The sequence below is a fragment of the Aeromicrobium sp. CF4.19 genome (assembly GCF_051262555.1).
In the GTDB taxonomy this organism is placed as follows: domain Bacteria; phylum Actinomycetota; class Actinomycetes; order Propionibacteriales; family Nocardioidaceae; genus Aeromicrobium.
The window spans coordinates 1-57,052 of sequence record NZ_JBIMEU010000009.1; the positions used below are offsets into that span (position 1 = coordinate 1).

The following is a 57,052-nucleotide window of genomic DNA, read 5'->3' on the forward strand; positions in this document are numbered from 1 at the left end:
ACATCGACCTCAGTCCGCAGGAGAAGTTCGAGGCCTACCAGGCAGCTGTCGAGAACGGCACCCTGCCCTCCGTCGAGGAGATGACCGAGACCGAACGTCAAGCGTTCCTGCAAGAGAACCCCGGCCTGCTCGAGGAGTGGATGCAGGTCGAGGAGCCCCCCGAAGAGCTCCAAGAGGTGATCGTTGGCCTCGCCCTGCCCGTGGTCGACGGCGACGACGCAGACGTCGACGCACAGCGCATCATCGATGAGCTCGGGAAGGACGGGCTGGACGGTCCGAACCCCAACACCATCCTCGATGCGTTGGACGATGTCGCCGGGATCAACGAGGGCCTTGCTCTCCTCACGCCGTGGGCGGCCCGCGAGGGCGTGAACCTGAACCACCGGGACCCCGAGGGAGCTCTGACCAACCCGTCCCTTCGGAACGCCCAGGACTACCTCAGCCGATTCTACGAGCAGACCTACCCCCACAAGGACGAGCTCGTCAAGCACATCAACGCCGATGGTCACGTGTGGACCACGACTGGCCCCCCCTCGGGCCAGGAGACCGTGAACGAGAGCGGCGGCTACTCCGAGGACGAACGCCAGAACCTGCTCAGCGGCTATGCCGATGGCTTGCTGAACCTGTCCAACCACGACGTCGGTGGAGGCTGGAACCAGCTGCCGGAGGCTGTCCGGGCCGACGCCCAGGAAGTCTTCTCCACCGAGCAGCAACGGCACGGCAGCGGCTTCTACTACACGCCGGTGGACAACGAAGGCTTTGCCTCATTGGCCGAGCTGCTCGGAAACAGCACGGTCGAGCCCGGCGACGGCCTCGCCAAGGAGATGGCCTCGACCTATGCGGCTTCTCTCCAGGCCCATGACGACTGGCAGGGGCAGCTCATCACCTCCGGCAGCTCCGATCTGGACTTCTCAGCCGTCGGTGCCAATGTGCTCGACATGGTGGGTCGGAACGAAGACGCCTCTCTTGAGCTCATCACCGGAGACACCGACGGCCTGCCCAGCCAGTACCCGGAGAACTTCAACGCGCTCATCTTCGACCAGCCCTGGGAGAACACCAGCGGCGACAACAGCGAGGAGGCGCGGGTCGCGTCGTTCTATGAGAACATCGCCGACTCGCACGAGACCAACACCGCTGCGTCCACGGCTGCCTTCAACGCCCTCAGCGAAGACCTCACGGACGTCACCGACGGCAACTTCCGGCACCTGATGGGTGAGGACGGCGACTCTGCTGCTCGTCGCAACACGCTGTTGACCCAGACCCTGACCGACGCGTTGGCGAACCACCTCGACACGTTCGCTGCCGAGCAGGGCAGCTCCGGAGCTGAGGGAAGTCCCTTGTCGGAGGCGGACAGGATCCGGCTGATGACCTTCATCGCCAGTGACTATGTCCCCAAGGGCAGCGAGAGCGACACCGATGAGCTGCAGCGGGGCGCCGCACGCCTGACGTCGTACATCGCTGCGTACCAGCAGGACAACATCGACAGCTGGGCGGAGAATCCGAACGGCGCCGGTCCTCGCGAGCTCGGCAGCGCCAACGGCCGCATCCAGGGCATGCTCGACGTCGCCCTGATCAACGAGGCACAGGAGCGCGACGTCAACCAGGACGGCTTGGAGGCCGAACGCATCAGGAACATCAAGATCGGCTACGGCGTCGTCTCGGGCCTTCTCTCACCGATTCCGAACTCCGGTCTGGTCACAGGCCCCGGCGGGGCCTTGTTGAACAACCTGCTCACCGAAGATCACATCCCCGCTCCCAACGCCGGGGTCTCGACCGACTGGCAGGCCGACGGTTCCCACATCACGGACGCGAACACGCGCTCCATGCTCGGCGCCCTCGTGGCGTCGGGCAGGATCGACGTCGACGATCTGCCATCGGTACTCGACGATCCTGGCGCCAGCAACGCGCAGGTCGCTGATGCCGCGGACGACCTGTTGACCTCCTACTTCGAAGATCATCCGCCGCACGACCCGACGTTCTACACCGACTTCAGCAACGAGATCGGGAGCGTCTACCGCGGCTTCGACGACACGTACTCCCTGCTCGGCATGAACGAGGAGGAGATGGAGGACTTCCTCGTGAGCGACTCCTGGGGACGGCCACGATGACCGCGCGATTCCTAACAGTCGGAATGGTCGGCCTCACGGCTGCACTTTGCCTGGGAGCGTGCGATGAGGGCGCTCCCACCGCTGAACCGTCCGAGACTTTCCAGCCGGCCACGTCAATCCCGCAGGGTCTCGGAGACTACTGCGAGGTCCAAGGGTGGCGGGCTCTGATCGACGACGGACAGGTCGGGATCGAGGACTTCCCCGACTGGGCCGATGGCACGGTGGTCGACGGCACTCCGCGCATCATCGACTTCAGCAGCGAGCCCGACGACGGACTCAGCGGCGCTGAACGACTCGATCGTCTTGACGCCGCGACATCATGGGGGGACGCCGAACAACCCGTCCCACGCTCGTATCGAGACGCCTGCATGAGTCTCACCTCTGACGCGGACATCGTCCGAACCCAGGGAGCCCTCGGGTTCGGAGCCGAACCCGGGCGCTCGACGCCCGAGGCTGCACCGAAGCATCCGGTGCCGTCGCTGGGAGAGGATCTGGGTGGCTACTGCCAGGTACAGAACCTGCGCGAGCTGCTCACGGAGGGCCGCTTCAGCGTGGACGATCTCCCCGACTCGGTCGACGACACCGAGGTCGACGGCTCACCGCGCATCATCGACTACACCGTCGCTCCCGGCTCGGTGCTGGGACACTACGCCCAGCTCGACGCCGTCGTGGACGCCGTCGCTCGGGTTGACGAACGGCTAGCGAGCACGCTCTGGACCGGCGACTCCGAGGACAAACTCCGCGAATGTGCCGCGTCCAGCACTGAACCCGACGTGCGACGCACCCAGGGCGACACCGGGTACGCAGCCGACCGCTGATCCCGGGAGGAACGGATGCTGCCTTCGACTCGCACGCTGAGGGCGGTCGGCCGCCCCCAACTCGACGCGGCGCTGCCCGTGTGTGTCGAAGCAGCTGAGGGTCCGTGACTCGACGGGGTCACCGTCCGGGGCGGCGTCGCTTTCGACGCAGACCACGACCCGGTCGTCGAGCTCGGCGGACTCGCTCATTCACGCCTTCACTCACCGCGACGGGTCCGAGCTCGTAGAAGCTGCGTGCCTGGGGCCCGTGCAGGGGCCCGTCGATCTTGGCGGGCCGGTCTACCCGGCCACGGATGCCAGGGCCGCGGCGGTCTCGGCTAGCTGCGTCTCGGCCACCCCTCGACCGAAGGTGAAGCGCACCGCCGTATGGGCCAGCTCCCGCTCCAGTCCCATCGCCGTGAGCACGTGGCTGGGCTCGTCGCTGCCGGCGTGGCAGGCCGAGCCGCTGGAGCACACGACGCCGCCGCGCTCGAGGTCGAGGAGGATGGACTCCCCCGACCGGCCGGGCAGCACGAACGAGGCGTGCCCGGCGAGGCGATGAGTGCGGTGCCCGGTCACTCGGGCCGAGGGCACGCCGTGGAGCACCTGGTCGATGAAGGCGTCGCGTCGTGCTGCGACCGCCTCCACGTCCGTCCTGTCGACGAGCCGCAGCGCGGCGGCCATGCCGACGGCGCCGGCCACGTTCTCGGTGCCGGAGCGCCGGCCCGACTCTTGCCCGCCCCCGTGCACGAGTGGCTCGAGCGGGACCCCGCGCCGCAGCCACAGGACGCCCACACCCTTGGGCGCGCCGAGCTTGTGGCCGGAGAGGCTCATCGCCGAGACCCCGAGCGTGCTCACGTCGAGGTCGAGCCACGCGGCCGACTGGACGGCATCGGTGTGGAACGGCACTCCCCGCTCAGTCGCGACCGCCGCCAGCTCCGCCACGGGCTGGATGGTGCCCACCTCGTTGTTGGCGTGCTGGATGCTGACGAGCGTCGTGTCCTCGCGCAGGGAGTCGGCCAGCGCGTCGGGGTGGACGAGGCCGTCGGCGTCGACAGGGAGCTCGGTGACGTCGTAGCCCATCCGCGCCAGCCAACGGGCCGACTCCAGGACTGCCAGGTGCTCCACCGCGCTGATGACGACGTGCCGGCCCCGAGGCTCGGCCAGGGCGATGCCCTTGACGGCGAGGTTGTCGGCCTCCGTGCCCCCCGAGGTGAACGTGACCTCCCCCGGGCGGGCGCCCAGGACGTCGGCGACCCCTCGGCGTGCGTCGGCCAGTGCTCGCTGCGCCGACTCCCCCATCTCGTGGTGGCTGGAGGGGTTGCCGAACTCCGGCCCCAGGTACGGGCCCATGGCCGCGAGCACGTCGCGCCGCACAGGGGTCGTCGCCGCCTCGTCGAGATAGATCACTGCGTCTGCCCGACAGCGATGTCGAGGCCCAGGTCGATCGCGGGCACCCCGTGGGTCAGGGCGCCGACGCTGATGACGTCGACCCCCGTCCGGGCCACGTCGCCGATGGTCTCCAGCGTGATGCCGCCGCTGGCCTCGACCATCGCCCGACCGGCGACGTGAGCGACCCCGGCGCGCAGGTCGGCGATAGAGAAGTTGTCCAGCATGATGGTGCCGACGACGCCCGAGTCCAGCACCGCGTCGATCTGCTCGAGCCGGTCCACCTCGACCTCGAGGTGGGTCGTGTGCGGGAGCCGATCGGCTGCGGTCCGCAGGGCGACCGTGACGTCGTCGACGAGGGCGAGGTGGTTGTCCTTGGCCATGACGGCGTCCGACAGCGAGAACCGGTGGTTGTGCCCGCCACCACAGCGCACGGCATGGCGCTCCAGCGCCCGGAGCCCGGGAGTGGTCTTGCGGGTGTCGACGACGCGGGTCGACGTGCCGGCCACGGCCTCGACGTACCGGGCGGTGAGCGTCGCGATGGCGCTCATCCGCTGCACCAGGTTGAGGGCGACCCGCTCGGCCTGCAGGACGGCACGGGCCGGACCGACGATCGACGCGAGCGCGTCCCCGACCTCGAAGCGGTCGCCGTCCGCAGCGTGCGCCGTGACCCGGACGGAGGCATCGAGGCTGGTCATGGCGACCTCGAGCACCTCCGTCCCCGCGAGCACCCCCTGCTCGCGGGCGACCAGGCGTGCTTCGGCGACCGCATCGGCGGGCACCAGGCTCTGGGACGTCAGGTCACCGAACGGCGCGTCCTCGGCGAGGGCGAGGTCCACCAAGCGCTGGATGTCGCGGCGGCTCAGCAGCCCGCTCATCGCAGCACCAGGCTGGAGTGACGTGCCGGCGAAGGACCAGGATCGGGGGCGTCGATGCGGAAGTGCCCTCCACGCGACTCCCGCCGAGCCAGTGCACTCGCGACGACCGCTCGTCCCACCAGCAGCAGGTTGGCGTCCTCGGCGGACTTCGCGTCGTCGACGGCCGGCATCGCCCACGAGGCGAGCTCGTGCGCTGCGGCATCGAGTCCGGCGCCGTCGCGCCGCAGGCCCGCGGCGTCCCACAGCAGCTGCTGCAGGTCGGCCCGGCTGGCCGAGATGCCGTATTCCACCGTCGCCATCGTGATCGGCTCCGCCCAGTCGGCTCCGAAGGCCTCCGGCTCGGCGGGGACGAGGGCGGCATCGACGACCCGCCGACCGAACACCGCCCCCTCGAGCAGGGAGTTGGACGCGAGCCGGTTGGCGCCGTGCAGACCGTTGCACGCCACCTCACCGACGGCGTACAGATCCGGCACCGAGGTCCGGCCCCACAGGTCGGTCCGGACCCCACCCATGAAGTAGTGCGCCGCCGGTGCGACGGGGATGGGCTCGGCCGCCCAGTCGAACCCTTGCGCGCGCACCGCGGCGTCGATCGTCGGGAAGCGCTCGGCCAGGAACTCCCGCCCCAGGGCTGTGGCGTCCAGGCGAACCGGCACGCCGCCCTGCGCCGCCATCTGGTGGGTGATGCCCCGGGCGACGACGTCACGGGGTGCCAGCTCTGCGTCGGGATGGAGGTGCTTCATGAAGCGGTCACCGTCGGCATCGACGAGGACCGCGCCCTCCCCGCGCACCGCCTCGGACACGAGGTGGTTCCCCGGTGCGGCCAGGGAGGTCGGATGGAACTGGTAGAACTCCAGGTCGGCGGCCACGGCTCCCGCCCGCAACGCCATCGCCAGGCCGTCGCCGGTGGCGACCGTCGGGTTGGTCGTGCACGGATACAGCTGGCCCGCTCCCCCGGTGGACAGCACCACCGCGTCGGCGGACAGCACCGACCTGTCGAGCAGCCGCACGCCGCAGGCCCGTCCGTCCTGAAGGACGACGTCCAGGGCGGTGGTCTCCTCCAGCACCGTGACGTCGGAGGCGAGCAGCCGGGTGATGAGTGCCCCCGCGATGGCCGCCCCGGTGGCGTCACCCCCGGCGTGCAGGATGCGCTCGGCAGAGTGCGCGGCCTCCAGTCCTCGGGCCAGCTCGCCCGCCTCGACGTCGAAGAGCACACCACGTCGGATGAGGTCGGCGGCAGCGTCGGGCCCCTCGCCGCACAGCACCCGGACCGCCTCGTCGTCGGAGAGACCGGCGCCGGCGGCCAGCGTGTCGGCGACGTGGGAGGCGACGGAGTCCTCCGGCGACGTCACGACGGCCACCCCGCCCTGGGCGTACCAGGTGTTGCTCTCGCGGAGGCCGGACTTGGTGACCAGCGTGACCTGCACACCCGGGCGCGCAGCGGCGTCCAGGGCCGCGGTCAGGCCGGCCACGCCGCTGCCGATGATCGCGACGTGCGTCATCGGTCAACCTCGTGCTGCGCGACCTTCGGGAGGGCCGCGAGCATCCGCTCCAGGGCCACCTTCGCGTCCGAGGCGACGGCGTCGGGGACGACGATCTCGTTGCGCACCTCGCCCTCGACGAGTCCGTCCAGCGTCCAGGCGAGGTACCCGGGGTGGATCCGGTACATCGTCGAGCACGGGCAGATCACCGGGTCGAGGCAGAAGATGATGCGATCGGGGTACTGCGCCGCGAGCCGGTTGACCAGGTTGATCTCGGTGCCGATGGCGATGACGTCACCGGGCGAGGCGGCCGCGACGAACTTCTGGATCGCGTCGGTGGAGCCGGAGGCATCGGCCGCGTCGACCACCGGCATCGGCGACTCCGGGTGCACGATGACCTTGCAGCCGGGGTGCTCGGCGCGGGCCTGCTCGACCTGGGCCACGGTGAAGCGCTTGTGCACCGAGCAGAACCCCGGCCACAGCAGCACCCTCGCGTCGAGCAGCTCCTGCCGCTCCAGACCGAGACCCGGCTTGCGGGCGTTCACCATCGGCATCTGCTCCAGCGGCACGCCCATCGCCTTGGCGGTGTTGCGGCCCAGGTGCTGGTCCGGGAAGAACAGCACCCGGCGCCCCCGCTCGAAGGCCCACTCCAGCACGGTGGCGGCATTGCTGGAGGTGCAGACGATGCCACCGTGACGCCCGCAGAACGCCTTCAGCGCGGCGGAGGAGTTCATGTAGGTGACGGGGATGACCGACGCGAGCTCGTTCCCGTCGTCATCGAGGACGGTCTCGTCGGCGTAGGCCTGCGTCAGCTGCTCCCACGCGGTCTCGACGGAGTCCTCGTCGGCCATGTCCGCCATCGAGCACCCGGCCGCGAGGTTCGGCAGCACGACGTGCTGCTCGGGACGAGCCAGGATGTCGGCGGTCTCGGCCATGAAGTGCACGCCGCAGAAGACGATCGTCTCGGCCTCGGGCCGGGTCAGCGCGGCGTTGGCGAGCTGGAAGGAGTCTCCGACGAAGTCGGCGTGCTGCACGACCTCGTCGCGCTGGTAGAAGTGGCCGAGGATGACGAGCCGGCTGCCAAGCGTCTCCTTGGCGGCCAGGATCCGCTCGTGCAGCTCATCCTCGCTCATCCGCTGGTAGGTCACCGGGAGCTGGCCCGGCCGCACGACGGGGTCGGGGATGACGTCGTCCTCGGAGGCGCCGGGTCCGTACCCGGGCACGAGGTCGAAGATCGACGGGTGCTCGGCGAGGTCGGTGTCGCACGTCTGTGCGGGGGCGGCGACGACGGCGTCGTTGACCGAGGCGACAGTGGGGGTGCTCATCGCTTCTTCTCCTCTGGACGGGCCGCGCGGTACAGCGCGGGAGGTCGGTGGCTGGTGCCGGTGAGGTGCGTACCGGTGGGCATGACGGTCCCTCCGGCGATCACCTGACGTCGGAAGTTGGCGGGGTCGAGGCAGCGCCCGCAGACGGCCTCGTGGACGCCTCGCAGCTCGGCGAGGGTGAACTCTGCGGGCAGGAACGCCAGGGCGATCGGGGAGTAGGTGATCTTGGCTCGCAGCCGGCCCAGTGCGTAACGGACGATGTCGTTGTGGTCGAAGGCCAGCTCGGGCACCTCGTCGGCCACGAACCACTCGACGTTCGGCCCGTTGGTCGCGGCATCGTCCTCGTCGGCCCGCACGAGGGTCCAGTAGACGATGGAGACGACACGATCGGCCGGGGAGCGGTCCACGGCCCCGAAGGAGTACAGCTGCTCCAGGTAGGCCGACTCCAGGCCGGTCGTGGCCTGCAGAGTCTGCCGGGCCGAGGCGGCGAGGTCCTGGTGCGCCTCGAGCGGACCGCCGGGGAGGGCCCAACGCCCGTCGTACGGCTCGCGGATGCGGCGCACGAGCGGGAGCCACAGCGTCATCGCGCCGGAGGCGGGGTGCGGACGCAACGCGAACACGACGGTCGAGACCGCGAGCGAGACCTGCCCGCTCATGACGCCCGTCTCCAGTGCCGTCGACATCGCCCACCTCCTTAAGGTATTTCTGACTCTAACCAGCACTTCTGGTCACGTCAACCCTAAGTCGATGACGATCTCCACTCGTGAACCGGCGTGACTCCGCCCACCGGCCGACCTCGCTGGGCGTCGGGGCGGGCCGTGGCCACCCGGCTCGGACGCGGACGGTCGAGGCCTGCGTTACGGTGGTGAGATCGGAACGACGGAGGGGGCACCGATGGTCCGGGAGTTCGCTGACCATGCGAGCGTCCACGGGGGTCTCTCCGCAGACCTGATCCGGGACGTCGCCTCCGACCTGCGACGGCACACGGCCGAGGTCATCACCCTCGCGGAGGGTGCGGAGGACGACCCTCGCCTCGAGGCAGACCTGGAGCAGCTCGCCCACCACATCGAGGCGTGCACCACGATGATCTACGAGATCTGCCAGCACCGACGGGCCAGCTGAGCCGCTCAGCCGTGCGACGGTGCCGTCCCGGCCGGTCCAGCCCGCACGGTTGGTCATCACTGACGAGAGACTTCTCCAGCAGTGGCGAGAGACTTTTCCGAGGTAGGGACGGTCACGGCCCGGGAGAACTCTCTCCTCGGGCTGGAGAGCTCTCTCCTCAGGCTGGAGAAGTCTCTCGTCACTGGAAGTCGCGGGAGCGGTGCCGGCCCGGGAGGGCGCCGGCCGCCCGGGGATAGAGCGACTCGATCGGGTCCACCCGCTCGGCGACGAGGTTGGTGGCGCCCTCGACGTTCTCCACGACACCGCGCACCACCAGGCCCGACGCATTGCGCAGGACCCGGCGGTACCGCTCCCACACCCCGGCGAACACCACGACGTTGAGCATCCCCGTCTCGTCCTCGAGGTTGAGGAACGTGACACCGGAGGCGGTGTAGGGGCGCTGGCGGTGCGTCACCAGGCCGGCCACGCGGATCCGCCGACCGGACTCGTGCCTCGTGCAGTCGTCGACCGACAGCACCCCCTCCCCCTGCAGCAGCGTCCTCAGGTGGGCGATCGGGTGACCCTCGGGCGAGATCCGCGTGGCCCACAGGTCGGCCACCGTGTGCTCGACGTCGCTCATGCCCGGCAGCGTCGGCGCAGCGACGTCGACGGCCGTGCCCTCCAACCGGTCCTCGGCGTCGCCGTACCCCGCGTTCCACAGCGCCTGGCGCCGTGACAACCCGAAGACGTCGAACGCCCCCGCCGTGGCCAACGACTCCATCTGGGCGACGTCCAGCCCGGTGCGTCGCACGACGTCGGCCATCGAGGTGAACGCACGCTCAGCCCGGGCCGCGACGATGCGCTCGGCGTCGGGCTCCCCGACGCCCTGCACCTGGGTGAGCCCCAGCCGGACCGCGTGGTTCCCGTCGCGACGATGCTCGGCCAGACCGTGGTCGGCCTCGGGATCGAACTCCCCGGAAGGCGGCTGCTCGCGCTCGCAGCACGACGTCAGGCCGGTGCCTTGCGCCGCCCTGCCCCCTGACCCGGCGGCGTCCAGCGGCTCCAGGTCGGTGTCCACGGGCGAGGCAGCGATGCACGGGCGGCGGACCTCGACGCCGTGGCGCCGGGCGTCGGCGGTGAGCGACTGCGGGGAGTAGAAGCCCATCGGCTGCGAGCGCAGCAGCGCCGCCAGGAAGGCAGCCGGGAAGTGCAGCTTGAGCCACGAGCTCGCGTACACGAGCAGGCCGAAGCTCAGGGCGTGGCTCTCGGCGAAGCCGAAGTTCGCGAACGCCTGGATCTTGGCGTAGATGGCGTCAGCCGCCTCCCCCACGATGCCGTTGCCCTCCATCCCGGCGTACAACGTCTCGCGCAGCTTCTCGATCCGCTCCACCCCTCGCTTGGAGCCCATCGCCCGCCGCAGCAGGTCGGCGTCGTCACCGGTGCACTCGCCCACCGCCATGGCGATCTGCATGAGCTGCTCCTGGAACAGCGGCACCCCCAGCGTGCGCTCCAGCACCGGCACGAGCTTGGGGTGCAGGTACGTGATCGGCTCCCGGCCCAGCTTGCGCCGGATGTAGGGGTGCACCGCACCGCCCTGGATGGGTCCCGGTCGGATGAGCGCGATCTCGATGACGAGGTCGTAGAAGCGCCGCGGCCTGAGCCTGGGGAGCGTGCCGATCTGGGCGCGGCTCTCCACCTGGAAGACACCCACCGAGTCGGCCTTGCACAGCATGTCGAAGACCGCCGGCTCCTGTGCCGGGATGCTCGCCAGGTCCCAGCGCTCCCCCACTCGTTCGGCGGCGAGATCGAAGGTCTGCTGGATGGCGCCGAGCATCCCGAGGCCGAGCAGGTCGAACTTGACCAGGCCCATCCACGCGCAGTCGTCCTTGTCCCACTGCAGCACGGTGCGCCGCTCCATCCGGGCCCGCTCGATCGGCACCACCTCGCCCACCGGTCGCTCGGTCAGCACCATGCCGCCGGAGTGGATGCCCAGGTGCCGCGGTGTCTTCAGCAGCTGTGACGCGAGGTCCACCACGAGCGGGGGGATCTCGCTGTCGCGGGTCTCGACGGCGTGCCAGGACTCGATGCCCTTGCTCCACGCGTCCTGCTGCCCGACCGAGTGGCCGAGCGCCTTGGCGACGTCGCGCACCGCCGACTTGGGCTGGTAGCTGATGACGTTGGCCACCTGGGCGGCGTTGCGACGGCCGTAGGTGTCATAGACCCACTGGATGATCTCCTCGCGGCGCCCGGAGTCGAAGTCGACGTCGATGTCCGGCTCCTCGTCGCGCGTGGCCGAGAGGAAGCGCTCGAACGGCAGGTCGTAGCGGATGGAGTCGATCGCCGTGATGCGCAGGGCGTAGCAGACCGCCGAGTTGGCGGCCGATCCGCGACCCTGGCACAGGATGCCGCGGCGCCTCGCCTCGGCGACGATGTCGTGGACGATGAGGAAGTAGCCCGCGAAGCCCTTGGCCTCGATGACGGCGAGCTCACGCTCCAGCCGCACCTGCGCAGCCGCGCGGTCGTGCCCGTACATCTCGTCGGCACCGCGGCGCACGAGCTCACGCAACCAGCTCATCGGCGTGTGCTCGTCCGGCACGTTGTTGAGCGGGAGCCGTGGTGTGGCCCGGCGCAGGTCGAAGGCCACGTCCGTCGCGATCTGCACCGACCGCCCCACTGCGCCGGGATACCGCTCGAACCGTGCCTGCATCTCCTGCCCCGAGCGCAGGCATGCCTGGGCCCCGGCCGCCAACCACCCGTCCATCTGTGCGAGCGAGCGACGCGCCCGCACCGCGGCCATGACCTGGGCGAGGCGCAGCCTGGCAGGGGTGGCGGCGTGCACGTTGCCGGTGGCTACGACGGGCAGGCCGTGCTGGGCCGCCACGGCGGCGAGCGCGTCGTTGACCACGGAGTCGGTGGGCTGGCGATGATCGATCAGCTCGACGTCGACGTGGTCGGCACCGAAGAGGTCGGTCAGTCGCACGAGCGCCCGCCCGAGAGCCTCGCGGCCACCGGTGGCGAGCGCCTGCCGGGCCAGCCCCTTGCGGCACCCGGTGAGGACGTGCCAGTGCCCACGACCGAGCTCCGCGAGCCGCTCGAGGTCGTAGACCGGGCGCCCCTTCTCATCGCCGGCCAGCTGCGCCTCGGTGATGGCCCCGGCGAGACGGTGGTAGCCCTCGACCCCGCGGGCGAGCACCAGCAGGTGGCTGCCCTCGGGGTCGGGAACACCCTGCTGCGGTCCGCTCAGGCCCAGGGAGAGCTCAGCACCGAACACCGTCGCCAGCCCCGGATGCTCCTGCGCCGCCTCGGCGAAGCGAGCCGCGCCGTAGAACCCGTCGTGGTCGGTGATCGCGACGGCCTCGAGGCCGAGGGTCACCGCCTGCTCCACCAGCGCCTCGGGCGAGCTGGCGCCGTCCAAGAAGCTGAAGTCGCTGTGGCAGTGCAGCTCGGCGTACGGGACGGTGCCCCGCGACGGTGCGACGGCCGTGTCTGCCGGGGGCACGTACCGCGGGCGCTTGCGGCTGAAGGCCGGTCCGTCTCCCCCATCAGGGAATCGGCCGTCCCTGGGCAGCGAGTGCGTCGGCCGACCCGAGAGCCTGGCCTCCAGCTCTCGCCACGGCACGTCGGGGTTGTTCCACCCCACGACTAGTCCCGCAGCTCAGTCATAGCGGGCCTCGGTCCACCATCGGCCGTCCTCGACGACCATGAGCCACGCCGTGCCGTCGACGCCGACCACCTGGAAGCGGGCGATCCGCCGCGCCGCGCCCTCGTCCCACCAGCGCTCGTCCACCGGCCAGGGGCCGGCCCATGACGCCACGGGCTGCCAGTCCGTGCCCTCGTCGGCCCGCACGCGGGCCGGTGCGCAGCTGATCGCTCCGCGACCGTCCACCCCCACGACCTGCCCATGGGCCCCCAGCACGGAGGCGACCCGAGGCTCGGGGTAGACCGTGGCCGGCGCCGGTGGCGGGATGCTCCCCGGCCACGGCGACTCGACCGGGCGGACGTCCACCGCGCGCTCCCCCCAGGGCGTCAGGGCCCGCCGCGCCGCCGGTGAGCGGCCGCCCTGCACCTGCGCCGCCACGACCCCCTCGTGGCCGAGCATGCCCTGGACCCGTGCCACCACGTGCTCCACCCGGTCATCGGGCCGCGGCCCGAACAGCGGGTCCGCATGCTCGGCCAACGGCTCCACGACCTCCGGGACGAGGCGGACACCGTCGATGCCCAGCGCCACCCCTGCCCGGCCACCGGGGCCGACACCGCCCTCCAGCTGCCAGCGGACCCGGTCGACGAGGTCGGTCGCGCCGAACCAGCGCGGGTGCAGCCACGTGCGCGAGGACGCGACGGAGCCGTCGACATCGGCCTCGATGCGCACACCGGTGCACACCAGGGCGTGGTCGGCCAGCCGTCGCACGAACTCCTCCGCCGTCGTGCGCACGCTGAACGCGATGGGCTCAACCGTCTCCAGCGGCGGCTCGAAGACCACCTGGGCCTGCAGCTCCGGTGGCACCTCACGGCGTCCGACCGGCTGAGGGTCCTGGCCGGAGGCGAACCGGTGCAGCAGGGCACCGTGCCGGCCGAACCGGGTGAGCACGTCGGAGGCACCCAGGGCGGCGAACCGGCCGACCGTCGTCAGGCCCAGCCGGCGCAGCAGGGCGACGGTCTCGACGTCGTCCAGCACCTCGACCGGCAGGTCGGCCAGGAACGCCGCCGCCTGCCCCTCGGGCACCACGAGGCAGTCCTGGGCCGTGGCACGACGCGCCGCCTGCTCGGCGGCGAAGAGCGTGTCGGCCACCCCGAGGCGGACGTCCCAGACCCCCAGGCCGACCAGCCGCTCGGCAAGGACGGCCGCCGCCTCGGCCTCGCCACCGTAGAAGCGACTGGGCACCCGCAAGGCGCACAGGCCCGGCCGCAGGGGCGCCACCCCGGGGCTGAGCTCCTCGATGGCGACGAGGACCTCCTCGAAGGCCCGCGCGTCGACCTCGGGCCGATGGTCGGCCAGCACGAGGTCCGGACAACGGGACTGGGCATCACGCCGACGCATCCCCCGCCGCACCCCTTCGGCCCGCGCACCCGGCGAGCAGGCCAGCACCGCGCCCTGCGCCAGCACCGCAGCCGCGGACCCGGGCGGAAGGTCGGCCAGCACCGCCACGACCGGCCAGTCCGGACACCACACCACCAGCGTGCGCATCACGCGCTCCGCACTGCACACATCAGGCGCTCCGCACGGGGGCAGGAACGTCGTCCACGGCGTCCTCACCGGTCTGCACGACCGCCCGCACGGTGAGGTCGGGCGCCGGCAGCCACAGGGAGCGGGTGCGCCCCGGGGCGTCGCCCCGCCGCACCGACACCGTGGCCCGCCGGGCCTGCAGGTGCCCCGCGCCCTGCTCCAGACCAGCCCATCGGACGTCCGACAGGCTCAGCCGGGCGTCGCAGCCCGGCCACGATCCCCACGGCACCAGGACCGAGCCGCGCGTGCGCAGGCGTGCCGCGAGACGGGAGGCGTCCCCGGACGAGACAGGGCGCTGCGGACGCACCACCACCAGGGCGAGCACGTCGGCCAGGGCAGCGGTGACCTCCAGGAGGCGATCGCCCGGGTCCGGGACCACGATGGTGCGGGTGGGGTCGACCCCCATCGCGACGGCTGCCTCCACCCCGAGGTCGCGCACGCCCACGATGCCGCACCAGGCCCCCCGTGCCGACGGGCCGGCCATGAGCAGCAGGGCCAGGCTCGCGGAGTCGACGCCGTAGACGCCTCCGGCCCGCACGTCCAGCAGGCCCTGCAGCCCGGGGTGGACGGGCACCGGCTCGGCGGCTGGCCGACCCTGGAGCCGATCCACCTGACGGCGCAGGTCGGCGACCACCTCCAGCACGGGCCGCGCCCCGCCACCCTCGGTGCCGCTCTGGGCCGAGGAGCCGGACGACGGTGAGGCGAGCATTCACCCATGATCGAACACCTGTTCGAACATGTCAATCGAGCATGTCAGCCCTGGTCGCCGGACTCCACCACTCCGAACGGGATGGATCCACCGGGGATCGCGTCCAGAAGCCGGCGCGTGTAGTCCTCCTGCGGGTGGTCGAAGACCGCCGTGACACTGGCCTGCTCCACGACCTTGCCCTCCTGCATCACCAGCACGTGGTCGGCGATCTGGCGGACCACGGCGAGGTCGTGGGTGATGAACAGGTAGCTCAGGCCCAGCTCCGCCTGCAGGTCGTTGAGCAGGGTCAGGATCTGGGCCTGGACCAGGACGTCGAGGGCCGAGACGGCCTCGTCGCAGATCACCACCTCCGGATCGAGAGCCAGGGCGCGCGCGATGGCGACACGCTGGCGCTGGCCGCCGGAGAGCTCGCTGGGGTAGCGCCGCATGACCGAGGCCGGCAGCGAGACCTTCTCCAGCAGGTCACGAATCGCGGTCTCCCGCTCCTTGGCGGTGCCGATGCCGTGGGTGCGCAGCGGCTCCTCGATCGAGCGATAGATGGAGAACATCGGATCCAGCGAGGCATAGGGGTTCTGGAAGACCGGCTGCATCTGACGGCGCATCGCCAGCTGCTGCTGCTTGGACGTCATCGTGGTGATGTCGACGCCGTCGAACTCCACCGAGCCGCTGGTGGCGTCGAGCAGACCGAGCACCATGCGGGCGACCGTCGACTTGCCCGAGCCGGACTCTCCCACGATCGCGGTGGTCGTGCCCCGCTCCAGGGAGAAGCTGACGTCGTCGACCGCCGTGAAGCTGATCGACGATCCGGGACGGCTGCCGCGAAGGGTGAAGACCTTGGTGAGGTTCTTGGCCTCGACGATGGTGCTGCGCCCCTGCCCGAACTCCTCCTCGTGCGTGGCGACCTGGGCAGCGACCTCCTCGGCGGCCAGCACGGCCTGCTCGCGCACCTCGGCACGAGCAGTCGTGGACGACAGCCGCTGGGAGGCCAACGACGGCGCCGAGCTCACCAGTCGATGGGTGTAGGGGTGCTGCGGGCTCTGCAGGATGTCCATCGCCGGCCCGGACTCCACGATCTGGCCCTTGTACATCACCACGAGGTGGTCGGCCCGCTCCGCAGCCAGGCCCAGGTCGTGGGTGATGAGCAGGACGGCGAAGCCGAGCTCGTCGGTGAGCCGGTCGAGGTGGTCCAGGATCTGCTTCTGGACGGTCACGTCAAGGGCCGACGTCGGCTCGTCGGCGATCAGGAGCTTCGGTCGGGCGGCCAGGCCCATCGCGATGAGCGCACGTTGCCTCATGCCGCCGGAGAACTCGTGCGGGAACTGTCGGGCGCGCCGCTCGGCGTCGGGCAGCCCGGCCTCCTCGAGCAGCTCGACGACGCGGGCGTCGGCGTCCTTGCCCTTGGCCATCCCGTTGGCCTCCAGGGACTCCTTGATCTGCTTGCCGACCCGGATCAGGGGGTTGAGGTTGGACATCGGGTCCTGGGGAACGAGCCCGATCGAGGACCCGCGCAACGCCAGGATGTCGGACTGCTTGGCCCCGGCGACGTCGACGCCCTCGAAGAGGATCTCTCCGCCGGTGATCCGGCCGCTCCCTGGAAGCAGGTCGATGATGGCGTGCGCGGTCGTGGACTTGCCCGAGCCGGACTCCCCCACGATGGCGACGGTCTGGCCGGGGTAGACGACCAGGTTCGCACCCCGGACGGCAGGAATGACCTCCTTGCCGCGGGCGAAGCCGACGTGCAGGTCCTTGACCTGGAGCAGAGGGGTGGGACTCACTCGCTCCTCCTCTTGGGGTTGAGGGCGTCACTGACGGCATCGCCCAGCAGGATGAAGCCGAGTGCGGTGAACGCCAAGGCGCCAGCGGGCCAGAACATGACCCCCATGCGCTGGCCGGAACGGACCTGGATCTGTGCTGCGGAGATGTCGTTGCCCCACGACACGACCCCGAACGGCAGGCCGATCCCGAGGAAGGACAACGTCGCCTCGGCCACGATGTAGATGCCGAGCGAGATGGTGCCGGTCACGATCACCGGCGCCAAGGAGTTGGGGACGACGTGCCGCATGAGGTTGCGACGCGGCGTCGCCCCGATCGCCCGGGCGGCGTCGATGAATTCCAGGTTCTTGACCTCCAGGACCGCACCGCGCGCGATGCGGGTCATCTGCGGCCACCCGAAGGCACCGAGCGCGACCACCACCGCTCCGATCGCCGCCCAGTATCCGCGATCGGGAAAGAGGTTGTTGATCACCGACAGCCCGACGAGCGCGCCCAGCAGCAGCGGGATGGCGAAGAAGATGTCAGCCAGACGGGAGATGACCGTGTCCGTGAAGCCGCCGTAGAACCCGGCGACGGCGCCGCTGACCAGCCCGACGACGATCACCACGAGCGTGCACAGGAAGCCCACGAGCACCGAGGCGCGAGCGCCGTACACGGTGCGGGAGAAGACGTCGTACCCCTGCTTGTTGAAGCCGGCGACGTGGCCGTCGCTCGGGCCCTCCAGGCTGCGGGACAGGTCGGCGCGGGTCGGGTCGATGTCGGTGATCAGCCCCGGGGCGATCACCATGAAGGCCACGACCGCGAGGATCACCGCGGACACCCAGAAGATCCAGTTGCGACGCAGCTGCTTCCAGGCCTCCTTCCACTGGCTCTCCGGCGGGCGGGAGGTGTCGACGGTCCCGGTCTCGTGCAGGGGTGTCTCGTCGAGCGGTGCGACGAAGCGCTCCTGGCCGGGCAGCACGGTCTCAGACATATCGGATCCTCGGGTCGAGCACGGCGTAGAGGAGGTCGACCAGCAGGCTCATCACGATGTAGATGAGCACCATCACGGTGACCACGGAGACGACGGTGGAACCCTCGCCACGGTTGATCGCCTGGTAGGCGAGGTTGCCGATCCCCGGGATGTTGAAGATGCCCTCGGTGACGATGGCCCCGGCCATCAGGGTGCCGAGGTCAGCTCCCAGGTAGGTGGTGACGGGGATGAGGGAGTTGCGCAGCACGTGGCGTCGGTTGACGGCGCCGTTGCTGAGGCCCTTGGCCCGGGCGGTGCGCACGTGGTCGGCGGTGAGGTTCTCCACCACCGACGTGCGGGTCAGGCGCAAGATGTAGGCGAAGGAGACCAGCCCCAGGACGATGGCAGGGAGGATGAGCTTGCCGATGGAGGCGTCGCCCCCGACCGTGACCGGCGCCCATCCGAGCTGTACGCCGAAGATCAGCTGCATGAGAAAGCCGAACACGAAGATCGGGACCGCGATCACGAGCAGGGAGACGACCAGCATCGTGGAGTCGAAGATCTTGCCCTTGCGCAGACCGGCGTAGAAGCCGGCCGCGATGCCGAGCACCGACTCGAAGACCAAGGCCAGCAGGGCCAGCTTGAAGGTCACCGGGAAGGCCTCCGCGACCAGCTCGGTGACGGGACGTCCGGAGTAGGAGACACCGAAGTCACCCGTCACGGCGCCCTGGAGGTACAGCAACCACTGGACGAGGAACGGCTTGTCCAGGTTGTACTGGGCCGCGATCTGGGCGCGGACCTCCTCCGAGACCGGCTTCTCCCCGAAGAGCGCGACGATCGGGTCGCCGGGCTGGAGGAAGACGAGTCCGTAGATCAGCAGGGTGGAGCCGAGCAGGACGGGAATGGCCTGCAGGGCCCGTCGGCCGATGTACCACCACATGGATGTGCCTCCTGGTTGGAGCGCCGCTCACAGCGAAGTGGGGCAGTACCGCACGGTACTGCCCCACTCCACGTGGGGATCTGACTACTTGGTGACGTTCTGGAGCTCGGGCTTGTTCTGCCAGTTGAACTCCACGTTCTCCACGCCGTCAGCCGCGGCGGCCGCGATGCTCTGGTTCCACAGCGGGATGGCCGGCAGGTCCTCGAAGAGGATCGCCTGAGCATCGGCGAGGAGCTGGTAGCGCTCCTCCTCGTCCTGAGCACCGGCGGCGCTCTGGATGGTCTCGTCGAACTCCTCGTTGCTGTAGTCGCCGTCGTTGGAACCGGCGCCGGTACCGAAGATCGGTCCGAGGTAGTTGTAGATCGACGGGTAGTCGGGCTGCCAGCCGGTACGGAAGGCCGTGCCGATCGAACGGTCCGTGACCTTCTCGCGCAGCTCCGCGAACGTCGCGTAGGCCTGCGGCTCGGCGTCGATGTCCAGCGTGTTGTTGATCTGGTTCACCGCCGCCTCGACCCACTCCTTGTTGCCGGGGCCGTCACCGTTGTAGGCCAGGACGAACTCGCCGTCGAACTCGGCGATCTCGTTGGCCTGGTCCCACAGGTCCTGCGCCTCCTCGGCGTCGAACTGCAGGACGTCCGCACCCTCGATGTCCTCGGTGTAGCCGGGCATCAGCGGTGAGCTGAAGTCGGTGGACGGGATGTTGGCGCCATCGAAGATCGCATCGCAGATCTCCTCGCGGTTGATCGCCCGCGAGATGGCCTGACGACGCAGCTTGCCCTCGTCGTTCTCGCCGAAGCCGGGCAGCGAGGAGGGGATGGTGATGGTGCTGTTGACCGACCCGGGCTGGCTGATCGCCTGGATGGAGTCATCGTCCTCATAGGTGGTCAGCGCGCTCGGCGGCACGTCGTCCAGGACGTCGAGGTTGCCGGCCTGGACGTCGGAGAAGGCCGAGTCCGGGTCGGTGTAGAACTTCAGCGTGACACCGCCGTTCATCGCCGGGCGGTTGCCGTCATAGCTGTCGTTCGGCAGCAGGCGCGCCTCGGAGTTGTCGTCGAGCCCGTCGAGCGTGTAGGGGCCGTTGCCGATCGGCGCGTCACCGAAGGCCTCCATGTCCTCGAAGGCTGACTCCGGGAGCGGGAAGTACGCCGAGTAGCCCAGACGGCCCGGGAAGTCGGCCTCGGCCTGCTTCAGGGTGATCGTGAAGGACGTGTCGTCGACAACCTCCAGGCCGGAGATCTCCTCGCCGCCGCCGTCGATGGTTCCGTCGGCGGTGGTGCCCTCGATGGGGTAGAAGAAGTACGCCGAGAGCTGCTCGTTCTCGGGGTTCGCGCCGTAGTTCCAAGCGTCGACGAAGGAGTCGGCCGTGACGGCGGTGCCGTCGGAGAACTCCCAGCCCTCGTTGAGCGTGACCGTCCAGGTCTGGTTGTCCTCGGACTCGATGGACTCGGCGACCTCGAGCTCGGTCTCGCCATCCACCGTGTAGGAGATGAGGCCGGCGAAGACGAGGTCCACGATGTTGCCGCCGCCCACCTCGTTGGTGTTCGTCGGGATCAGCGGGTTCTGGGGCTGGACGCTGTAGGACGTGATGACGGCGTCGGTGCTGCCGCCCCCATCGCCGTCGTCACCCCCGCCACACGCGGCCAGCACGAGGCTGCCCGCGGCGACCAGTGCCACACTCGCGAGACGGTTACGCCGAGTGAGTCGCATTGAATCCTCCTGTGAAGTACGGGCACGCAGGCGCGTGCGCTCACCATTGCTATCACCGGGCAGGCGGCCGGGGGTAGTGCGAAGGGACTACTTAATCAAAGTGTCACCGTCCCCACGGGCCACGGCGCCCTGGCCCGAGATGGAGCCGCGCATGGTCCCGACGGCCCACACGTACCAGGCCCCCGGACCGTTGGTCCGGGGGCCTGGTGCGAGCGTTCGGGGCTCAGCCCTTGCGCTTGACGACACCTTCGGTGGCCTGCGGGAGGACCGCCTTGAGGTCGCCCACGACGCCGAAGTCGACGAGCTCGAAGATCGGCGCCTCGTCGTCCTTGTTGACCGCGACGATCGTCTTGGACGTCTGCATGCCGGCCCGGTGCTGGATCGCCCCGGAGATGCCGTTGGCGACGTACAGCTGCGGCGAGACCGTCTTGCCGGTCTGCCCGACCTGGAAGGAGTGCGGGTACCAGCCGGAGTCCACCGCCGCACGGGAGGCGCCGACGGCCGCACCGAGGCTGTCGGCGAACGCCTCGACCTCGCTGAAGTCGCCGCCGGTGCCACGGCCACCGGAGACCACGATGGCGGCCTCGGTCAGCTCAGGGCGTCCGGAGGCGGCCTTCTCCTTGCTGGAGACGATCTTGGCCCCCTTGGCGGCGTCGGTGACCTCGACGCTGACGGCCTCGACCGCGCCGGCGCCCGCGGATGCCTCGGGCGTGGCGGAGTTGGGCTTGACGCAGATGACCGGAGCGCCCTGGGTGGCGGTGGCCTTGACGGTGTAGCCGCCGGCGAAGACCGACTGCGTCGTGGTGATCGTCCCACCATCGACCGCGACGTCCACGGCGTCGGTGATCAGACCGGCCTCGGTCTTGAGCGCGACCCGGGCGGCGATCTCCTTGCCCTCACCACCGGAGACGACCAGGACGGCCGCCGGCGAGGTGTCGGCGACGATCTTGGCGAGCGCCTCGGCCTTGGGGGCCACGAGGTACTCCGCGTAGACGGCGTCGTCGAGCTGGTAGACCTTCTCGGCGCCGTGCTCGGACAGGGCGGAGGGAACCTCGCCGCCGCCGAAGTAGACGGCCGACGGCTCACCGATCGAGCGGGCGATCGTGAGGAGCTCGAGCGTGGGCTTGGTGACGGTGCCGTCGACGTGGTCGACGAGCACGATGACTTCGGACATCTCGGTGCTCCTTCTCAGACGAACTTCTTGGAGGCGAGGAACTCGACGAGCTTGGCGCCGCCGTCTCCCTCGTCGGTGACGATCTCGCCGGCGGTGCGCGGCGGGCGGGCCTCGAAGGCCTCGACCTTCGTCCAGGCGGCGTCCAGGCCGACGTCGGAGGCGTCCACGCCGAGGTCGGACAGGTCCCACTCCTCGACCGGCTTCTTCTTGGCGGCCATGATGCCCTTGAAGGACGGGTAGCGGGCCTCACCGGTCTGGTCGGTCACGCTCACCACGAGCTTGCCGCTGCCGGTGATCTCCTGCGTGGCGGTGTCACCGTCACGCCGGATCGTGACGGAGTCCCCGTCGACCGTGATCTCCGAGCCCAGCGTCACCGCGGGCAGCCCGAGGCGCTCGGCCACGAGCGTGGGCACGACTCCCATCGAGCCGTCGGTGGAGGCCATGCCGAAGAACACCATGTCGTAGTCGAGCTTCTCGATGGCCTTGGCCAGCACCAGCGAGGTGCCGAAGGCGTCGGAGCCGGCGATGGCGTCGTCCTCGACGTGCACGCCCTTGTCGGCGCCCATCTGCAGGGCCTTGCGCACGGCGTCGGCGGCGTCGGCGGGGCCGACCGTGATGACGGTGACCTCACCCTCACCGGCCTCGACGACCTGCAGCGCCTGCTCGACCGCGTACTCGTCGAGCTCGGACAGCAGCCCGTCGACGTTCTCGCGATCGACCGTGTTGTCCGATGATTCGAAGGTGCGGTCGGCCGTGGCATCCGGCACGTACTTCACCGCGACGACGATGTTGGTCACGAGGACCCTCCTGTGGTCGGGGGCGCGACGACTCTCGCCGCGAAGACTTGGGGTGGGATCCACTGTCCCACGCAGGTGACGTGGGGGGTGAGGGGACCCTTCCCGCTGCTGCCATGTTACCGACGCGTAACGAATCCGGCGACCGTGGCACCACATGGGCTGGGTCACACCCGGTGCCGGGTACGCTCCCCCGATGACCGATCCCGGACCGCAGATGGTCATCACCGGTGAGCGGACTGTGCCGGGCATCTGGCACGAGAACTACTGGTTCCGCCGGCACGAGGTGGCCTATGAGCACCTCGTCGACCTGGTGGACGGGCTGCACGTCCTCGAGGCCGGGTGCGGCGAGGGATACGGGGCCCACCTGATGGCGCGCCCCGCGGCCTCGGTCCACGCCCTCGACCACGATGCCTACGCCACCGGGCACGTACGTCAGGCCTACCCGGGCGTGCCCGTGCTGCGCGGCAACCTCGTCGCCCTGCCGATGGCCGATGGTTCCTACGACGCCGTGGTGAGCCTGCAGACGATCGAGCACCTGTGGAACCAGCCCGCGTTCCTCGCCGAGTGCGTCCGCGTCCTGCGGCCCGGCGGCCTGCTCGTGGTCAGCACACCCAACACACTGACCTTCCCGCCCGGCAACATCTACCACCCCAAGGAGCTCGAGCCCGACGAGCTGCACGCACTGGTGTCGGACGTCGCCGACGTGGAGCAGCTGCTCGGGCTGCACCACGGCACCCGGCTGAAGCAGTGGGAGCAGGAGCACGGGGATCTCGTCCGGGCCCAGATCGCCTCGGACCCCGACGGGTGGCCCCGAGAGGTCGCCGCGATCGTCCGCTCGGTGACGACGGCCGACTTCGTGCTCGCGGCCGACGACCCGACCGGCAGCCTCGACCTCGTGGTGACCGCCCGTCGTCCCTGAGCCTCAGCGTCGGGCGAGGGTCCGGACCACCTTCGGGATGCCGAACGCGAGCGCGAGGTACAGCAGCGAGCCGATGCCGTAGGCGGCGAAGGCGTTCTTCAGGTCGGCCTCCGGACCGGTGAGCGTCACGATGCCGCCGACAGGCGCGCTCAGCGCGTCACCGGCCGAGAACAGGGTGCTCGCGGAGCCACCCTCGGAGATCCCGGCACCGAGCAGCAGTGCTGCGACGGCCAGCAGGACCGAGGCCACGAAGGCGACCACCGCGAGCACGTTCGCCGTCGTCACCACGACGGCCCGCCACGACGGCGCCGAGCGCTCGCGCGGCACCGAGGGCGGCTCCGGGACGTCGACGTCGTGGTCGGCTCGAGTGCGCGGCTGGTCGCCCGACCTGCGAGCGGCCTTGGCGGCCTTGGCACCCAACGCCTCACGGCGTCGCGCCAGCCGCTCCGCGGCCTGCTGACGACGCCGGACCACCGGGTCGTCGGGATCCTCCACCACGCTGTCCTGCTCAGCGGTGTCCTGCCCGTCAGGCTGCTCACTCGGCGCGATCGCGGCCGGCGGGGTCGTGCTCGCGACCTCGTCCTCGCTCCTTCGCTCCGCGAGGCTCTCGTCCGGATCCTGCGACTCGTCGTCCAGGGGGGTCTGCGACTCGAGCTCGTCCGGTTCAGGAGCTGCTGGCCCGACGCCCTCGGTCAACGCCTGCTCCACCGCCTCCTGCTCGGGATCGCGGCTGGGCAACGGGGAGCTCGGTGGGTCCACCTGGGTGCGGGCGACGGCGCCCGGCACGGCAGCGAGCGCGGCCACGGCAGCGGCCTTCTCCCGCTCGCGACGACGAGCCCGCTCCTGCGCCTGGTCGCTCTCGACCTGCATGCGCTCCCGCTCGGCCCGATCAGCCTCCTCGCGGATGCTCCAGTCCTCGTCCGGTTCCGTCTGGACGTCCGCCCGAGCGGACTCCTCCTTCTCGCGGCGAGCCTCCTCCTTGGCCTCGGCCTTCTCGCGGCGAGCCTCCTCCTTGGCCTCGGCGCGCTGGGCCCGGGCCACGGAGCGAGCGTGCGCCCGCTCCGCCTTGGCCGCGGCCTTGGCCTCGGCCCGCTGGGCCCGGGCACGCCGCTTGGCGTCGGCCCGGTCGACGTGCTCCGCGGTCTCGGACGCCGGCGTCCCGGCACCCTCGGTGGCGGTGTACGCGGTCTCGATTGCCTTCTCCCGAGGCTTGTCAGGAGCCGGACGCGACTCGTCGTCCTCGGAGGACTGGGCCGAAGAGGACTGGGCCGGGCCGACGGCACCGGGAAGGGCGTCGTCGTAGGACATCATGGCGCTCAGTCCCGTGGTGGAACCCGGCCCGTCGTCACCACCAGTGCCGTCAGTGCTCTCGGTGGGGGTCGACCTGGAGCGCGCGCGCTCCCACGGCCGACGAGTCGGCCTCTCGTCGCGCTCGAGGTCGGCGACGATCGCCCCCGCGGTCAGGAACTCACTTGCGGCGGACGATTCTTTTTTTGGTCGGGGTGGCGAGCTCCCCGGACTCGTCACTCACCTCCCGGGGCGCCGCGTCCTCGACTGGCTTCTCCTCCACGAACTCACTCACGTCCGCGGGCGGCGGTGAGGAGTAGGTGGGCACGTCCTTGGTGGACTGGTTCGCGACCACGATGTGGGCCTGCGCCACACGCTCGGCCTCGGCCTCGGCTGCCGCCACCCACTCCAACGCGGTGCGCTCGGCATCCTGCAGCTTCTGCTCGGCTGCCTCTCGCGCTGCGGCCACGGCCTGGCTCAGCCTCTCGTTGGCGTCCTTCTTGGCCATCTGGGTGACGCGCTCGGCCTCGCGACGTGCCTCCTCCATGCGGCGCTCGGCCTCGGCATCGGCCCGCTCGGCGACCTGCTTCGCGTCGGCCTCGGCCTTGGCGATGCGATCGGCGGCGTCCTTCTCGGCCTTGGCGATGCGCTGCTCCGCAGCGGAGCGTGCGGCCTCGGCCTCCTCGGCCTGCTGCCGAGCCAGGTCCTCGCGCTCAGCCGTGGCCACCCGAGCTGCCTCGGCCGCCTCGGCCGCCACCTTCTCGGCCTCGACCTGTGCCGACCGGACGCGCTCCTCGGCCATCTGCTCGGCCTCGGCCATCTTCGCGGCAGCAGCCCGCTGGTCCTCCTCGGCTCGCTTGGCGACACGCTGGGCCTCGGCCGTGACCCGCTCGGCTGCCGCCTTGGCCTCGTCGCGCTCACGCGCCAGCTCGGTCGCCGCCTGCTCGTGCCGGGCCGCCGCCTCCTCGGCGAGGGCCTCGGCCTCCGCCTTGGCCTTGGCCAGCTTCTCCTCGGCGTCACGCTCGGCGTCGGCCACCTTCACGGCGATGGCGACGCGCTCGGCGGCAACCTCCTGGGCATACTTCTCGGCCTCGGCCTTCGCGGCTCCGATGTGGCCCTGAGAGGTCTGTTCAGCCTCCTTGACCACACGGTCGGCCTCCGTCCGGACCTCGGCGAGCTTCGCCTCGGCCTCCTGACGCTCCCTGTCCCGTTGCGTCTGAGCGGCCTCACGCTCTCGCTGAGCCTGCGAGGCGAGGCGCTCGGCCTCGGCACGCGCCTCGGCGATCTGACGTTCCGCGTCCCTCTCGGCCGCCTCCTGACGCCGCCGTGCGGCCTCCTCGGCGGTCGCCTCGGCCTCGGCCAGCCGCTTGGTGGCCTGGGCCTCCGCCTGCTGCTCCGCCTCCACGATGCGACGCTCCGCCTCGGCCTGGGCCTCGTCGAGTCGCTGCTGTGCCGTGCGCTCGGCCTCGGCCTTGGCCGACGCCACGCGCTCGTCGGCCTCCCGCTGCAGCTGCTTGATCTTGGCGGCGGCGGCCTCCCGCTCGCGCTCGATCTCTGCGGTGACGCGCTCGGCCTCCTGGCGCGCCGCATCGACGCGCTCCTCGGCGGCCTGCTCGGCGCCCTTCAGCTTCTGGGTCAGCACCTCGCGCTGGGCGGCCTCGTCGGCCTCGATGCGCCGCGTGGCCTCTGCCCTCTCCCGAGCAGCCTCCTCCATCAGGCGGGCAGCCTCCGCACGTGCTGCCGAGACACGCTCCTGCGCGGCGGCGCTGGCCGCGGCGAGCTTCTCCGCGAACGTGGTCGGAGCTGCCGTTCCGGCCTGCGGGGCGGCGGCTGCGGCCGCGGAAGCCGCCGCGGCCTGCTCGGCCTCGGCGCGTTCCCGCTCGGCCTTGGCCTGCTCCGCATCGGCCTGCGCCTGGGCGGCGCGCGCCTGCTGCTCGGTCCTGGCCCGCTCGGCCTCATCCCGATCGGCCTGCTCGGCCTTCTCCTGCTCAGCCCTGGCCTGCTCGGCCTGCTCACGCTCGGCGTCAGCCTTCTCCTGCTCAGCCCTGGCCTGCTCAGCCTGCTCACGCTCGGCGTCAGCCTTCTCCTGCTCAGCCCTGGCCTGCTCAGCCTGCTCACGCTCGGCGTCAGCCTTCTCCTGCTCAGCCTGCTCACGCTCGGCGTCAGCCTTCTCCTGCTCAGCCTGCTCACGCTCAGCGTCGGCCTTCTCCTGCTCGGCCCTGGCCTGCTGCGCCTGCTCGGCCCGCTGACGTTCGATCTCGGCCTGCTCCGCCCGTGACTTCTGCTCCTCGGCGTCGCGGTCGGCCTGCTCCTGCTCTGCCCGCTCCTGCTGCTCCGCCTGCTCCCGCTCGGCACGCTGGGCCTCGGCCCGCTCGCGCACGGCAGCCAGTCCTTCGCCCCGCTCCGGCGTGGAGGTCTCGTCCACCGGGTCGACGCCATCGCTGAGGGCGGCCTCGACGGGATCCTGCGAGCCGGCCTGCTCCGCGGCGGCCCGAGCAGCGAGCCGCTCTCCCAGGGTCGGACCGGATCGGCGGGCACCTTCTGCGCCCTGATCGGCCTCGACGGCAGGCATCGTCTGCGTGCCTTGATCCGTGGCCTCCACGGCAGGCTCGGTGGACTCTGCGTCGCCGGGGGCCATGGGTGGCTCCTCCGCCGCGATCGGCTGGTCCTCGGTGACCTCGACGTCGGTCTCGTCGGTGGTCGACTCATCGTCCTTCGCCCGACGGGAGCCACGCTTGGAGGCGGCGAACGCCTTCGCGGCCTCCCGCTCACGGCGTCGCTTCTCCGCCGCGGCCTGTCGGGCCGCGCGGGAGGCAGCACGCCGACCACGCCGCTCGTCGGCGTGCGCACGAGATCGCGGTGCCGACGTGGGGTCCTCCCCCGACTCCGACTCCGACGTCTGAGGAGCAGAAGCCGGTCCCTGCTGGCCATCGGCCTTCTCGAGCATGTCGGCCGCCAGCTTCAGCGGGTCGGCCGCACCACGCTCGGGGGGAACGTTCGATCCTGAGTCGCTCATGACATCCCTTCTCAGACGCGACGGCGTCACGGTCGTCGCTCAGTATGCCCCATGTGCAACGTGTGTCACACCCGGTTTCACACGTCGTCCTGCGCATCTGGACCCGTACGAGCACCGGGCTGCCCCCACCACGTCACGTCGGCTCCACGCCCTCGTACCGGTTGCGCACCACTCGTGCAGGGATGCCGGCCAGGACGGCGCCCGGGGCACTGGTCCCGCGAACGACGGCGTGAGCCGCCAGCACGCTGCCCTCCCCCACGTCGGCACCCCGAAGGACCGTGACCTTGGTCCCCACCCAGGAGCCGGCCCCGATCCGCACCGGGCTCAGCGTCAACCCCTGGTCCTTGATCGGCACTGCGAGGTCGCTGGTGACATGGTCGAAGTCGCAGATGTAGACCCAGTCCGAGATCAAGGTCGCCGCACCGATCTCGATGTCCAGGTGGGCGTTGATCGTGTTGTCACTGCCGAGGACCACCTTGTCCCCCAGCCGCAGCACCCCGTTGTGCGCCCGCAGCTTCGTCCGGTCCCCGAGGTGGACCCACCGACCGAGGACGATCTCCCCGGCCCACTCGTGCAGCTCGACCTCCACGCCACGACCGAGGAAGACGAAGCCCTCCGTGATCACCCGAGGGTGTCGGAGCCGGAACCGCAGGAAGCGCCAGTAGCGCACGAGGTGGTACGGACTCCAGGCCCGGTTGCGCAGGATCCATCGGCACGACGCCAGCGTGAGGAAGCGTGCTCGACGAGGATCGCGACGCCGGCTCACGTCGTGGCCGTCACCGAGACGTTGTAGTACAGCGCGTCCGGGACCACGGGCTTGAGGACCCGGTCGACCCTGCTGAGCGCGACCCAGGACGTGAACGCCACCAGCCGCCACGCGCGGGTGATCCGCTCTTCGGGCACAGCGGCCTCGAGCGTGCGCACCGGCCAGCCCCACCATGCGGCCGTGAGCTCCTCGGTGACCGTGCGGACGTCCGAACCCCCGGCACGGCGCACCGTGGCGCGCAGCTCCCGGGGGTCGAACGTGTGCAGGTCCACGACCGCCTCCAGCGCGGCCGCACGGGAGGACTCGTCGAGCTCCTCGGCGGGGCGTGCCCAGCCGTCGCGAAGCACCGGGAGGCGGGTGATGCTCGTGGCCGCCCACCAGGTGGCGCGCGAGAGGCGCCGGGCCACGAGGTCGCCGTAGCGCGTCGGCTCTCCGCAGATGACGACGCGTCCACCGGGCTTGAGCACGCGGAACATCTCCCGGAACGCCTTCTCGACGTCGGGGATGTGGTGGATGACGGCATGGCCGATGACCAGGTCGAAGGAGTCGTCGTCGAACGGCAGCTCCTCGGCGTCGGCGGCCTCGCCGTCGAGCGTGAGGCCGAGGTGCTCGGCGTTGCGTCGCGCAGCCAGGACCATGCCGGGTGAGATGTCGGTGACGGTGCCGGACTCGATCAGGCCGGCCAGCATCAGGTTGAGCGTGAAGAACCCGGTGCCTGCGCCGATCTCCAGGCTGGTGGCATAGGGGCTCGCCGGCTCGCCGGCCACGGCCACGAAGCGGTCGCGGGCGTAGTCGATGCAGCGCTGGTCGAAGGAGATCGACCACTTCTCGTCGTAGGTCCCCGCCTCCCAGTCGTGGTACAGGACCTGGGCGAGCTTGGTGTCCGCCCAGGCCGCCTCGACGTCGTCCGCGCTCGCGACGCCGACCGGGACCTGCTCGAGGTCCTCGGCCGCGCGCTCCATCAGCGACCCTCGAACGTGGCCTTGCCGGGCCCGTTCTCGACGAAGGAGGACATGCCGGTCGCTCGGTCCTGCGTCGCGAACAGGCCCGTGAACTCGGTGCGCTCGATCTCCAGCCCGGTCTGCAGGTCGACCTCGAGGCCACGGTCCACGGCGTTCTTGGCGGCACGCAGCGCGAGGGCCGGTCCACCGACGAACTGTGCGGCCCACTCGACGGCGCTCGCGTGCACCTCGTCGGCCGGCACGACCCTGTCGACCAGGCCGATGGCCAACGCCTCCTCGGCCTTGACGAACCGCCCGGTGTAGATGAGGTCCTTGGCCCGGGCCGGGCCGACCAGGCGGGCCAGCCGCTGGGTGCCACCGGCTCCGGGGATGATCCCGAGCAAGATCTCGGGCTGGCCGACCTTGGCGGTGTCGGCGCAGAACCGGACGTCGGTGGCCAGCGCGACCTCGAGGCCACCACCGAGGGCGAAGCCGGTGATGGCCGAGACGGTCGGCTTGCCGATCGCGGCGAGAGCCCGGGTGAACTCCTGCAGGAGGTGGGCGTGGCGCACCATCTCCTGGTAGTCCATCGCCGCCATCTGCTTGACGTCGGCGCCTGCGGCGAAGACCTTCTCCCCGCCGAAGACCACGACGGCCGAGACGTCGTCGCGGGCATCGGCCTCGCGAGAGACGTCGATCAGCTCCGTCTGGAGCTGCGCGTCCAGGGCATTCATCGGGGGTCGATCGAGGCGGATGGTGCCCACACCGTCCACGACCTCGAGTCGCACGAGCTCAGCCACGCTTGGTCCTTCCGTCGTGATCGTGACAGCGACGCTGTCACGTGCGACCGAGCATAGGGCAGCCTCCCGGCGATCCGGTGGGCCGGGACACGTCCTGAACGGGCCACCGGGGTGCTCCGGACCGTCTAGGGTGGGTCGCCATGGTCACCCGGGTCCCCATCCTCGATGTCCGCCCGCAGGTCGAGGCCGGCGCCTTCCCCGCCAAGGCCGTCCAGGGCGAGGACCTCACCGTGCGTGCCCGGGTCTTCGGCGAGGGTCCGAACGTCGTGCGAGCGGCCGTGGTGCTCACCGACCCCGAGGGACGCACGCGCCATCCCGTGCCGATGCGCCACCTCGGCAACGACCACTGGGCCGCCGTCGTCGTGCCGGACGGCGTCGGCGACTGGACCTTCCACGTGCAGAGCTGGCACGACCCCGTCGCGACGTGGGTGCGAGTGGCGACTCGACGCTTCGAGGCCGACGTCGACCTCGAGATGACCCTGGCCGAGGGAGCACAGGTCCTGCGCCGCGCCGGCGAGGCCGACCCTGCTGCGGCAGCGGTCGCCCCGCAGCTGGAGGAGGCCGACGTCCCGCCGCTCGACCGGTTCGCCCTGGCGCTCGCCTTCGCCGAGACGCTGCCCACCGAGGCCGTGCAGGACCACCTGGACAGCTCCCCGCCCCTGCCCCTGCAGGTCGATCGGGAGCGAGCCCTCGTGGGCTCCTGGTATGAGCTGTTCCCGCGGTCCGAGGGTGCCGAGGTGCTCCCGGACGGGAGCGTGCGACCCGGGACGCTCCGCACCGCCCAGAAGCGACTCGAGGGCGTGGCGGCGATGGGCTTCGACGTCGTCTACCTGCCTCCCGTCACCCCCATCGGGCGGACGGGTCGCAAGGGCAGGGACAACGCCCTCGTCGCCGCGCCCGACGACCCGGGCTCCCCGTGGGCCATCGGATCGGCCGACGGGGGTCACGACGCCGTCGAGCCTGCTCTGGGAACGGTCGAGGACTTCGAGGCGTTCGTCGCCCGCGCCACCGAGCTGGGCCTGGAGGTGGCCCTCGACCTCGCTCTGCAGTGCTCGCCGGACCACCCGTGGGTGAGCGAGCATCCGGACTGGTTCATCCACCGACCGGACGGCTCGATCGCGCACGCGGAGAACCCGCCCAAGAAGTACGAGGACATCTACCCGCTGGACTTCGACGCCGACCCCGGCGGCCTCTACGTCGAGGTGCTGCGGATCATCCGGACCTGGATGGAGCGCGGGGTGCGCATCTTCCGGGTCGACAACCCGCACACCAAGCCGGTCGCCTTCTGGCAGCAGCTGCTCGCCGACGTCCGCGCCGAGGACCCCGACGTGATCTTCCTGGCCGAGGCCTTCACGTCGCCGGCGATGCTGCACGCCCTGAGCGCCATCGGCTTCCACCAGAGCTACACGTACTTCACGTGGCGCCAGGGGGCGGCCGAGACGGCGGACTACCTCGACGAGCTGAGCAACCGCACGAGCGACTTCCTGCGGCCCAACCTCTTCGTCAACACGCCGGACATCCTGCCGCGCTACCTGCAGGACGGCGACGAGTCGATGTTCCGCATGCGCGCGGTGCTCGCGGCGACGGGCTCCCCCACGTGGGGCATGTACGCCGGGTACGAGCTCATGGAGCACCAGGCCGCGGGGCCCGACACCGAGGAGTACCTGCACTCGGAGAAGTACCAGGTCACGGTCCGCGACTGGCCGACCGAGGGCCCGATCATCGACCTCGTCACCCGGCTGAACGAGCTGCGTCGCCGACACACCGCTCTGCAGCGGTTGCGCAACCTGGTGGTCCATCCCACCGACGCCGGTGGCGTCATCGCCTACTCCAAGGTGACCGGTGACGACATCGTCCTCGTGGTCGTCGACCTCTTCCCGTCCTGGGAGCGGCACGTCGCCGTGCGCGTCGCACCGGCCGACGTCGGCCTCGCCTCGCCCTCGGGGCTGCTGCGCGACGAGCTGGACGGCACGACGCACGAGCTCGGTTCCATCACGCTGTCGCCGGACAGCCCCGCCCGCATCCTCGTCCCCGCGGACCGGTGAGCTCTGCACCGTCCCAGCGGTGCAGTGCCCACCGATCACGCCGATGGGGGTCAGGCAGCGGCGATGGCCGCTCGCCTCGGCAGGAGCAGCGCGGCGTCGCCGAACTCGTGCCAGCGGTACCGCTCGCGGACGGCCGCGTCGTAGGCCAGCTGGGTCAGGCCGGGCCCCGCGATGGCCTCGACCAGCAACAGGTGCGAGGCCTGCGGATCGTGCCATCCCGTCACGAGCCCGTCCACGACCCGCGGCGGGTCCTGCCGCGTCACGATGCGTTCGGTCCAGCCGGAGGACGCGACGACGCGCGAGCCCCCGGGCGGCACAGCTGACTCCAGGGCACGGGTCACCGTCGTCCCCACGGCCACGACCCGCCCACCTCGCGCCCGCGTCACGTTCACGAGCTCGGCCGTCGGCTCCCCCACCTCGAACCACTCCGGCTGCGGGGCCTCGCCCGCCTCCTGGGAGGAGACGCCGGTGTGCAGGACGATGGGCGCCACGGCGATCCCCCGGGAGACGAGCCCGGTCACGACGTCGGCGGTGAACGGGCGCGCTGCACTCGGCATCTCCGCGCTGCCCGGAGTCGTGCCGAAGATGGTCTGGTAGTCGGCGAGCCCGTAGCGGCGGTCCAGGTAGCCGTAGGCGATCGCCCGACCGACCCGGTCCAGCGTCTCCCGCAGTGGCTCGGCTCCTCCGTGCTCGGCTCGCCACAGACGATTGCCGGCGCCGGTCGGCGAGGATCCTCCCCGCGGGTACGGGGCGAGCAGGGTCAGCGTCGCCGACGGCTCGTCGGTCAGGGTGACCACCTGCCCGGCCTCCGCATCCAGCACGGCTCGTCCGGCGTCGGGCGCCGAACGGAGCTCGACGACCCACGTGCCGTCCCGCAGGTCCATCGCGACGTGCAGCACGACGTCGCGACGCGCGGCCCCGGTGCCGACCCGCGCATCGGCCTCGCCGGCCACGGTCTGCGACGCGTTCACCACGACGAGATCACCGGGCTCCAGGTGGTCGGCGAGGTCACGGAAGTGCGCGTGGACCGCCCGGTCGCCGTCGGCCACCAGCAGCCGCACCGCGTCGCGATCCAGGCCTCGGGCCTCGGCAGGCGCGGGTGCCGTCAGGCCGCCGGGCGGGTCGAACCTGGTCAGGGGCGCCAGGTCGATGACGGCGTTCATGCGATCACGTCCTCTGAAAAACCACCGTAGGAACGTGCCCGCATGAAGTGTTCCTCGATCACGCCCCCAAGCACTCCGCTTCGCTGCGTGCAGGGAGGTGCCCCCAGCTGGCGCTCGTTCATGCTCCCACCGCCTCGGACGCGATGCCGGTCAGCAGGTCAGCGGCGCGGTGGCGACCACTCGGCGGGCGCTCCTCCAACAACCTGCGAAAGGCCGGGACCACCGTCTCCGGCAGGGGCCGGTCACTGATGTCGTCGCCAGGAAAGGCCGCCTGGTGCATGGCCGTCCGCAGGTCGCCGGGATCGACCACCCAGCACGACAGTGCGGGATCCTCCTGCGCGAGGGTGAGCGTGAGGTGCTCCAGGGCGGCCTTCGTCGCCGCGTACCCACCCCACGTCGGGTAGTGCTCCGCGGCAGCGTCGGAGGTGATGGAGATGACGGCGCCCCCCGGACGCAGCCGCTCGCGGACGAGAGCGACCAGGTCCACCGCCGCGACCACGTTCGTCTCCCACAGCCGGTGCAGGACGTCCGGGTCGAGCTCGAGGACGGGCAGCAGGGGGCTTGCGCCCAGCGTGCTGGCGTTGTTGACCACGAGGTCGAGCTCGCCGGCCAGGGCGGCGAGGGCCGCTCGGTGGTCGGCGTCGGTGACGTCACCACGCAGCCCACGGGCCCGTGGGCCGATCTCGATGAGCGCCGCCGCGAGTCGCTCGGCGTCGCGGCCGTCCACGACGACGTCCCAACCGTCGCCGGCGAGATCCTTCGCGAGGGCGAGGCCGAGGCCGGCCGTCCCTCCGGTGATGAGTGCGCGAGGCATGTCCAGTTCCTTTCGTCGGTGTCGTGTGACTCCATGAAAGAACCTGAACCTTGCTTGAGGTCAAACCCTGCCGGACGCGGCCGGGCCATCGACCGTGACACCGGAACTGGCAGGATGGCGCGCGTGAGCGAGGAGCAACCGGACTGGTTCAAGCGTGCGGTCTTCTACGAGGCGCTCGTCCGGTCCTTCCAGGACTCCGACGGCGACGGCGTCGGTGACCTGCGCGGGCTCACCGCGCGTCTGGACCACCTGCAGTGGCTGGGGGTCGACTGCCTCTGGCTCCCGCCGTTCTTCCCGTCGCCGCTGCGCGACGGTGGGTACGACGTCGCGGACCACACCGACGTGGCACCCGAGCTCGGCTCGATCGACGACTTCGTCGCCCTGCTCGAGCAGGCCCACGCCCGCGGGATCCGGGTGATCATCGACGTCGTCATGAACCACACGTCCGACGCCCACCCGTGGTTCCAGGCCTCTCGCCGCGACCCCGACGGCCCCTACGGCGACTTCTACGTGTGGTCCGACACCGATCGCGGCCACCGGGACGCCCGCATCATCTTCGTCGACTCCGAGCCGTCGAACTGGACGTGGGACGCACAGCGCGGGCAGTACTTCTGGCACCGCTTCTACTCCCACCAGCCCGACCTCAACTTCGACCACCCCGGCGTCCGGGAGGCGATGCTGCAGGTCCTGGACTTCTGGCTCGAGCTCGGCGTGGACGGCTTCCGGCTGGACGCCGTGCCCTATCTCTACGAGCGCGAGGGCACCGACGGGGAGAACCTGCCCGAGACGCACGCCTTCCTCAAGGCAATCCGCGCCCACGTCGACGCGAGGTACCCCGGCCGTGTGCTCCTGGCCGAGGCCAACCAGTGGCCCGCGGACGTGGTGGACTACTTCGGCGACCCGAGCGTCGGCGGCGACGAGTGCCACATGTGCTTCCACTTCCCCGTCATGCCGCGGATCTTCATGGCCGTGCGGCGCGAGTCCCGTTACCCGATCAGCGAGATCATGGCCCGGACCCCCGCCATCCCCGACGGGTGCCAGTGGGGCATCTTCCTGCGCAACCACGACGAGCTGACCCTGGAGATGGTCACCGACGACGACCGCGACTACATGTGGTCCGAGTACGCCGCCGACCCGCGCATGAAGGCGAACATCGGCATCCGGCGACGGCTCGCTCCCCTGCTGGACAACGCCTCGGACCAGATGGAGCTGTTCACGGCGCTGCTGCTGAGCCTGCCAGGGTCCCCGGTCCTGTACTACGGCGACGAGATCGGCATGGGTGACAACATCTGGCTCGGCGACCGGGACGGGGTCCGCACCCCCATGCAGTGGTCACCCGATCGCAACGCCGGGTTCTCCACCGCTACGCCGGGACGGCTGGCGCTGCCCGTCGTCCAGGACCCGGTCTTCGGCTACCAGGCCGTCAACGTCGAGGCACAGATGACCGACCGGTCCTCGCTGCTGCACTGGACCCGCCGCATGCTCATGATCCGCCGCCAGCACCCGGCCTTCGGTCTGGGCGACTTCCGTGACCTGGGCGGCTCCAACCCGTCGGTCCTGACCTTCGTGCGCCAGCACGGGGACGACACCATGCTGTGCGTCAACAACCTCTCGCGCTTCGCCCAGCCCGTCGAGCTCGACCTCAGCGCCTGGGAGGGCATCGCACCGATCGAGATGTTCGGTGGCGTGGAGTTCCCGCGCATCGGCCAGCTGCCCTACCTCCTGACCCTCGCCGGCCACGGCTTCTACTGGTTCCGGCTGCGGCACGGCCTGGCCGGCGCCGAGGACGTGATCGCGTGAGCCGCGAGGACTACCTGCGACGGCAACGCTGGTTCGTGCGCACGGACACGGAGGTCCTCGACGTGGAGCCCTTGGCGTGGGCGCGGGAACCAGACGACGAGGGCCCCGGCACGCGAGTCGAGCTGGTGCGGGTCCGGACCGCCGACGGACGAACCCGTACCTACCAGGTTCCGGCCTCCTACCGACGGGAGCCGTTCCCCGGGCTGGAGGGCGCGCTGATGGCCGTCGAGGACGGCGTGCACGTGTACGACGCGATGCTGGACGCGCACGCCAGGACCGCTCTGCTCGGCGGCTTCTTCCAAGGACCGACGGCCGACCTGACGCACGAGTCCTCCATGCCGACGGGCATCACGGCCTCCACGCCGACCGTGCCGCTCGTGGCCGAGCAGAGCAACACCTCGATCATCGTCGGCGAGGACCTGCTCTGGAAGCTGTTCCGGATCATCGACCACGGATCCAACCCCGACGTCGAGATCGGCAGGGCCCTCACGTCGACCGGCTCGTGCGACGTGGCGCCGGTCCGCGCCTGGATCCGCGCCGGCGACATCGACCTGGGGATGCTCTACGACTACTACCCGACCGCGACCGACGGGTGGCGCATCGCACGAGCCAGTGTCCGGGACCTCCTCGCCGACCCGGGCGTGAGCGCGGAGCACGCCGGCGGGGACTTCGCCGCAGAGGCACGTCGACTGGGCGCGACCGTCGCTGCGGTGCACCACCTCATGCTCGGCCTCGGCTCCGACGTCGTCGAGCCCGCCGACGTCGCCGAGCGTCTGGCAGCCCGCTTCGAAGCGACGTCTGCGGCGGGCCCGTGGGGCGGGCCGGCGCACCGCGCCTTCGGTGAGCTGGCCGCGCTGTCGGACCCGATCCCCGTGCAGCGCGTGCACGGAGACCTGCACCTGGGCCAGACCCTGCGCACCGTCGACGGGTGGCGGGTCTTCGACTTCGAGGGCGAGCCGGCGGCGCCCCTGGCCGAGCGGAGACGTCCCGACTCCCCCCTGCGTGACGTCGCCGGGATGCTGCGCTCGTTCGACTACGCGCCATGGTCGGTCACGTTGCAGCTCGGCATCGACGACCCGGCCTGGTCCTCACGGGCCGAGCAGTGGTCCTCCCGCAACGGCAGCGCCTTCCTCGACGGCTACGGCGTCCGTCCGGGCACGGCAGCGTTCGTCCTGCTGCGCTGCTACCAGATCGACAAGGCCGCCTACGAGCTGGACTACGAGCGCGACCACCGCCCGGGCTGGGTCTCGATCCCGCACGGGGCCCTGCAACGACTCCTGGGCTGAGTCCTGCCGGCGCGCGTGCTGGACGTGAGTTGGTGGCCGACCGCCAGAGCACGACAGCGAAACTGCCACGTTCGTGTCATGTCGCAGGATATCGGCGACTCTTCTGCATCAGGGCACTACAAACCGACTTGCTCGCTCTGCTTGCTATCGCTCATCTGTGCTATAATATAGCTGGAGTTCAGTACTCAGGGGGTGCACGGTGGCGGTCCAGTCGTTAGAGACCCATCCCCTGCTCGCGGGGCTTGCCAGGCTTGAGGAGACCGCGGACCGGATGGACCCCTCCGGTTGGGCCGGCCTGGAGGACACGGTCCTGCGCGACAGCGCCACCCGGCTCGCGCGGCTGCGGGCCCGGCTGCAGGGCCAGGAGGTCGCCATCGCGCGCAGACTGGAAGCCTCGGGTGCGGCCAGAAGGGCCGGCGCCGGCTCCATCGCCGAGATGCTGGGCAAGGACTTCGGTGGCGACCATGGCGAGGGCCACAAGACCGTCAGGACCGCCAAGGCCTTGGAGCAGGCTTCGCGAACCGAGAAGGCCCTGACGGCCGGGCGGATCTCGATGAATCAGGCCAAGGTCATCGCCGACGGCCTCGCCACGCTCGGCCCCGACGTCACGCCCGAGCAGCGAGACCTGTGCGAACGGCGCCTGCTCAAGGACGCCAGGACGTTGACGCTGAAGGACCTGCGCCGCCGCACCGACCGCGCCACCGACGCCTTCAAGCCCGAACCCGAGGTCGACGCCGACGAGAACCAGAGGCTCAAGGACCGCGAGCGTGACGCTCGCCGCAAGTCTGAATTCTGGATGAGCGATCGCGGCAACGGCACCCACCGAGGCGGGTTCGTCCTGCCCGACGCGCAGGCCGAAATGCTCAAAGCCGCCGTCGAAGCCATCAGCGCACCCCGACGCGACCACCTCAACAACACCGACGAGGCCACCGACGCGCCGCAAGCCCAGAGATCATCGGTCTTCGACCGCGAGCTGGATCACCGCGCCCGAATGGGACGCGGCTTCGCCGACCTGTGCGACCACCTCCCAACCGATCGCCTCCCGGCCGCCGGTGGCGTCGGCGCGCAGCTGACCATCAACCTCGACCTCGAGACCCTCCAGAACGGGATCAAGGCCGCCACCCTCTCCACCGGCACGCGTCTCTCGGCCGGACAAGCCCGGCTGACGGCGTGTCGCCTCGGGATCATCCCGATGGTCCTCAACGGCACCTCGCTGCCACTGGACCTCGGACAGTCCAAGAGATTCTTCTCCAAAGCCCAACGCATGGCGATGGAGAACCGCGACGGCGGATGCTCCTTCCCAGGATGCGACAAACCACCTCAATGGTGCGAAGCCCATCATGCCCGCACCCCATGGGCCAACGGTGGAACCACCGACCTCGCCGACGGGGTCCTCATCTGCCCCGCCCACCACCACGTCGTCCACGAACAGGCGTGGCAGATCAGATTCCATCCCACCGACGGCACACCCGAATACCGGGCACCAGGGTCGTCGACCTGGCAGACGAACACCCGATGGCGACCCTGAACCACGTTCATCGGGAGAACTCCGCCCAGAAAGCGCTATGTCCGCGACTCCGCAGGAACCCAGCAGGGCTGGCCCCAGCCCCGGTGCGCCACCCTACTGGGCTGCTTCGGCGTGCTCGTTGGCGTGACCGGCGACCTCGGCGGCGTACGCCGCGCTGTTGTTGTAGGTGAGCACGGCCGTCAGCCATCCACGCCGGGTGTCCAGCTCCCCGCCGGCGTCGCACAGGTAGCGGCCCGCGGCCAGGGCTGCGTCGTCGATGTTCTGCGGGTTGCGTCCGCCGTCGCCTCCGCCGTCAGCGCCCCACCGCTCCCAGGTCTGCGGGATGAACTGCATCGGACCGACGGCCCGATCCCACTCGGTGTCGCCGTCGAGGCGGCCGTCGTCGGTGTCCTCGATCGCCTGGACGCCGGCGCTGCCGTCCAGTGGGATGCCGACGATGTCGGGTCGGGCGACCCCGCCGTCGTCGATGCTGGAGCCGTTGATCTCGCCGTGGATGGACTCGACGCGCCCGATGCCGGCGAGGGTGTTCCACGGCAGGGTGCAGCCCTCCAGCTCCGTGGCCAGGCGGACCGCGGCGCCCACGTAGCCCTGCAGCACCCGCCGCGGGATCTGCGTGGCCTCTGAGGTCTCGTCCAGCCACTCATCGTCCACCACGCCGTCCTCGGACGGCGGCAGCTCGGCGGCGACGGGCGGGTCCACGTCCGGCAGCGGTCGTTGCTCGTCGTCGCCACCGCAGGCCGCCACGGTCAGCCCCAACGCGGCCAGGGCCAGGGCGAGGGGGCGACGCATGGGCACAGTGTGGCGGATCCGGCCAAGGGTCCGCGGGACGGACCGCAGTGGTTCGTCTCCTGCGCCGCCAGTACGGTGGACGGGTGCCCACGTTGACCGACGACGACCTCGTCCTGGAGCCCACGGCCGGCTCGGAGGAGTTCATCGGATGGTCGGTCACGATGGCCGGCCAACGGCTGGGCACGGTCGCCCTGCGCTCGGAGGGTCGACACGTCTCCTCGGTGCGGTGGAACACCGGCACGGGCGACGGGTCGCTGGGCCTGGCGGTCCGGTCCCTGCGCCTCGTGCTCGCGCACGCCTTCGAGGACCTCGGCCTGCGCCGCGTCGAGGCGCGCGTCCCGGTGGATCGACCCGAGGACGTCCGAGCGGCCTCCATCGGCGGCATGCGCCGCGAGGGCATCGTCCGCGGCTCGGGCGACGACCCCGACCGGGCCCTGATGGCCCGCCTCGCCGACGACCCGCCGGCCACGAGCCGCGAGGGCTTCATCGCCCTGCTCAACGCGGGCCTGCCGACGAAGCGGATCATCGCCCAGGGGCTGCTGCGGGACCGTGACGGACGCGTGCTGCTGTGCCGTCTGACCTACAAGTCAGAGTGGGACCTCCCGGGCGGCGTCGTGGAGGTGGGTGAGTCGCCGGCGCGGGGGCTGGTCCGCGAGCTGCACGAGGAGCTCGGAGTCACGGTGCAGGTCCGCGGGCTGCTCACCGTCAACTGGCTCCCGGCCTGGCGTGGCTGGGACGACGCCTGCATCTTCCTGTTCGACATCGGTACGGTCGACGCCTCCTTCGTCGATGACCTCACGCTGCAGCCGACGGAGATCGTCGCAGTGGAGTGGTGCGACGCCGAGACCGTCGCGCAGCACGCCACGGGTGCCGCGATCGAGCTGCTCGCCGCCGTCGATGGCGACGACCTGCCCACCTACCGCGAGGCCCCGCTCCAGCCGGAGTGAGCTGGCGGTCCCGACCGGCTCAGAAGCCCTCGGCGCCGATGACGCCGCCGTACTGACCGATGGCGCGGGGCTTGGCGTCCCCACCGGGCAGGTGGACGAGCACCTGGTGGTGGTGCAGCAGCGTCCCCGTGGTGGAGATGCCCTGGGGGATGAAGGCCTGTTGCGGCGAGTCCTCCGGCCACGTGACGGTGACCCCGTCCTCGACCTCGTAGGTGTCGGAGCGCTCCAGGTCGATGAAGGCCAGGGCGCCGCCGTCGGCGGTACGCAGGACGTGGCGCACGGTCTGGCTCGACCACTGCTGCTCGTAGGTCACCCCCGCCAGGTCCGCGTTCTGGGCAGCCGTGGCACGCATCTGGTCGATGAACCCGTCCTCCTCCAGGAGTGCCGCCTCCTGGGCCTGCGGATCCTCCAGCACCGCCGCGTAGGCATCGGCCGCCGCCTGGGCCGACATCGCCATGCCGGTGGACTCCTCGGGATCGACACGCAGCACCCCGCCGTCTCGCTCGCGCAGCTCCGGCAGCTCGGCGTCGAGCACCGTCTCGGGCGTCGAGACCAGCAGCCAGGGCGCCGCGGCACCGTCGCGCTCGAAGACCTGCACCCGGTTGACCTCGCGCTCCTCGTCGCGGACCACGGCCATGAACCAGAGCGGGTAGGCGGAGAAGCGCGGAGTGACGACCTCCCGCACGTCGATGGGAGCGTCGTCCTCGGCCTGGGCCGTGCTGAGCCGCTCGGCCACCTCGAACGACCCGGTGTCGATGTCCAGCACCGGGCCGACCTCGACCGTCGACAGTGGCTTGGCATCCAGCAGCCGTACCGCCGTGTTGCGGACGGCACGGTAGCGCTCGAAGACCGCGGTGACCTCGCCGGACTCGGCGGCGAGCTTGTCCATCGCGTCGTCGTCGCGCTGCTGCGGCACCGTGCAGGCGGTCAACGCGAGGACGATCAGGACCAGGACCACGACCGGCCGTCTCATGTCTCCTCCTCGTCGAGGACCTCGTACTCGTCCAGCTCGTCCTCGGACACCTCGTGCTCGACCCCGTCCTCGTCCACGAAGACGTAGACCACCGGGTCCGACGGTCCGGGGACCGCTGGGGGCCCCACCTCCGTCGCGTCCTGCACGAAGTCCGCGGCCGTCATGACGTTCGCGGTGGCAGGCGGACGGTACGGGGCAGGCTCCTCGACGGGTCCTGGGTCACCGGGCTCCTCGGCGGGTCCTGGGTCACCGGGCTCCTCGGCGGGCCCAGGGTCACCGGGCTCCTCGGCGGGCCCAGGGTCGCCGGGCTCCTCGCCCTCCGGCTCCGCGGCCTCCAGCTCTGCCGCCTCCTCGGCGGAGATCTCGTGCTCCACGCCGTCCTCGTCGACGTAGACGTAGACGATCTCCTCCACGACCTCGAGCTCCTCGTCCGCCTCCGTCTCGATGAACATCCGCTGGCCACGGCGCAGGGCGTGCCCGCCGAGCAGACCGCCCGCCCCCAGCAGGACCACCCCGATGCTCGCGGCGAACCCTCCCTTGAGGCCATAGGCCATCGTCACCTCCAGACCCGAGAGGTTCGTGGCCCCGACCGCGACGATCGCCAACGAGACGGTCTCGTCCGGCAGCGTCGTGCTGATGGACGCACCCCCCAGGCCGGCGGCGTCGGCCAGCCACCAGTCCAGGGCCGTGGGTGCACCCGGCAGGCCTGGTCGGCCGTCGACCTCGCGCGACTGCGGCTCCCACGGGGTCCGGAAGTCGGTGACCTCAATCCGCTCGGTCTCGGCGACGTAGTCCTCGACGTCGACGCTGTTGCCCAGGCCGACGAAGACCGGCTTGTTGACCGGGACCTCGGCGAGGACGTCCACCTGCAGGCCGCTGTAGGAGATCACGCCCGGAGAGGTCACGATGACGGTGCCGGCGGTGTCCACCGCGTGGGGTCCCGTGGTGAACCGGCTGTCGGGCCCCAGGATGGCTCCCCCGGCCGCACCGAGGGCGACGAGCAGGACACCCAGGATCGTGACGACCCAGCCGAGCCTGCGCACGATCGACCTCCCTCACCCGTCGCGGGACCACCGCTGAGGAACCGGATCCTCCGACGCTTCGGCCCTGACCCTATCCGCCGGGGCGGACGTGGACGTCAGAACAACGCCGAGGCGAGAGAACGGCGAGCCTCCGCGACGCGCGGGTCCGAGGCGCCGACGACGGTGAACAGCTCCAGCAGGCGTTCGCGGATGCTCTCCCGCTCGTCGCCGCTCGTGCGCCGCACCAGATCGATGAGCCGGCCGAAGGCGTCATCGACGTGGCCGCCGCTGACGTCGAGGTCGGCCACGAGCAGCTGGGCAGCGACGTCGTCGGGCGTGTCGGCGGCCACCTGGCGCGCCTGGTTCAGCTCCGCGCCCTGCGTGCGCGCCATCAACCTGGCCCCGGCGAGCCGTTCGGCGACCTCGACGTCGCCCGGGCTCTGGGCCAGGAGCTTCTCGTACTCGGCCACGACGGTGGCGAAGTCGTTCTCGGCGAAGGCAGCGTCCGCCGCCGTGAAGCGGGGGTCCTCGACGACGTCCTCGGAGGCCTCCGGCGTCGGCGTCGCCTGGCCGGTCGGCGCGGCGCGGCCGGTGAGGCCGTTCTGGGCGCCGAGGGCGATGAGCTGGTCGAAGTACTGGCGGACGTCGGCCTCCTCGGCCGTGCCCTGGAACAGCGGCACCGGCTGGCCCTTGACCAGCCCGACCACGAGCGGGACGCCTTGGGCCTGCAGCGCCTGGGCGATCTGTGGGTTGGCGTCCACGTCCACCTGGGCCAGCACCAGCTGCCCGCCGTAGGAGTCAATGACGCGCCCCAGCAGCGCGTTGAAGTCGGCGCTCTGCTGCGCCCGGGCCGACCACAGGCTGAGCACCACGAGGTGCTGCATCGAGGCCTCGAGGGCGGCCTCCTGGAAGTTCTGCTCGGTGACGTCGACGATCCACGACGCCCCCGGGTCGGCGCCTTGGCCGGCAGGCGGCTGCGACGGCTTGGCGAGGGCGGACAGGTCGACGGCACCCGGGCGCGAGAAGCTCATGGGCTCATCGTAGTGATCGCCCCGTGAGCCGTCAGCGACCCTCCATCATGTGACGATCCGCCGCACTCCGCGGGCCGCGCAGTCCCGAGCGCTGCACGACCCGCTGGATGGTCAGGTCGCGCTCGTCCGGGTCTGCGATGAAGCGGATGTCGCGCAGTCCTTGGGCCTGCGCGGCCGACTCGAACACGAAGTGGCCGTAGCCCAGGATCCGGCCGATGAGGGGCTTCTCGACGGTGATGTCCAGGATTCGGGTGATCGGCATCGTGGCGATGCGCACCGAGAAGACCCCCGAGGCACGAAAGACACGCATGTTCGTGATGACGAAGAGGTCACGGTGCTCGCGGAGCATGAGGTACAGCGCGTGCAGGCCGAGCGCGGCCCCGGCGAGCAGGAAGAGCCAGCCCAGCTGGATCGGGCCGAACAGGGCGAGCGCGCACAGACCGGCGACACCGACCAGCTCGGCTCCCGGCCGCAGATAGACGATGGGGTGCTTGCGCACGAGGTCGACCACGTGCTCGCCCTCGGCATGAAGGAGGTGGCCATCGACGTCCTGCTCCGGCAGGCGCCGGAGGATCGGCCCGAGCACGGCGGCCTAGTCGGTCAGTTCTTCGAAGAAGACGAAGACCTGACCGAACGCGTCGATGATGGCGGTGAAGGCCCCGCTCACGGCGTCGGCGGCACCCGCGGGCGCGGTCAGCAGGTAATAGACCACGAACGCGGCGATGAGCAGCACCAGGAGCTTCTTCAGCACCCGTCATTCCTATCGCAGAACCCACCCGCCGGGGTCGAGGCGCGCCGTGCGTCGCGGGACGTGCACCCCGCTCAGAGCTGCTCGAGCAGCTGGTCCGCGGCGGCGAAGGGGTCCGTCGAGCCGGCCAGGACCTGCGCGGCGAGGTCGTCCAGCCCGGCGTGCCCGGAGAGGTCGCCGACGCGCCGGCGCACCGTCTCCAGCGTGATCGCCCGGATCTCGCGTCTGATCCGGTCGTGCCGACGGCGCTGGAGCTCTCCGGCACCCAGGTGCTCGCGATGGGCGTCGACGTGCTCGACCAGCACGTCCAGCCCCTCGCCGGTGGAGGCGACCGTCATGACGATGGGCGGCCGCCAGGCCCCCTCGGGTCGCTGCGCCATCCCCAGCACCGAGCGCAGCTCGCGGCGAGTCGACGCGGCGCCGTCACGGTCGGCCTTGTTGACGACGAAGACGTCACCGATCTCCAGGATGCCGGCCTTTGCCGCCTGGACGCCATCACCCATGCCCGGGGCGAGCAGGACCAGCGTGGTGTCGGCCAGCCCGGCGATCTCGACCTCCGACTGACCCACGCCCACGGTCTCGAGCAGGATGACGTCACAGCCGGCGGCGTCCAGCACCCGTAGTGCCTGCGGGGTCGCCCAGGAGAGTCCGCCGAGGTGGCCCCGGCTGGCCATGGAGCGGATGTAGACACCCGCGTCGGTGGCGTGGTCGGACATCCTGATCCGATCGCCCAGGAGAGCGCCACCGGAGAAGGGCGACGTGGGGTCCACCGCGAGCACGCCGACCCGCTGTCCCCGCTGTCGCAGGGCGGACACCAGGGCGGCGGTCGTCGTGGACTTGCCCACCCCCGGCGAGCCGGTCAGACCCACGACGTGGGCGTGCCCGACGTGCGGCGAGAGCGCGGCACTGACCTCGCGCAGCCGCGGGGACTCGCTCTCGACCAGCGAGATCAGCCGCGCGACAGCACGGGGCCGGCCCTCGCGCGCCTGCGCAACGAGGCCCGCGACGTCGTCGCCGGCCGCCACCGTCGGATCAGGCCTTCGGCACGCGGATCACGAGAGCATCGCCCTGGCCGCCGCCACCGCACAGCGCGGCCGCGCCGACCCCGCCGCCGCGACGCCCGAGCTCGAGCGCGAGGTGCAGCACGAGCCGAGCGCCGCTGGCGCCGATCGGGTGGCCGATCGCGATGGCACCGCCGTTGACGTTGACGATGTCCTCGCTGATGCCGAGCTTCTCGGCCGAGGCGATGCCGACGGCAGCGAAGGCCTCGTTGATCTCGATGACGTCCAGGTCGGAGGGCGCGATGCCCTCCTTCTCGGTGGCCTTGGTGATCGCGTGGGCCGGCTGCAGCTGGAGGGAGGAGTCCGGGCCGGAGACCACGCCGTGGGCACCGATCTCGGCGATCCAGGACAGGCCGAGCTCCTCGGCCTTCTCCTTGCTCATGACGACGACGGCGGCAGCGCCGTCGGAGATCTGGCTGGCGGACCCGGCCGTGATCGTGCCCTCCTTGCTGAAGGCCGGGCGCAGCTTGCCGAGGGACTCCGCCGTGGTGTCACCCCGGACGCCCTCGTCGGTGTCGACCACCAGGGCGTCGCCGCGACGCTGCGGGATCTCGACCGGCACGATCTCCTCGTCGAAGACCCCGTTCTTCTGGGCCTCGGCGGCGAGCTGGTGGGACCGGGCGCTGAAGGCGTCCTGCGCCTCACGGCTGAGCTTCTGGTCCTCGGCGTTGATCTGCTCGGTCAGCGAGCCCATGGCCTGGTCGGTCAAGGCGTCCCAGAGGCCGTCGTAGGCCATGTGGTCGACGAGCTTGGTGTCGCCGTACTTGGTGCCCTCGCGCGATCCGGCGAGGAAGTGCGGGGCCTGGGTCATCGACTCCTGACCGCCGGCGACCACGACGTCGTGCTCGCCGGCCCGGATGAGCTGGTCGGCGAGGGCGATCGCGTTGAGGCCCGAGAGGCACACCTTGTTGATCGTGATGGCGGGGACGTCGAGCGGGATGCCGCCCTTGAACGCGGCCTGGCGGGCAGGCACCTGGCCGGCTCCGGCGCCGAGGACCTGGCCCATGATCACGTAGTCGACCTGGTCGCCGGAGACGCCGGCCTTCTCCAGGGCGCCCTTGATGGCATGGCCACCGAGGTCGGACCCGGACAGGGTCTTGAAGCCACCGAGCAGGCGGCCGATCGGGGTGCGGGCGCCGGCGACGATCACGGACTGGGTCATGAGTGCTCCTTGGGGACGACTGCTGGTCACTGTACTCACGGGTAGTGGGACGGGTCACCCCGTGTCAGGCAGATCACGGCGAGCCTCCCCGCCGCGATGATCCCAACTAGGTTGTGCGCCTGACTAGTCCTTGATACGTTCTAGTCATGGACAGCGACACACCGCCCACTGAGTGGGTGAGGGCAATCCTTCCCCTGGCCGTCCTGTCTGTCGTGGCGGAGGCCGAGACCTACGGGTACGCCGTCGCGCAGCGGCTCCGCGCCGCCGGTCTCGGCACCGTCAAGGGCGGCACGCTCTACCCGGTGCTCAACCGGCTGGAGGGCGACGGACTCGTCACCTCCTCCTGGCGGGAGGGCGTCGGCGGACCGGGGCGCAAGTTCTTCACCGTCACCGACCGCGGGCGTGCGCACCTGAACGACCGGTCCGGGTCATGGCACGCCTTCACCGCGCAGGCCGCGAGCCTGCTCCCCCACCCGACCAGCACCCACCCGACCAGCACCGACTCGAGGAGCACACGATGACCGTCGACGACACCCTGCTCACCTACCGGCAGAACCTGGTGCTGGCACTGCGGCTCAAGGACGTGCCCGGTGACCGCATCGGCGAGATCGTCGCCGAGGTCGAGAGCCACGTCACCGAGACCGGCGAGGATCCCGTCGAGGCGTTCGGCACGCCCAAGCAGTACGCCGCCAGCCTGACCGACGAGCACCGCCCCGGCCCGTGGTGGCAGACGCTCATCAGCCTGGTGTCCTCCGCGGTGGCCGGCTGGTTCCTCGCCCAGGGCGCCCTCGCACTGCTGCTCGGCGAGCAGCACTGGGGACAGTCCGGCTGGGTGTGGGTCGTGGCGGGAATCGTGGTCGGCATCCCCGGCGGCCTGTCAGTGTGGCGACGCTCCTCGCGCGTGCGGGACCCACGAGGCGGCAGCGACCTCGTGCCCTCGTCGGTCTCGGGCCTGGCTCTGCTGATCGGCGCGCCGATCGCCCTGGTCCTCGTCGCGTTCGCAGCGATCCGGCTCCTGGGGTGAGCGCGAACGCACTGCTCTACCCTGCTGTGCATGCCTGAGTCCGTCGTCCCCACCCACCTCCTCGTCGCGATCGACCACGTCGGCATCGCGGTGCCCGACCTCGACGCCGCCCTGGAGCTCTACTCCTCAACGTTCGGCCTGGAGTCGGTCCACGAGGAGGTGAACGAGGAGCAGGGCGTCCGCGAGGCGATGCTCGCCGTCGGCAACTCCGGCTCCTGCATCCAGCTGCTCGCCCCACTCTCCGAGGACTCCACGATCGCGAAGTTCCTCGATCGCAACGGTCAAGGCATGCAGCAGCTCGCGTACCGCGTCACCGACATCGATGCCGTGAGCGCCATCCTGCGTGAGCGTGGCGTCCGTCTGCTGTATCCCGAGCCCAAGCGCGGGACGTCCGACAGCCGGGTCAACTTCGTGCATCCCAAGGACGCCGGCGGGGTCCTGGTCGAGCTCGTGGAGCCTGCCGCGTCGCCGCACTGACCTGCTCGATCCCGACGGCGGGGTGACCCGCCCCACATCCCCGACCCGAGCCAACGACGCCTACGGGCCGGTAACATCTCCGCAACATCCGACCCTGGAGGCCCCGTGCAGCACATCCTCGACGCCATCCTCGCCGGCGACACGTCCAGCGAGGACTTCGCCGCCCTGGAGATCCCCGACCACTACACCGCCGCGACCGTCCACAAGGACGAGGCGGGCATGTTCGAGGGCGTCTCGAGCAAGGAGAAGGACCCCCGCCAGTCGCTGCACGTGGAGGACATCGCGCTGCCCGAGCTGGGTCCCGGCGAGGCGCTCGTGGCCGTCATGGCCAGCGCGATCAACTACAACACCGTCTGGACGTCGATCTTCGAGCCCGTCTCCACGTTCGGCTTCCTCGAGCGCTACGGCCGACTCTCGGAGCTGACCAAGCGCCACGACCTGCCCTACCACGCCGTCGGCTCGGACCTGTCGGGCGTGGTCCTGCGCACCGGCCCGGGGGTGACCAAGTGGAAGCCCGGCCAGGAGGTCGTCGCGCACTGCCTGTCCGTCGAGCTGGAGGCCTCCGACGGCCACAACGACACGATGATGGACCCCGAGCAGCGGATCTGGGGCTTCGAGACCAACTTCGGCGGGCTCGCCCAGGTGGCGCTGGTCAAGGCCAACCAGCTCATGCCCAAGCCCGGCCACCTGACGTGGGAGGAGGCCGCCTCCCCCGGCCTGGTCAACTGCACCGCCTACCGCCAGCTGGTCTCCAAGAACGGCGGCACCATGAAGCAGGGCGACAACGTCCTGATCTGGGGGGCTTCCGGAGGCCTGGGTGGCTTCGCCACGCAGTACGCCCTCAACGGCGGCGCGACGCCCATCTGCGTCGTCTCCAACGAGGAGAAGGCCAACATCGTGCGCAGCATGGGCGCCGACCTGGTCATCAACCGCTCGGAGGAGGACTGGAAGTTCTGGAACGAGGAGGGGACGCAGCAGAACCCCAAGGAGTGGAAGCGTCTGGGCGCCAAGATCCGTGAGCTGACCGGCGGCGAGGACATCGACATCGTCTTCGAGCACCCGGGCCGGGAGACCTTCGGCGCCTCGGTCTACGTCACCCGAAAGGGCGGCACCATCACGACGTGCGCCTCCACCACGGGCTACATGCACGAGTACGACAACCGCTACCTGTGGATGAACCTCAAGCGGATCATCTCCAGCCACTTCGCGAACTACCGCGAGTCATGGGAGGCCAACCGGCTGGTCGCGCAGGGGAAGATCCATCCCACGCTGTCGCGCACCTACACCCTGGCCGACGTCGGCCAGGCGGCCCTCGACGTGCACCACAACCTGCACCAGGGCAAGGTCGGCGTCCTCACCCTCGCCCCCGAGGAGGGTCTTGGCGTGCGCAACGCGGAGCTGCGGGCCGAGCACCTGGACGCGATCAACCGTTTCAGGGGGGTCTGACCCCTCGCTCGAGCGACAGGCCCCCGAGAAGTCCTGAGACGTCTCGGGGGCCTCGTCGCGTCCCGCTATGGTGGTTCGCGAGCACCCCCACGCCCGAAGAGAGAGCCGAGTCAGCATGTCCGACCAGTCCGGATTGTCCATCTTCGATGCGGCCCGCAAGTCCGAGCAGGCCTCCTTCCCCCAGGCGCGTCGTGGCGGCTACGACACCGACGCCGTCGATGCCTGGATCCGGAACCACGGCGGCCAGCTGCGAGAGGCCGCCACCACGGTCCAGGCGCTGCAGGAGGAGAACGACGAGCTCCACGACCTCGTCGCGCAGATGCGTGAGCGACTCGAGGCCATCGACCGGCCGTCCTACGCGGGCCTCGGAGGCCACGCCGCACAGCTGCTGAACCTGGCAGAGCAGGAGGCCGAGGAGATCCGCTCGCGTGCCTCCCGGGAGGCAGAGGAGGTGCTGCGCAGCGCCGAGGAGGACGCCGAGCTGCTGCGGACCACGGCACGCAAGGAGGCCGAGGACCTGCGCACCCGCGCCGTCACCGAGCTGGAGCAGAAGCGCCGCGACCTGCTGGAGGAGGCCGAGTCGCGCAGCGCCGAGGCCACGACCCACGCCGCCGACATCCGCGCACAGGCCGACCGCGAGGCCGAGCAGCTGCGCCTCGCAGCGGAGCAGGAGGCCCAGGCACAGCGCCAGGGTGCGCAGCGCGACGTCGAGCAGGCCCGCGCCGCGGCCGACCGCGAGGTCACCGAGGCCCGCCGGGTCCTGGCCGTGGAGAAGGAGCGGCTGGCCCGCGAAGCCACCGAGAACCACGCCGCTGCCACCGACCAGACCAGCAAGCTGGTTGCCGACGCCGAGTCCCGCGCCTCCGCGGCCGACGAGCGCGCCCGCGCCATGATGAAGCAGGCCGAGGCGGCCCGCGAGGCCAGCACGGCCGAGACCGCGCGCATGCTGGAGAACGCCAAGCGGGAGGCGGAGGCGCTCGTCGCCAACGCCAAGGCCGAGGCCGACCACCTGCGGGCGGCGGCGGCCACCGACGTCGAGCGTCAGACACGCTCGCTGCGCTCGGAGGTCGAGGACCTGCAGCGTCGACGTCAGGGCATCCTGGACCAGATGGGGCAGCTGCGTGACATCGTGGCGAGCTTCGCGGGCGTCCCGGAGGCGTCGCAGACGACCTCGACCCCCGAGGTGTCCGCTGACAAGCCCGGTGACGACGACGTCGTGGAGGCCGAGGTGGTGGACGACACTGCCGATGCGGCCACCGACGACAGCGACGAGGAGACCCAGGTCATCCGGGCCGTTCGTGCCGACGACACCGCGGTGCAGCCCCCGATCCGCGACGACCGCTGAGCACGGGGCACTGGGTGGCTGGGCGCCGGCGCGCTCAGAGCCGGCGCCGCCAGCAGTCCTGGTGCCAGTGCCGCCGCTCCTCGATGGCACTGGCGCTCAGCAGCGACTTCTCCACCGGCCACACCAGGACGTGCGGCGTGCCCGGGTGGATGAGTCGCACGCACGCCGGGCAGGTGTAGGGCTTCGCCGAGGACGACCCGGTCAGTCGCCGGACGTTCCAGGCGCCGTCGGCGTGCTGCTGGACCTCGTCCACGGCGGGACGAGGCAACGGCCCTGAGGGGCGGGCTCGGCGGCGGCGGGACATCCTTCGATTCTAGTCGCCGGCCGGGAGGGCGAGCTCCGCCACGATGACGTCCACGGACGTCCCAGTACCCAGCGGCCCAGTCCCGAGCGGTTCGGCCCCCACGTCCGGTCGATCAGTAGGTGTGGAAGCCCTCGCCGGTCTTGCGACCGAGCCTTCCCTCGGCCACGACCTTCTCCAGGGATGCCGCCGGCTGCCACCCCGGGTGACCGAAGGCCGACACGAGGGTGCGCTGGATGGCGAGAGAGACGTCGTTGCCCACGACGTCCAGCAGCTCGAAGGGTCCCATCGGAAGCCGGGTCGCCTTGAGCGCCTCGTCGATGTCGCCCATCGGCACGCCGGACTCGTGCAGCGTGACCGCGTCGTTGAGGTAGGGGAACAGCAGCGCGTTGACGATGAATCCGGCGCGATCCCCGCACGAGACCGGGTGCTTGCCGACGTCCAGGCACAGCGACTTCACCGTGTCGGCGACCTCGCGCGAGGTTCCGTCGGCGGTGACGACCTCCACGAGCTTCATGACCGGTGCAGGGTTGAAGAAGTGCATGCCGATCACGTCTGCCGGACGCGAGGTCGCCTCGGCGCAGTCGGCGATCGAGAGCGACGACGTCGTCGTGGCCAGGATCGCCCCGGGCTTGCAGATGCGATCGAGGTCGGAGAAGAGCTGCAGCTTGACGTCCAGGTCCTCCGCGATGGCCTCGACCACGATGTCGACGTCGCCCAGGGCCTCGCGCTCCGTGGCGGCCGTGAGGCGGTCCAGGACGTCGGACTTGCCGGACTCGTCGAGCTTGCCCTTGGCGATCGCACGGTCGAGGTTCTTCTCGATGCGCGCCTGGACGGCCTGGGCCTTCTCATCGGTGCGCCCGACGTAGACGACGTCGTGACCGGCCTTGGCGAACACCTCGACGATGCCAGAGGCCATCGTGCCGGTCCCGACGACGCCGACCTTGCCCACGGCATGGTGCCCGACGGGAGAGTCGGCCGTGGCGGACGCCGCGGCCTCGTCGGCGAAGGTGCTCTCGGAGGCGGCGAGACGCCCGAGCAGGGGCGCCGGCACGTGCAGCTGGTCGTCGGTCTCGTCGTGCAGGTGTGCCAGACCATCGGCGACAGCTCGTGCCCCCAACGCGTCGATGAGGTCCAGCGGGCCGATGGGATACCCACAGCCGAAGCGCATGGCCGCGTCGATGTCGTCCTTGGTCGCGTACCCGCTCTCGAACATCGTGGCGGCGTGGTTCAGGTACGGGAACAACAGCCTCCGGGCGATGCCCGCAGCCTCGTCCTCGGCCATGACTCGATCGACGATCTCCTGCATGCCTACTCCTCGGTAATGAACGGTCGTGACACACTAGCGTCCGACCATCTCGCACGACAGGGAGCATCATGAAAGCACGTATGACGATGGCCACAGGGCTCGCCGCAGCAGCTCTGACCCTGTCGGCCTGCGGGACCGGCGGCGAGGAGTCCGAGCCTGCTCCCACCACCACCGCGCCGTCCTCCCCGGCCCCGGAGACCAGTGGTCCCGACGTCGAGGTACCCGAGTCGGCCGCCGACCTCGTGGGCGAGTGGAGCGACCCGAACGCCGAGTGGACGGTCACCTTCGCCGAGGACGGGACGTTCAGCGAGGACTTCCAGGGCAACGAGGACTTCCGCACCGGCGACTACGAGCTCGAGGACGGTGTCGTCTCGCTCATCGGCGGTGACGGGAACACCGACCGCGGCAGCATCGAGGGCGAGTCCCTCAGCTTCCGCCTGGGCACCCTGACGCGGTCCTAGTGGAAGGCATGTCCTAGTGCGTCTGGTCGTCGCACGCTGCCAGGTCGACTACGCCGGGCGGCTCACCGCCCACCTGCCCATGGCCACTCGCGTCATCATGGTCAAGGCCGACGGCTCGGTGCTCGTGCACGCCGACGGCGGCTCGTACAAGCCACTGAACTGGATGAGTCCGCCGTGCACCCTCAGCGAGGGGGTCACCGAGGAGGGCGTCACCGAGTGGACGGTCACCGCGACCAAGACCGACGACACGCTGCGCATCCTGCTGGAGGACGTCCTGCACGACAGTGCGCACGAGCTGGGCGTGGATCCCGGGCTGCGCAAGGACGGCGTCGAGAAGCACCTGCAGGAGCTGCTGGCCGAGCACACCGCGACGCTCGGCGTCGGCATGACGCTCGTGCGGCGCGAGTTCATGACGGCCATCGGCCCGGTCGACCTGCTCTGCCGTGACGACGGGGGTGCCGCTGTCGCCGTGGAGATCAAGCGACGGGGCGAGATCGACGGCGTCGAGCAGCTGACCCGCTACCTGGAGCTGATGAACCGCGACCCGCAGCTGCGGCCCGTCCGGGGCATCTTCGCTGCCCAGGAGATCAAGCCGCAGGCACGCGTCCTGGCCCAGGACCGTGGCATCGAGTGCGTCGTCGTGGACTACGACGAGCTGCGCGGCATCGACGACCCCAGCCTGCGGCTGTTCTAGCCACTGCTCGACCCCGGCCCGGACCACCGGGCGGTGAGTTGCTCGTGCCACCACCGCCGCAGCGGTGAGTGGCTCGTGCCATGGTGGCTTGTTCCACGAGCCACTCACCGCCCGCCTGCGGCGGACCGTCGATTCCGCCATCAACTCACCGCCGACCGGGACGCCTACTGCAGCGGGACGTCGAAGACCTCGGTGCCGAGCGCGTCCCAGCGGGCGATCTCGCAGCCGCCCTCGCGGTCGAAGGAGGCGTCCACCGACTCACCGTCCAGCGTTCCCGTGATGGTGGCGGTCTGGGGACCACCCTGGATCATCGTGCATGCCTGGTCCGTCGGCACCGGCTCGAACACGTCGGGTCCGGCCTCGGCCAGGGAGTCGCAGGCCGCCTCGGCGTTCGGGTGGTTGCCGCCGGTCGGGTCGCACTCGAGAGTCATCTCGGTGGGCTCGGCGCCCTCGTCCGCGACCACCTCGATGGTCAGGGACGTCGACGCCTCCGAGCCGCCGCCGTCGCCGGACCCGCTCCCTGGCTCCTGCCCGCAGGAGGCGAGCAGGAGCACGGCCAGCAGGCCGAGCGCCAGGCTACGCACCGGCGATGCGCGGCGCCGTCGGGTCGGTGGCCTCCCCGCCCTCCTCACGCGCGATCCACTCCTCGATGCGGTCCACGTCGTCCTTGGAACGCGTGACGACGGCGAGCAGGTCGCTCATCGTGGCGACCTCCTCGACCTGCTCCTTGATGAACCACTGCATGAACTGCTCCGAGGCGAGGTCTCCCGCCTCTCGAGCGGTGATCGTCAGGGCGCTGATCTGGTCGGTCACGCGCCGCTCCTGCTCCAGCGCCAGCGCGACGGGCTCGACGACGTCGCCGAAGTCGCTCCGGGGGGCCGCGAGCGCCGGGATGCGCGGGACCTCGTCGGCGTCCAGCAGGTACTGGACCATCATCATGGCGTGGTCGCGCTCCTCGACGGCCTGGCCGTAGAACAGCGCCGCCATCTGCGGCATGGTCTGCGCGTCGAAGTAGGTGGCGATGGCGATGTACTGCTGGTGGGCCTCGAACTCGTGCCCGATCTGCTCGTTCAGCTGCTGGACGAAGGTCAGTGCTGCCATGGTCGTGTCTCCATTCTGCCTCGCGGGTCAGGCAAGGCTGCCCTGCGCAGGTACGATGTGGGGGTGTCGAAGAAGCCGAAGAAACCGAAGAAGGAGTGCTGCACGAGCAAGCCTCGGTGCAAGCGCTGCCCCATTCGGATGATGAAGGACGGCACCCTCCCGGACGGCTACACCGTCAAGAAGCGCAAGCTCGTGAAGGTCAAGAAGAAGCCGAAGAAGAAGTCCTCCCCTCTCGCGGCGTGAGACCTCGCCTCGTCGACACCCCGAGGCTAGAGCAGATCCTGAGGACGTTCCAGCAAGGGACGACGCCTGTTGCTTCAGGCCCGACTGCCCACCGCATTCGCGTCGAGGCCGTTGGCCCGCGCGATCTCGTCGGCAATGCGCCCCATGATCTCGGTCATGCCGAAGTCCTTGGGCGTGAAGACGGCAGCCACGCCCTGCTCCTCGAGCCGGCGGGCGTCGGCGCCGGGGATGATGCCGCCGACGATGACGGGCACGTCGCCCATCCCCGCCTCGACCATTCGGCGCTGCACGTCCGGCACGAGCTCCATGTGCGAGCCGGAGAGGATCGACAGGCCGACGCAGTGGACGTCCTCGGCCACGGCGGCCGCGACGATCTGCTCCGGTGTCAGCCGGATGCCTTGATAGACCACCTCGAAGCCGGCGTCCCTGGCGCGGACCGCGATCTGCTCCGCGCCGTTGGAGTGACCGTCCAGGCCCGGCTTGCCCACCAGGAGTCGAAGGCGGGTCCCGAGGGACTCTCCGATGGAGCCGACCTTCTCGCGCACGGCCCGCAGCTCGCCACCGGACTCGGCCACGCCCACGGCACCGGAGACGCCGGTGGGGGCCCGATACTCACCGAAGACGTCGCGCAGGGCCTGGGACCACTCCCCCACGGTCACCCCGGCGCGCACCGCGGCCAACGTGGCCTCCATCAGGTTGGTGTCGGTCTTGGCCTCCTGGCGCACCCGCTCCAGGGCGTCCTCCACGACGGCAGCGTCGCGCTGCTCGCGCCAGGCCTCGACGTCGGCCACGGCGTTGGCCTCGGCCTCGGGGTCGGCCGCCATGATGGCCGCGTCGAGGTCCGCCGTCAGCGGCGACGGCTCGGTCTCGACGTAGGAGTTCACGCCGACGACCTTCATGTCACCGGCCTCGATGAGCCCGCGTCGCTCGGCGTGCGAGGCGACGAGCTCGGACTTCATGTAGCCGGACTCGACCGCCGCGACGGCACCACCCATCGCCTGCACTCGATCGATCTCGGCCTGGGCACCCTCGACCAGCTCGGCGACCTTGGCCTCGATGACGTGGGAGCCCTCGAAGATGTCCTCGTACTCCAGCAGGTCGGACTCGAAGGCCAGCACCTGCTGCAGGCGCAGCGACCACTGCTGGTCCCACGGCCGCGGCAGGCCGAGCGCCTCGTTCCAGGCCGGCAGCTGCACGGCCCGGGCCCGGGCGTTCTTGCTGAGCGTGACACCCAGCATCTCCAGCACGATGCGCTGCACGTTGTTCTCCGGCTGCGCCTCGGTGAGACCGAGCGAGTTCACCTGCACTCCGTAGCGGAAGCGCCGCATCTTGGGGTCCTGGACGCCGTAGCGCACCCGGGTGATCTCCTCCCACATCCGCCCGAAGGCCCGCATCTTGCAGGTCTCCTCGATGAAGCGGACCCCGGCGTTGACGAAGAAGGAGATCCGACCGACGACCTTCTCGAAGTCGGCCTCGTCCACCTGGCCCCCGTCCTTGACGGCGTCGAGGACGGCGATGGCCGTCGACAGCGCGTAGGCCAGCTCCTGCGTGGGCGTCGCGCCGGCTTCCTGCAGGTGGTAGCTGCAGATGTTCAGCGGGTTCCACTTGGGGATGTCGCTCACCGTGTAGGCGATCATGTCGGTCGTCAGCCGCAGCGACGCCTCGGGCGGGAAGACGTACGTCCCCCGGGAGAGGTACTCCTTGATGATGTCGTTCTGCGTGGTGCCGGCCAGGCTGGCCTGGTCGACCCCCTGCTCCTCCGCCGCGACCTGGTACATCGCGAGCAGCCACATCGCCGTCGCGTTGATGGTCATCGACGTGTTCATCTCCGACAACGGGATGTCCTGGAACAGCCGTCGCATGGCCCCCAGGTGCGGGATGGGGACCCCGACCTTGCCCACCTCTCCCCTGGAGAGGATGTGGTCGGGGTCGTAGCCGGTCTGCGTGGGCAGGTCGAAGGCGACCGAGAGTCCCGTCTGACCCTTGGACAGGTTCTTGCGGTACAGCGCGTTCGACTCCGCAGCGGAGCTGTGGCCGGCGTAGGTGCGCATCACCCACGGTTTGTCGGGCCCAGCCTTGTCGGGCCCACGCTGGTCGGATCCGGTCGTGTCAGGCATGCCCGTCAGGTTACCCCGCCGTAACGTGGCGTGGCACGGGCTGTGATCCAGACGACGTCGAACCGTCGAAGCGATCGTTCGCCC

The 57,052-nt window shown here is 70.7% G+C and carries 51 protein-coding genes; 17 read left to right on the forward strand and 34 right to left on the reverse strand.

The window, feature by feature from the left end; translation table 11 throughout:
• Both ACHAAC_RS15680 and ACHAAC_RS15685 read left to right on the forward strand, forming a co-directional pair.
• Nucleotides 1-2,108: hypothetical protein (locus tag ACHAAC_RS15680; RefSeq protein ID WP_435717251.1), on the forward strand; the 2,108-nt coding region annotated here is incomplete at its 5' end.
• A 368-nt stretch (nt 2,109-2,476) separates the two neighbouring features.
• Nucleotides 2,477-2,926, forward strand: a complete 450-nt coding sequence (locus ACHAAC_RS15685) for a hypothetical protein (RefSeq protein WP_435717252.1) — start codon at nt 2,477-2,479, stop codon at nt 2,924-2,926.
• A 279-nt stretch (nt 2,927-3,205) separates the two neighbouring features.
• Here the strand turns inward: ACHAAC_RS15685 and ACHAAC_RS15690 are convergent, their stop codons facing one another.
• Genes ACHAAC_RS15690 through ACHAAC_RS15710 form a run of 5 tightly spaced genes read right to left on the reverse strand, consistent with a single transcriptional unit; the run spans nt 3,206 to nt 8,658 of the window.
• A complete protein-coding gene (locus tag ACHAAC_RS15690) occupies nt 3,206-4,315 on the reverse strand; it encodes a cysteine desulfurase family protein (protein ID WP_435717253.1) in 1,110 nt (369 codons plus the stop codon).
• Nucleotides 4,312-5,172, reverse strand: a complete 861-nt coding sequence (gene nadC, locus ACHAAC_RS15695; RefSeq protein ID WP_435717254.1) for a carboxylating nicotinate-nucleotide diphosphorylase — start codon at nt 5,170-5,172, stop codon at nt 4,312-4,314. The genes ACHAAC_RS15690 and nadC overlap by 4 nt, the downstream gene beginning before the upstream one ends.
• Complete coding sequence (gene nadB, locus ACHAAC_RS15700) at nt 5,169-6,671, reverse strand: L-aspartate oxidase (protein WP_435717255.1); 1,503 nt, start codon at nt 6,669-6,671, stop codon at nt 5,169-5,171. The genes nadC and nadB overlap by 4 nt, the downstream gene beginning before the upstream one ends.
• A complete protein-coding gene (nadA, locus tag ACHAAC_RS15705) occupies nt 6,668-7,975 on the reverse strand; it encodes a quinolinate synthase NadA (protein ID WP_435717256.1) in 1,308 nt (435 codons plus the stop codon). The genes nadB and nadA overlap by 4 nt, the downstream gene beginning before the upstream one ends.
• Nucleotides 7,972-8,658: an NUDIX hydrolase gene (locus ACHAAC_RS15710; RefSeq protein ID WP_435717257.1), complete on the reverse strand. Its 687-nt coding sequence runs from the start codon at nt 8,656-8,658 to the stop codon at nt 7,972-7,974. The genes nadA and ACHAAC_RS15710 overlap by 4 nt, the downstream gene beginning before the upstream one ends.
• 211 nt (nt 8,659-8,869) lie before the next feature.
• On the opposite strand from ACHAAC_RS15710, the gene ACHAAC_RS15715 reads away from it, so the two are divergent.
• Nucleotides 8,870-9,097, forward strand: a complete 228-nt coding sequence (locus ACHAAC_RS15715; RefSeq protein WP_435717258.1) for a hypothetical protein — start codon at nt 8,870-8,872, stop codon at nt 9,095-9,097.
• Between the two features lie 178 nt (nt 9,098-9,275).
• On the opposite strand, the gene ACHAAC_RS15720 is transcribed toward ACHAAC_RS15715, so the two are convergent.
• The 9 genes from ACHAAC_RS15720 to ACHAAC_RS15760 form a co-directional block, all read right to left on the reverse strand.
• A complete protein-coding gene (locus ACHAAC_RS15720) occupies nt 9,276-12,716 on the reverse strand; it encodes an error-prone DNA polymerase (RefSeq protein ID WP_435717259.1) in 3,441 nt (1,146 codons plus the stop codon).
• A 15-nt stretch (nt 12,717-12,731) separates the two neighbouring features.
• On the reverse strand, nt 12,732-14,261 hold the full coding sequence (locus ACHAAC_RS15725) for a DNA polymerase Y family protein (RefSeq protein WP_435717260.1): 1,530 nt from the start codon (nt 14,259-14,261) through the stop codon (nt 12,732-12,734).
• 22 nt (nt 14,262-14,283) lie between these two features.
• Nucleotides 14,284-15,009 (reverse strand): hypothetical protein, encoded by a 726-nt coding sequence (locus tag ACHAAC_RS15730; protein ID WP_435717261.1) that lies wholly within the window; start codon nt 15,007-15,009, stop codon nt 14,284-14,286.
• A 44-nt stretch (nt 15,010-15,053) separates the two neighbouring features.
• A complete protein-coding gene (locus ACHAAC_RS15735) occupies nt 15,054-16,784 on the reverse strand; it encodes a dipeptide ABC transporter ATP-binding protein (RefSeq protein ID WP_435717262.1) in 1,731 nt (576 codons plus the stop codon).
• Nucleotides 16,781-17,755, reverse strand: coding sequence for an ABC transporter permease (locus tag ACHAAC_RS15740; RefSeq protein WP_435717263.1), 975 nt, complete (start codon nt 17,753-17,755; stop codon nt 16,781-16,783). Before ACHAAC_RS15740 ends, ACHAAC_RS15735 begins: the two co-directional genes overlap by 4 nt.
• Nucleotides 17,748-18,674 carry an ABC transporter permease gene (locus ACHAAC_RS15745; protein ID WP_435717264.1) on the reverse strand — a complete coding sequence of 309 codons (927 nt, stop codon included), beginning with the start codon at nt 18,672-18,674 and terminating at the stop codon, nt 17,748-17,750. Before ACHAAC_RS15745 ends, ACHAAC_RS15740 begins: the two co-directional genes overlap by 8 nt.
• Before the next feature lie 84 nt (nt 18,675-18,758).
• On the reverse strand, nt 18,759-20,348 hold the full coding sequence (locus ACHAAC_RS15750) for a peptide ABC transporter substrate-binding protein (protein ID WP_435717265.1): 1,590 nt from the start codon (nt 20,346-20,348) through the stop codon (nt 18,759-18,761).
• A 256-nt stretch (nt 20,349-20,604) separates the two neighbouring features.
• The gene (locus ACHAAC_RS15755) at nt 20,605-21,555 is read right to left on the reverse strand and encodes an electron transfer flavoprotein subunit alpha/FixB family protein (RefSeq protein ID WP_435717266.1); all 951 of its coding nucleotides are present in this window, start codon (nt 21,553-21,555) and stop codon (nt 20,605-20,607) included.
• A gap of 14 nt (nt 21,556-21,569) precedes the next feature.
• Complete coding sequence (locus ACHAAC_RS15760) at nt 21,570-22,352, reverse strand: electron transfer flavoprotein subunit beta/FixA family protein (RefSeq protein ID WP_435717267.1); 783 nt, start codon at nt 22,350-22,352, stop codon at nt 21,570-21,572.
• A gap of 193 nt (nt 22,353-22,545) precedes the next feature.
• Here ACHAAC_RS15760 and ACHAAC_RS15765 point away from each other — a divergent pair, with 193 nt between their 5' ends.
• The gene (locus ACHAAC_RS15765; RefSeq protein WP_435717268.1) at nt 22,546-23,271 is read left to right on the forward strand and encodes a class I SAM-dependent methyltransferase; all 726 of its coding nucleotides are present in this window, start codon (nt 22,546-22,548) and stop codon (nt 23,269-23,271) included.
• A 3-nt stretch (nt 23,272-23,274) separates the two neighbouring features.
• Here the strand turns inward: ACHAAC_RS15765 and ACHAAC_RS15770 are convergent, their stop codons facing one another.
• The 5 genes from ACHAAC_RS15770 to ACHAAC_RS15790 form a co-directional block, all read right to left on the reverse strand.
• The gene (locus tag ACHAAC_RS15770; protein ID WP_435717269.1) at nt 23,275-24,582 is read right to left on the reverse strand and encodes a hypothetical protein; all 1,308 of its coding nucleotides are present in this window, start codon (nt 24,580-24,582) and stop codon (nt 23,275-23,277) included.
• Between the two features lie 157 nt (nt 24,583-24,739).
• Nucleotides 24,740-27,574, reverse strand: a complete 2,835-nt coding sequence (locus ACHAAC_RS15775; protein WP_435717270.1) for a hypothetical protein — start codon at nt 27,572-27,574, stop codon at nt 24,740-24,742.
• A 133-nt stretch (nt 27,575-27,707) separates the two neighbouring features.
• Nucleotides 27,708-28,340 (reverse strand): acyltransferase, encoded by a 633-nt coding sequence (locus ACHAAC_RS15780; protein WP_435717271.1) that lies wholly within the window; start codon nt 28,338-28,340, stop codon nt 27,708-27,710.
• The gene (locus ACHAAC_RS15785; protein ID WP_435717272.1) at nt 28,337-29,302 is read right to left on the reverse strand and encodes a class I SAM-dependent methyltransferase; all 966 of its coding nucleotides are present in this window, start codon (nt 29,300-29,302) and stop codon (nt 28,337-28,339) included. Before ACHAAC_RS15785 ends, ACHAAC_RS15780 begins: the two co-directional genes overlap by 4 nt.
• Complete coding sequence (locus tag ACHAAC_RS15790) at nt 29,302-30,081, reverse strand: enoyl-CoA hydratase/isomerase family protein (protein WP_435717273.1); 780 nt, start codon at nt 30,079-30,081, stop codon at nt 29,302-29,304. Before ACHAAC_RS15790 ends, ACHAAC_RS15785 begins: the two co-directional genes overlap by 1 nt.
• A 140-nt stretch (nt 30,082-30,221) precedes the next feature.
• Between ACHAAC_RS15790 and ACHAAC_RS15795 the strand changes: the two genes are divergently transcribed.
• Complete coding sequence (locus ACHAAC_RS15795; RefSeq protein WP_435717274.1) at nt 30,222-32,126, forward strand: maltotransferase domain-containing protein; 1,905 nt, start codon at nt 30,222-30,224, stop codon at nt 32,124-32,126.
• Nucleotides 32,127-32,176: 50 nt separating this feature from the next.
• Here ACHAAC_RS15795 and ACHAAC_RS15800 read toward each other — a convergent pair whose 3' ends face one another.
• A complete protein-coding gene (locus tag ACHAAC_RS15800) occupies nt 32,177-33,289 on the reverse strand; it encodes an S-adenosylmethionine:tRNA ribosyltransferase-isomerase (protein WP_435717275.1) in 1,113 nt (370 codons plus the stop codon).
• A gap of 118 nt (nt 33,290-33,407) precedes the next feature.
• Nucleotides 33,408-34,103, reverse strand: coding sequence for an SDR family NAD(P)-dependent oxidoreductase (locus tag ACHAAC_RS15805; RefSeq protein WP_435717276.1), 696 nt, complete (start codon nt 34,101-34,103; stop codon nt 33,408-33,410).
• Nucleotides 34,104-34,217: 114 nt separating this feature from the next.
• Here ACHAAC_RS15805 and treS point away from each other — a divergent pair, with 114 nt between their 5' ends.
• From treS to ACHAAC_RS15820, 3 genes are all read left to right on the forward strand, one after another.
• On the forward strand, nt 34,218-35,903 hold the full coding sequence (gene treS, locus ACHAAC_RS15810) for a maltose alpha-D-glucosyltransferase (protein WP_435717277.1): 1,686 nt from the start codon (nt 34,218-34,220) through the stop codon (nt 35,901-35,903).
• Nucleotides 35,900-37,189 carry a maltokinase N-terminal cap-like domain-containing protein gene (locus ACHAAC_RS15815; protein WP_435717278.1) on the forward strand — a complete coding sequence of 430 codons (1,290 nt, stop codon included), beginning with the start codon at nt 35,900-35,902 and terminating at the stop codon, nt 37,187-37,189. Before treS ends, ACHAAC_RS15815 begins: the two co-directional genes overlap by 4 nt.
• Before the next feature lie 271 nt (nt 37,190-37,460).
• Complete coding sequence (locus ACHAAC_RS15820) at nt 37,461-38,717, forward strand: DUF222 domain-containing protein (RefSeq protein WP_435717279.1); 1,257 nt, start codon at nt 37,461-37,463, stop codon at nt 38,715-38,717.
• Nucleotides 38,718-38,810: 93 nt separating this feature from the next.
• Here ACHAAC_RS15820 and ACHAAC_RS15825 read toward each other — a convergent pair whose 3' ends face one another.
• Nucleotides 38,811-39,506: a lytic murein transglycosylase gene (locus ACHAAC_RS15825; protein ID WP_435717280.1), complete on the reverse strand. Its 696-nt coding sequence runs from the start codon at nt 39,504-39,506 to the stop codon at nt 38,811-38,813.
• 83 nt (nt 39,507-39,589) lie between these two features.
• On the opposite strand from ACHAAC_RS15825, the gene ACHAAC_RS15830 reads away from it, so the two are divergent.
• Nucleotides 39,590-40,453 carry an NUDIX hydrolase gene (locus ACHAAC_RS15830; protein WP_435717281.1) on the forward strand — a complete coding sequence of 288 codons (864 nt, stop codon included), beginning with the start codon at nt 39,590-39,592 and terminating at the stop codon, nt 40,451-40,453.
• Between the two features lie 19 nt (nt 40,454-40,472).
• Here the strand turns inward: ACHAAC_RS15830 and ACHAAC_RS15835 are convergent, their stop codons facing one another.
• The 7 genes from ACHAAC_RS15835 to ACHAAC_RS15865 form a co-directional block, all read right to left on the reverse strand.
• Complete coding sequence (locus ACHAAC_RS15835; protein WP_435717282.1) at nt 40,473-41,426, reverse strand: hypothetical protein; 954 nt, start codon at nt 41,424-41,426, stop codon at nt 40,473-40,475.
• Nucleotides 41,423-42,469: a collagen-like triple helix repeat-containing protein gene (locus tag ACHAAC_RS15840; RefSeq protein ID WP_435717283.1), complete on the reverse strand. Its 1,047-nt coding sequence runs from the start codon at nt 42,467-42,469 to the stop codon at nt 41,423-41,425. The genes ACHAAC_RS15835 and ACHAAC_RS15840 overlap by 4 nt, the downstream gene beginning before the upstream one ends.
• 95 nt (nt 42,470-42,564) lie before the next feature.
• Nucleotides 42,565-43,479, reverse strand: a complete 915-nt coding sequence (locus ACHAAC_RS15845; protein ID WP_435717284.1) for a co-chaperone YbbN — start codon at nt 43,477-43,479, stop codon at nt 42,565-42,567.
• A 31-nt stretch (nt 43,480-43,510) separates the two neighbouring features.
• Nucleotides 43,511-44,065: a PH domain-containing protein gene (locus ACHAAC_RS15850; protein ID WP_435717285.1), complete on the reverse strand. Its 555-nt coding sequence runs from the start codon at nt 44,063-44,065 to the stop codon at nt 43,511-43,513.
• 6 nt (nt 44,066-44,071) lie between these two features.
• Nucleotides 44,072-44,230, reverse strand: a complete 159-nt coding sequence (locus ACHAAC_RS15855) for a hypothetical protein (RefSeq protein WP_435717286.1) — start codon at nt 44,228-44,230, stop codon at nt 44,072-44,074.
• A 71-nt stretch (nt 44,231-44,301) separates the two neighbouring features.
• Nucleotides 44,302-45,252 (reverse strand): methylmalonyl Co-A mutase-associated GTPase MeaB, encoded by a 951-nt coding sequence (gene meaB, locus ACHAAC_RS15860; protein ID WP_435717287.1) that lies wholly within the window; start codon nt 45,250-45,252, stop codon nt 44,302-44,304.
• 7 nt (nt 45,253-45,259) lie between these two features.
• Entirely contained in the window at nt 45,260-46,450 is a 1,191-nt protein-coding gene (locus tag ACHAAC_RS15865; protein WP_435717288.1) for an acetyl-CoA C-acetyltransferase, read from the reverse strand.
• Nucleotides 46,451-46,596: 146 nt separating this feature from the next.
• Here ACHAAC_RS15865 and ACHAAC_RS15870 point away from each other — a divergent pair, with 146 nt between their 5' ends.
• From ACHAAC_RS15870 to ACHAAC_RS15890, 5 genes are all read left to right on the forward strand, one after another.
• The gene (locus ACHAAC_RS15870; protein ID WP_435717289.1) at nt 46,597-46,971 is read left to right on the forward strand and encodes a PadR family transcriptional regulator; all 375 of its coding nucleotides are present in this window, start codon (nt 46,597-46,599) and stop codon (nt 46,969-46,971) included.
• On the forward strand, nt 46,968-47,474 hold the full coding sequence (locus tag ACHAAC_RS15875; RefSeq protein WP_435717290.1) for an HAAS signaling domain-containing protein: 507 nt from the start codon (nt 46,968-46,970) through the stop codon (nt 47,472-47,474). Before ACHAAC_RS15870 ends, ACHAAC_RS15875 begins: the two co-directional genes overlap by 4 nt.
• 30 nt (nt 47,475-47,504) lie before the next feature.
• A complete protein-coding gene (gene mce / locus ACHAAC_RS15880) occupies nt 47,505-47,951 on the forward strand; it encodes a methylmalonyl-CoA epimerase (RefSeq protein ID WP_435717291.1) in 447 nt (148 codons plus the stop codon).
• Nucleotides 47,952-48,056: 105 nt separating this feature from the next.
• A complete protein-coding gene (gene ccrA, locus ACHAAC_RS15885; protein WP_435717292.1) occupies nt 48,057-49,397 on the forward strand; it encodes a crotonyl-CoA carboxylase/reductase in 1,341 nt (446 codons plus the stop codon).
• A 115-nt stretch (nt 49,398-49,512) separates the two neighbouring features.
• Entirely contained in the window at nt 49,513-50,742 is a 1,230-nt protein-coding gene (locus ACHAAC_RS15890; protein WP_435717293.1) for a DivIVA domain-containing protein, read from the forward strand.
• A 34-nt stretch (nt 50,743-50,776) separates the two neighbouring features.
• Here the strand turns inward: ACHAAC_RS15890 and ACHAAC_RS15895 are convergent, their stop codons facing one another.
• Nucleotides 50,777-51,046: a hypothetical protein gene (locus ACHAAC_RS15895; RefSeq protein ID WP_435717294.1), complete on the reverse strand. Its 270-nt coding sequence runs from the start codon at nt 51,044-51,046 to the stop codon at nt 50,777-50,779.
• Between the two features lie 112 nt (nt 51,047-51,158).
• A complete protein-coding gene (locus ACHAAC_RS15900; RefSeq protein WP_435717295.1) occupies nt 51,159-52,352 on the reverse strand; it encodes a 3-hydroxyacyl-CoA dehydrogenase NAD-binding domain-containing protein in 1,194 nt (397 codons plus the stop codon).
• A 68-nt stretch (nt 52,353-52,420) separates the two neighbouring features.
• Here ACHAAC_RS15900 and ACHAAC_RS15905 point away from each other — a divergent pair, with 68 nt between their 5' ends.
• The gene (locus ACHAAC_RS15905) at nt 52,421-52,813 is read left to right on the forward strand and encodes a hypothetical protein (protein WP_435717296.1); all 393 of its coding nucleotides are present in this window, start codon (nt 52,421-52,423) and stop codon (nt 52,811-52,813) included.
• A 16-nt stretch (nt 52,814-52,829) separates the two neighbouring features.
• On the forward strand, nt 52,830-53,507 hold the full coding sequence (gene nucS / locus ACHAAC_RS15910; protein ID WP_435717297.1) for an endonuclease NucS: 678 nt from the start codon (nt 52,830-52,832) through the stop codon (nt 53,505-53,507).
• Between the two features lie 164 nt (nt 53,508-53,671).
• Here the strand turns inward: nucS and ACHAAC_RS15915 are convergent, their stop codons facing one another.
• Both ACHAAC_RS15915 and ACHAAC_RS15920 read right to left on the reverse strand, forming a co-directional pair.
• The gene (locus ACHAAC_RS15915) at nt 53,672-54,091 is read right to left on the reverse strand and encodes an SSI family serine proteinase inhibitor (RefSeq protein WP_435717298.1); all 420 of its coding nucleotides are present in this window, start codon (nt 54,089-54,091) and stop codon (nt 53,672-53,674) included.
• Complete coding sequence (locus ACHAAC_RS15920) at nt 54,084-54,608, reverse strand: ferritin (RefSeq protein WP_435717299.1); 525 nt, start codon at nt 54,606-54,608, stop codon at nt 54,084-54,086. Before ACHAAC_RS15920 ends, ACHAAC_RS15915 begins: the two co-directional genes overlap by 8 nt.
• Before the next feature lie 63 nt (nt 54,609-54,671).
• Here ACHAAC_RS15920 and ACHAAC_RS15925 point away from each other — a divergent pair, with 63 nt between their 5' ends.
• On the forward strand, nt 54,672-54,851 hold the full coding sequence (locus ACHAAC_RS15925) for a hypothetical protein (protein ID WP_435717300.1): 180 nt from the start codon (nt 54,672-54,674) through the stop codon (nt 54,849-54,851).
• 74 nt (nt 54,852-54,925) lie between these two features.
• Here the strand turns inward: ACHAAC_RS15925 and ACHAAC_RS15930 are convergent, their stop codons facing one another.
• Nucleotides 54,926-56,968, reverse strand: coding sequence for a protein meaA (locus ACHAAC_RS15930; RefSeq protein WP_435717301.1), 2,043 nt, complete (start codon nt 56,966-56,968; stop codon nt 54,926-54,928).
• Nucleotides 56,969-57,052: the final 84 nt, after the last annotated feature.

Bases quoted from the DNA above. Each gene is read 5' to 3' on its own strand.
- nadB (WP_435717255.1), bottom strand. From the start codon at position 6,671: ATGACGCACGTCGCGATCATCGGCAGCGGCGTGGCCGGCCTGACCGCG.
- ACHAAC_RS15905 (WP_435717296.1), top strand. From the start codon at position 52,421: ATGAAAGCACGTATGACGATGGCCACAGGGCTCGCCGCAGCAGCTCTG.
- ACHAAC_RS15710 (WP_435717257.1), bottom strand. From the start codon at position 8,658: ATGTCGACGGCACTGGAGACGGGCGTCATGAGCGGGCAGGTCTCGCTC.
- ACHAAC_RS15785 (WP_435717272.1), bottom strand. From the start codon at position 29,302: ATGGAGCGCGCGGCCGAGGACCTCGAGCAGGTCCCGGTCGGCGTCGCG.
- ACHAAC_RS15895 (WP_435717294.1), bottom strand. From the start codon at position 51,046: ATGTCCCGCCGCCGCCGAGCCCGCCCCTCAGGGCCGTTGCCTCGTCCC.
- mce (WP_435717291.1), top strand. From the start codon at position 47,505: ATGCCTGAGTCCGTCGTCCCCACCCACCTCCTCGTCGCGATCGACCAC.
- ACHAAC_RS15900 (WP_435717295.1), bottom strand. From the start codon at position 52,352: ATGCAGGAGATCGTCGATCGAGTCATGGCCGAGGACGAGGCTGCGGGC.
- ACHAAC_RS15765 (WP_435717268.1), top strand. From the start codon at position 22,546: ATGACCGATCCCGGACCGCAGATGGTCATCACCGGTGAGCGGACTGTG.
- ACHAAC_RS15715 (WP_435717258.1), top strand. From the start codon at position 8,870: ATGGTCCGGGAGTTCGCTGACCATGCGAGCGTCCACGGGGGTCTCTCC.
- ACHAAC_RS15805 (WP_435717276.1), bottom strand. From the start codon at position 34,103: ATGCCTCGCGCACTCATCACCGGAGGGACGGCCGGCCTCGGCCTCGCC.
- ACHAAC_RS15920 (WP_435717299.1), bottom strand. From the start codon at position 54,608: ATGGCAGCACTGACCTTCGTCCAGCAGCTGAACGAGCAGATCGGGCAC.
- ACHAAC_RS15865 (WP_435717288.1), bottom strand. From the start codon at position 46,450: ATGACCCAGTCCGTGATCGTCGCCGGCGCCCGCACCCCGATCGGCCGC.
- ACHAAC_RS15770 (WP_435717269.1), bottom strand. From the start codon at position 24,582: ATGATGTCCTACGACGACGCCCTTCCCGGTGCCGTCGGCCCGGCCCAG.
- treS (WP_435717277.1), top strand. From the start codon at position 34,218: ATGGCGCGCGTGAGCGAGGAGCAACCGGACTGGTTCAAGCGTGCGGTC.
- nadA (WP_435717256.1), bottom strand. From the start codon at position 7,975: ATGAGCACCCCCACTGTCGCCTCGGTCAACGACGCCGTCGTCGCCGCC.
- ACHAAC_RS15745 (WP_435717264.1), bottom strand. From the start codon at position 18,674: ATGTGGTGGTACATCGGCCGACGGGCCCTGCAGGCCATTCCCGTCCTG.
- ACHAAC_RS15730 (WP_435717261.1), bottom strand. From the start codon at position 15,009: ATGCTCGCCTCACCGTCGTCCGGCTCCTCGGCCCAGAGCGGCACCGAG.
- ACHAAC_RS15755 (WP_435717266.1), bottom strand. From the start codon at position 21,555: ATGTCCGAAGTCATCGTGCTCGTCGACCACGTCGACGGCACCGTCACC.
- ACHAAC_RS15775 (WP_435717270.1), bottom strand. From the start codon at position 27,574: ATGAGCGACTCAGGATCGAACGTTCCCCCCGAGCGTGGTGCGGCCGAC.
- ACHAAC_RS15685 (WP_435717252.1), top strand. From the start codon at position 2,477: ATGAGTCTCACCTCTGACGCGGACATCGTCCGAACCCAGGGAGCCCTC.
- ACHAAC_RS15870 (WP_435717289.1), top strand. From the start codon at position 46,597: ATGGACAGCGACACACCGCCCACTGAGTGGGTGAGGGCAATCCTTCCC.
- ACHAAC_RS15825 (WP_435717280.1), bottom strand. From the start codon at position 39,506: ATGCGTCGCCCCCTCGCCCTGGCCCTGGCCGCGTTGGGGCTGACCGTG.
- ACHAAC_RS15740 (WP_435717263.1), bottom strand. From the start codon at position 17,755: ATGTCTGAGACCGTGCTGCCCGGCCAGGAGCGCTTCGTCGCACCGCTC.
- ACHAAC_RS15890 (WP_435717293.1), top strand. From the start codon at position 49,513: ATGTCCGACCAGTCCGGATTGTCCATCTTCGATGCGGCCCGCAAGTCC.
- ACHAAC_RS15835 (WP_435717282.1), bottom strand. From the start codon at position 41,426: ATGAGACGGCCGGTCGTGGTCCTGGTCCTGATCGTCCTCGCGTTGACC.
- ACHAAC_RS15845 (WP_435717284.1), bottom strand. From the start codon at position 43,479: ATGAGCTTCTCGCGCCCGGGTGCCGTCGACCTGTCCGCCCTCGCCAAG.
- ACHAAC_RS15875 (WP_435717290.1), top strand. From the start codon at position 46,968: ATGACCGTCGACGACACCCTGCTCACCTACCGGCAGAACCTGGTGCTG.
- ACHAAC_RS15725 (WP_435717260.1), bottom strand. From the start codon at position 14,261: ATGCGCACGCTGGTGGTGTGGTGTCCGGACTGGCCGGTCGTGGCGGTG.
- ACHAAC_RS15930 (WP_435717301.1), bottom strand. From the start codon at position 56,968: ATGCCTGACACGACCGGATCCGACCAGCGTGGGCCCGACAAGGCTGGG.
- ACHAAC_RS15800 (WP_435717275.1), bottom strand. From the start codon at position 33,289: ATGAACGCCGTCATCGACCTGGCGCCCCTGACCAGGTTCGACCCGCCC.
- nadC (WP_435717254.1), bottom strand. From the start codon at position 5,172: ATGAGCGGGCTGCTGAGCCGCCGCGACATCCAGCGCTTGGTGGACCTC.
- ACHAAC_RS15795 (WP_435717274.1), top strand. From the start codon at position 30,222: ATGGTCACCCGGGTCCCCATCCTCGATGTCCGCCCGCAGGTCGAGGCC.
- ACHAAC_RS15820 (WP_435717279.1), top strand. From the start codon at position 37,461: ATGGACCCCTCCGGTTGGGCCGGCCTGGAGGACACGGTCCTGCGCGAC.